Source organism: Pelatocladus sp. (assembly GCF_059505505.1).
Genome location: NZ_JCACKS010000208.1, coordinates 68,817 through 116,774 on the forward strand (window position 1 = coordinate 68,817; position 47,958 = coordinate 116,774).

Sequence of the window (47,958 nt, forward strand, 5' to 3'; positions counted from 1 at the left end):
TGCTACCTTCTTAGATCCTAAAGGTCGTGGTGTCGCCAGTGGTTATGACAATGCTGTGGCTCTTCCTGCTCAGTCTGATAATGAAGAGCTTCTTCGCGCTAATGTTAAGCGTGCTGATGTTCTTGAGGGTAAAATTTCTCTTTCTGTAGCCAAAGTAGATAGTTCTAGTGGTGAAATTGCAGGTACATTTGAGAGCGACCAACCTTCTGACACTGATTTAGGTGCTGGTGAGCCTAAAGATGTGAAAGTTCGTGGTATCTTCTACGCTCGCTTGGAACCAGCTCGTAGCTAAATGATTTTCATTATAAAACTTGAGTTTTACTCAAGATGGCTATTGTTATGGTCTTTGTGGCGATCGCAATAGCTAATCCCTAATCACCCTTGTAACATTTATTCTACAAGGGTGATTTTATTTAAGTATTTTTTCTGGTCAAAATTTTCTTTCTCTAATTGCTATCTCTTGAAACTCAGTTTTTATATATACTTCATTTTTATCTTTATTTACTTAATTTAAGTACAATCTCGGTTTCAATTCAAGTAAAAAATTTTATATGTTTTGTATGTGTTTGAAAAAACAGTAGGTCATACCAAAGTTAACTAAATAATTACTCTTTTCGCTGATTTAAATCCTGTCTTCATTGTCATACTCCTAATAGCAGACACTTCACGACTAATTCTTTGTGTCCGCTATGGGAGTTAGTTTCCATGTCCGTATTTTTGATTGAAATCTTTAAATGCACGACATGCACAATTGGAGCTTGGTTCAGCAGTGAATAACTGTTTGTTTGCTAAGAAAAACAAAATGGTGCTATGCCAACTACACTCACCCATGAACTGAAGCATGAAATCTTACAGTTGCTACGAGAATATCAGCAATCTCGTTCGGCAAATGTTCGTAATCAACTGGTAAAACTCAATTTTGGATTGGTAAGAAAAGAAGCTCACTATTGGATAAACCAGTGCCATGAAAGTTATGAAGATTTACTCCAGGTCGGCTGTCTCGGTTTAATTCGAGCAATTGAAAGATTTGAAATTTCAAAAGGTCATGCCTTCAGTTCTTTTGCCATTCCTTACATTAGAGGAGAAATTCAACATTATCTCAGAGATAAAGGTGTTACCGTACGGATTCCCCGACGCTATCTAGCAATACAACAGCAGGCTATAGGAGTGTCACGTTCTTTCCAGGAAAAATACAATCGCCAACCAACCGACGCAGAATTAGCCGCAGCACTGGAAATTTCTACCCAGGAATGGCAGGAAATTAAATTGGCATGGATAAATCGCGCTCCTTTAAGCTTGGATGTACCAGTCCAGGATGGAGAAGAGGGATCTACTTGCTTGGGAGAATTAGTTGTTGATCATCGCTATCGTAGTTTTCAGCTAGCACAAGAAGATCAAATTCGCTTGCAACAAGCACTGTTCCAGCTCGAAAAACGTACCCGTGAAGTCTTGGAATTTGTGTTTTTACACGATTTAACACAAAAACAAGTAGCAGAGCAGCTAGGTATTAGTGTTGTCACTGTTTCTCGCAAAGTCAAAAAAGGGCTGGATCTGTTGAAGCAGTCAATGAGTGTCGCAGAAGATTAAATGCTAAAACTTAGGTTATAACGGTATCAGATTTCACACTTGCTTTAATTTATAAACATGTTTAATTTGATACGTAAGTTTTTCTTGGTGAAAGAGAGGGGCTGATGGGTATAAATTTAAAAATATTAGTTGCAGCCATTTCTGTTTTAGCGATCGCCTCCTGTGGTTCTGAAGGTGAACAACAATCTAGTAATCCAACACCAGCGCCTAATACATCAGCAAAAACGCAGAAACTACCAGCACAATCATTTAATAACCCTGTAGTGCCTGCTAAAGCAACTTCATTCACTTCTGCTTCTACTGGCTTGATTCAATCCACAAATGCGAAAGCACGGATAGATATTGTTTCAAAAGGACGTAATGACCCGTTTGCTCAAATTGTTGGACAATCTCCCTTAGAAATAGCGAATTCTACTACCAGAATGCGGACTGTCCCCAGATTACTACCTTTACCAATTACCAACACTAGAGCTAAATTAATAGCGACAAGAACACCGCAAAAAAGCAGTGTAGTGTTAAATGCCAAATTAAATAAATCAAAAAACAATATCAACAAAGCAGTTTCAAACAAAAATCTTCCAAAATTCACTCCTGTCTTACCTAAACTCATACCCCCGGTTGTTCCTGAGCAACGTTTAGCATCTGTATTACCACCACCACCACAACCAGATTTAGCCAAGGCTGTTTTTGTGAGTGGTGTGGTTATGGTTGGTAATCAACCCCAAGCTATTATCAAAGTACCAAATGAGCCAACTAGTCGCTACGTACAGGCAGGACAGCGATTAGCAAACGGAGTTTTAATCAAACGTATTGAAATGAACGAAGGTTCAGAACCAATCATAATTCTGGAACAATATGGTATTGAAGTTAGCAGAATGATTGGTGAAGCACCTGCTAGCAGTCCACCAACCGCGACAACAACCACCACTGCTAATCCTGTTTCAGCAGCATCACCAGCCTCTAGTCCAGTTGATATTGGTTCTTCGTGAACTACTTAGCTTAAAAATGGGTGTGGGGATGTAAAGGTGTAGGGGTATAGGGGTGTAAGAAGAGTCATATTTTTATTCACGCTGGTTTAAGCAGTCCAGTGCTGGTTACTTAACAGGATAAACTAGAGTGCGGGGCTTCTGTCGCAACTAGTTAAAAAAGATGAACACAAAAGAAAAGGTAGAATTTACTGATTTACCTCTGGCAGTTTATCGTGAGGTAGCAGCTCATCTACGGCAAGTGGAAGGAGTGGAAGTAGAATTGATTCCGCAATCTTCCCCACAGTTTGATTACAATCAAAGCCAAATTGCTGGTTTGTGGATTTCAGTTTCTCCTGACTCTAGTTCTGTTAGTCAGCAAAGAGTGGAACAAATTTTAGCTTACTATCGTGATCGTTATATGTGAGTTGAATCAAATTCAAAGCATCGCATCTTGGGTAAAGTTTCTCTACCCAATTTTTTTATGTGTTGGAAAACTTGATTGTTTTTAGGTTGCAAAAATACCTTAATGCACACAAAAGTGACAATATTTTGCAAAAAAATCTAATTTCAATAAAACTTGACTCGATAGTAGCTATAATTTTGGTAGTGTCATGTTATACGTCAATTAATTAATATATTACTTTTTTTATAATAAGGCTCTTTTAGTTCGTGACAAGCGAAATAGTTATTCCAGGGAAGCAATCACTTAGTTCTTTTCAAAAAGTATTACTAGAAACGATTCCTCATATACCTGGACATGGAGGAAGGGATGTAATATTTGCAATAGACCTAACAGAAAGTGTCGGATATAACGATGAGGGACGTACGCGCTTACGTCAGATTATTGAAGATAGTTTACAACCAGGTGACTCTGTTTATATTGTCCCCTTTGCCAGAAACACAATTATATCAGATACAGGATCGAGTGTAAATCCATTAGGAACATCTGTACATATTTCTCATAAAAGTAAAGAAAATATTGATCGAGTTTTAAAGAAAATTCCTTTTGCATCTGATCCAAATCACTACGGAACAGATATCCAACAAGCTGAATTAACTATTTATCAAGGTGTAGCACAACTCAATCAAAATCGTTTACAAAAAAATCAACCAATCAAACCGCAATCTGTGGTTTGGCTTACCGATGCACCTTTACTTACAAAACCAGGTATTACTTCAGAAATTTGGAATGAAACTCCTGGTGAGAGTCCTTTTAGGGTAGATAATTCTCCAGAAAGTCAACAACGACAAGCTTGGATTCAAACATTACCTTTGAAAGAGCGATCGCTCTTGATTAAAACTCAAAATAACAAACAATACACACTCACTATAGTAGATATTCCCCCGACAGTACAAGAACTTTGTACACCAGCACCAGGAGATCGAGAAACTTGTCTAGTAAATTCTTATTTATTTAAGCAACTTTGGCTACCTGGCTTAATTTCATTATTAATATTTACCGGATTTGTTTGGGGAATCATGAAATTGTACAAGCTTCAAAAAAAATGGGAATTAATCGTAGATTTTGAAATCACAGAACAACCAGAAGATCAAAAATGTCGATTACCCAACAACAAACGCATTGCGATTGGTGAATATGATCCTAGCTGCGTAGATTCCATTGATTGTCCAGGAGCAGAAGTGAGAGGATATTTAGAACGTAAAGGTGAAAATCTTTATCTCACACCGACAAATGATGCGCCAATTTATTTAAATGGTCGCGAAATCAAATCACGCGCTCTGATATCTAATTCTCGATTCCGAATAAATTGTCCTGATGCTCGTAACCGTGAATACGAAATAGTAATCAAAATCAATAAATAGCCTGAAATATTAGGTATAAATTCTATGATTAATATCACTGGTAATGAACTTCAATATCGGGGAATTAACCGAACAGTATGTATCGGTTTAGGTGGTACTGGACGTGATGTATTGATGCGAATTCGACGGTTAATCGTAGACAGATATGGAGATTTAAATAACTTACCAATTGTCAGTTTTGTTCACATCGATACTGATAAAGCAGCAACTCAAGTAACTGGTATTCGTACAGGAAGTATTTATCATGGTGTTGACCTCAGCTTTACAGAAGCAGAAAAAGTCAGCGCCACTATGTCTACTAGCGAAGTTACTATGTTTGTGCAAGGACTAGAACGGCGCTCTGAGTATACTCGTCATGGTCCCTATGACCACATTGGAATGTGGTTTCCCCAACAGTTAATTAGAAATATCAAAGCTGTAGAAGAAGGTGCTAAAGGTATTAGACCAGTAGGCAGATTAGCATTTTTTCATAATTATCAAAAAATTACTACAGCAATTGAAACAGCAGAAAGACGGACTAGGGGACATGAGCCAATATTACTAAAAACTGGTTTAAAAATTGAACCGGGACTAAATATTTTTGTTGTAGGTTCTCTGTGCGGTGGTACAGGGAGCGGTATGTTTTTAGATGTTGCTTATAGTCTCAGACATCTTTATGTAAATCAAAATGTACAGATTGTCGGCTATTTAATAATTAGTCCACAATTATACGGCAATACTCCTAGCATGAGTGCCAATACTTATGCTGCTCTTAAAGAACTAAATTATTATAGTATCCCCAGTACAAAATTTGAAGCTTGTTATGACATTCAAAATCTAGTTTTTGTTCAAGAACGTCGTCCAGCCTTTGACTATGCTTATTTAGTTTCTCATCAAACTGGGGGTGAATATCAAATTTTAACTCAAGGTAAGTTGTGCAATGTCATTGCTCACAAAATAGCTTTAGATTTTTCTGGTGAATTAGCACCGATAGTTAAAGGAAATCGAGATAATTTTTTGCAGCATTTAATTCAGTGGGACAAGCATCCTCGTCCTAATGGTCAGCGCTATTTAACTTTTGGATTATCAGCAATTTATTTTCCTCGCGATACTATTGTGCAAATTGCTTTAACTCATGTGAGTTTACAACTAGTAAAATTCTGGTTAACTGGTGAAGGTCAAAGTCCAGACCCTGTGACTTTACTAGAAAGATTTATTCTTCAATATCGCTGGCACAGTGACTTAGCAAAAAAAGATGGTATAGTTACTAGACTTACAGAGTCAGTGCAAGAATCGAACAAAAGTTTTACTAACGCAATCTCGGCATGGAGAACTAAGTTAGAAAAGCTAATTACTAATTGTCAAAATCGAGATGACCGCGATAGTGTTCGTCAGCAGTTGGGAAGGGAATTTCGTGAACAATTTCGCAAAATTCAACCAGGAGAAACAGAGAGTAGTAGAGGAATTTGGTTGACAAGGTTATTACAAATTGCTCCAAATATTACAAAGGAGCTACAGTCTAATATTGATGATTTCATTATTCAGTTACTCACACCTAGCGATCCTAACTTTTCAATTAAAAGTAGTCGTGATTGGCTAGATATTTTGCAATATGAATTGAGTAATTATCTCCAGAATATCCAAGAAGAAATGATGAGGTTTAATGGATGGAAGACTCTTGAAGATGTAGAGAGAAAATGGCGCAATGCAGAACAAGTAATAGAAGATATTGAGCAAAAACCAAGTATTCCCTTTATTAGTAATAAAAATAACCAAGTCCAAGTAGAAGCGAAAAGAGTCGTAAAAGAAGTTTGCGATTTAATTAAACAAAATTTTGACTTTGCAGTCCTTCAGGAAGCTTTGCAAGTTGTCACTAATTTAGAAAAACACGTTCAAGAAAGAATCACCTTACTTGCTGCGTTTAATAGCTTAGTAGAAAGTTTGCACAATATTTATGAGAAACAAGAAAGAGATTTAAAACAACTAAATTTTGATGAGATGAGCGGTGAAGCTATCTTTGATAGCGAAGATGTTGAACTTTGTTATCAAACTATGTTACCAAAAGACGATTTTCGTCGCCAACTAGTATTAGCAAGTGCAGAAATTACTGAACTAACTGGAAAAGGACAGAGTTTAGCAAGTTTTGTTGATCGCGATCGCGCAATAGCACTCCAACTTCAAAAAGAAATTGATGTCAATGTTGATAAATTATTTGCTCCTCGCTGTAGCAATATCGTTAACTCTGTAATTAAGCGGTTCATGCAAAATTATTCAATTTCTGCGCGTTCAACTCGTTTAGCACAAATTATGCAGGAAGCTGAACCACTGCTGAGTCTAAATTTAAGTGATCCTTACTTTCGTGATGATCCTGCTAAAAGTAGTCAACTTATAGGATTTAAAGATGTAGATGAGTTAGAAGTACAGCAATTTAAAATCTTATTGGGGAAAGATTTGGGAATTGCTGGTGACAAATTTAAACCCACCCAATCTGATGATGAAATTTTAATTGTGAATGAGTACGCTGGTTTTCCTCTGAGATTGATTAGCAATCTGGAGAACATGAGAAATCCTTACTTGCGCGAACTTAATTCTCCCACTTCTTTTCTCCATAATGATTCTCGAATTTCTTTCCCTGATATTGTCCCCCCTGATGTCAGAGTTATCGAAGAATTAGAGGATGTTTTTTATCCAGCTCTTGCTTTTGATTTATTACAAGAAAACCAGGAAAATCATGAATTAGAATTTCAATATTATGATAGCTTGCGTGATATCTATAATACTGCATCTTTGAGTCCAGAATGGAGTCAAGCATTAGAAGAACTTTCTAACCGCAAGGACATAAGTACAGAGTTACATAAACGTTTGGATAATGAAATCTCTCGGATAGCAAAACAGCCAGAACTTTGGGAAAGCGAATACTTACCGAAGTTGCGAGAGTTCGTCAAACAAATTGATGAATTACCAGAAGACAGTCCAAATTACCCTTATAAAGCAACAGTTGTAGGAACACCCTATAGCAGCGATCCTACAGCAAAAGAAGGAATTATTATTCGTTTTCGGAGAAAAATGGATGAGCGATTTAACTCTACTGCACAGCGAAGTTTTGCGCCTACAAATACAATAACTCAGAAAGCTATACCTGGTGAGATAATTATTGATTCATCTGGAGATTTCAACGATAACAGAGTCAAAAGGCGTTCCGAACTAGAAAAATTAAAGCAGGATTTAGAAGAAGGATTTTTAACAACAGAAGAGTACGAAAGAGAACGGCAAAGAATATTTAACAAATATCCATTGTAATATCATAGCTGTCAAAACATCTGATTATCCTGTTTTTCTTTATACAGTTTATTGAACTGTCAATATTAACTTTATATTTAAGTAAGTCGGTGATTATACATCAAACTATGTTGAGTAACATAAAACTATTGAAATAAGTTCGTAGTAAGGACTTTAGTCCTCACTACAAGTCTTTGGTTATTTGCAGTTTATTACTTACAAGCTAACAAGGTTATTTCATGCCACCAATATCCAGTACCCTAATAATTTTATCTTTCATATTAGTCATTTTACCCTCTGTGTTTGTTATATTTTTACGAATTGCTCTTTATAAACATCTGACCTTTTTAGAACAGCGAGTTAGAAGATTAATTAATAGACAAGAACGTGGACAACAACCGAAAATTATCGAAGATTTAGAAAGAAGATTTGCACATGCAAGTAAAAATCTAGATCATGTTAATACTACCGCATTAATTGAAGATGCTTATAGTCGAGAAAAAATACGTTTCATTACTTGCGAGCAAATTGATTATTTATGTCGAACTTTGCCAAACTTATTACTAGCTTTTGGTTTGTTTGGCACTTTTGTGGGTATTACATTTAATTTATATACGCTTGGTCAAACCATTAATCAAACTGACGCTACTAATGTTACTACCTTGGTTGCAGAATTAGAGAAACCACTCCAAGGTATGAGTATAGCCTTTGTTAGCAGTTTGATAGCGTTATGTTTTAGCGCTTTACTAACAGTCATAAATTTATCTAGAAATACAAATTTATTAAAATACCGCTTAATTAGCTGCTTAGAAGATTATTTAGATAATATTTATCAACCTCAAGTCCAAGGTGACACTCGTCTTGATAAGATTGTGAATAGAATGGTGTCCCAACAGGAAAGATTTTTAGCTAATTTTGGTAATACAGTTCGCACAGCAGTAGAAACATCATTAGGAAAAGTAACACAGCAAATAGCAGATAGTAATAAAGAGGTTGCTGATTTAGCTAAACAAGTTTATGAGAGTTTTACACAATCTGCTGGAACCATATCTGCTGCTGCGAATGAGTTTAAGTTCACTATTGAAGAATTAAATCAAAAAGCAGATATATTTAAACAAGCTGCTGATACTTTTGATCAAAGTCAGTTTCCGGCAAAATTATCAGAAGCTACAGCAGATTTAGCTACAATACAGGAAAATTTTTCTCATTCTACCGTTAGTTTAGCCGAAGCAACAACAGCTATAGCTACAGTAGTAAAAGAGGTTCAGAGTTATAGTCAAGAATTAATTAATCTCGGCACAGAAATTAAAGAGATTAATGCAACTTCTGTACAAGTGTTAAATTTGCATCAAAATAATCAGCAATCTCTGAGTGAGATTATTCCCCAACTGAAACAAGGAGGAGCGAGTTTTTCAAAAGCTGTTAACAAATTGGATAAATTAGAACAGAGAATTACTAATGATGCAGAGAGTTTAGAACAACTCATAGATAATGTTAAAACCTATACTCAGCAAGTAAATTCAGCAATAGAAATGACAGGCGATCGCTTGATTTCTAATTTATCTCAACAACTAGGTACAAACCAGAAACAAACTCAAACTGTAATTGCTAATTTAGAAGGATACGCCAATCAATTGAGTGTCAAATTAGACACACTTACTTTAGACATGGTGCAGTTAATTAAAGACAATAACGCAGGTTATAAAACAGTAGGAAACAGTCTCATAGCAGGTGTAAATAACCAGACTGTAGAAGTTACAACAAGTATACAAGAATGCATCAACAATCTCAAAGATACTAAATTTGAAATTTACAGATTGAGGCAAAATTTGGAAAAAGTTTTAGAAAAAACACCAGATACATTAGATGGCTTGAATAAAATTTAAAATAAAAAAAATAAGTTTATGTCTAAGCGATCGCGACATTTTAATGAACATGAAGACCTCAATATTTGGCAAGCATTTACTGACTTAATGTCTAATGCTTTCCTGATACTTTTGTTATTACTGTTAATAATTAATGTTAAATATACAATTTCACAAATATCAAATAATAAAGAAACAGGTACACCACCTATTTTTTTAATCAAAGACGAAAATTACAGATTTGAGCCTGGTAGCGCGGCAATTCCTCCAGATATGCTGAATTATATTAATAATAAAATTGTGCCTGGTATTGAAAACACTACAAGGAAGTATAAGATAGACACTGTAGAAATTATTGGTCATACTGATGAGCAATCTATTGGAAATGGTATAGCAAGTAATCTAGACAATAATTTAGAAGCATTCGCTAGTGACAAAGGTGCTGTCGTCACCCTAAAACCAGGATCTAATGCTGATTTAGGGTTAATGCGTTCTTTAGCAGTAGTTAAAGAACTCTTGAAAATTCAAAAACAAAAAGGTCGCATGTCAGGAATTAAATTTCGTGCCTATTCAGCAGCACAATTAATATTACCAAATGGAGAATTTGCCCCTATTCCCAAGGGAGTGCGTCAACCAGAAGCAACACGGCGACGTATTGAAATTCGCTTTACTCGCTTGGGTGAAGTGCGGGAAGTTAATTGAAGATAAGGATTTCCGTCATGAGATGCACTCGCGTTCGGGAATTAACTTGGGAGCATCCCAATTTTTTCAAAATACCGTAAAGCAAAGGGTTTAAACTTTGCTAATAGCGCAAGTCGTCTTCAGACGACTTCATAAAATCAAACAGTCTGCTTCAGCAGACTTGAACTATGAGACTGCGATTGAAATCGCAGGCGTTTTTTGAACATTTGGGATGCTCCCATTAACTTAGCAGTGACGAAAAGTTTCGCCCTATTTTTAGCTAGCTAAGATGACTTGGCTGCTACTTAGGGCAGTTGATACCCGTAAAGAATCACTGAGGATTCTTTAAAGATAGTTTCAATTTCCGAAACGAAGGTGACAAAAGCTGTAGGAAAAGAGTAGCTTATTTGATAATAACAAGCGGCACTCAGCAGCTATGGTAAAAGAATTAGCAATTCGCACCAATGGACTAACTAAGCAATTTGACAGGCACGTTGCCGTTAATAATGTTGATTTAGAGATTTATGCAGGTGAGGTGTATGGCTTAATCGGCCCCAACGGTGCAGGTAAAACGACTCTCATTCGGATGTTAGCAGCAGCAGAAGAACCGACTACGGGTGAGATTTATATCAATGGCGATCGCTTGTTACGTGACCAAAGTAACCCGACTCTTAAGCGTCGTCTTGGTTACTTACCTGATGACTATCCTCTGTATGAAGAACTAACAGTCTGGGACTACCTAGATTATTTTGCCCGTTTGTATCGTTTGCGAGAACCACGCCGAACAAAACGTCTACATGAGGTTTTAGAATTAATACAGCTGGGGAATAAACGCAATAGCTTAATTTCCACTTTGTCACGGGGGATGAAACAGCGCCTGAGTTTAGCGCGTACCATCATTCATGAACCAATTTTGCTGCTGTTAGATGAACCTGTTTCAGGACTCGATCCAATTGCAAGGATGCAGTTTCGAGAAATCATCAAAGTCTTGCAAGAAGCGGGAATGACAATCTTAATTTCTTCCCATGTTCTCAGCGATTTGGCAGAATTATGCACTTCGGTGGGAATCATGGAACTTGGTTATTTAGTAGAAAGTGCATCGCTACAACAACTCTATCAACGTCTTGCGCGCCAGCAAATTGTCATCTCAACTTTAGCAAAGCAAGAGGAACTGCTAGCAGAACTTAAGAATAATTCTTTTGTGGAAGAGTGGGAAGTCATAAGTGCCAAAAATAGCGTGCGGGTGAATTTTTCTGGTCAGCAGGAAGACTGTGCTAATTTGTTGCGATCGCTGATCCAAGCTGACATTCCAATTAGCGAATTTCACTGTACCCAAGAAGACCTAGAAACTATTTTCCTCAAGCTTGGTCACAAACAAGCATCTTAGTCAATTGTTATTATCCGCATCCCCCTTGTCCCCGATCCCCGATCCCTAACCTTGGAGTTTTCACCTATGTTGCTCAATTTTATGGATAAAATAGGCGACTGGAATCCGCAATTATTGCGGGAAATTAAAGGTCGTCTGAAAGTTTTTCCTGTGGCGATCGCCTGTATTACATCTTTAATTGGTCAGTTGATATTGTTTCTATATCAGTTGCGGGAAATACCAGGCGGAAAATATCAAATGTCTGGTACTTATTGTCGCTTAGGAGAAGCTTATAAACAACAACTAAATGATATTTACCCACAGATTAGCAAACTGCAACAACAATTATCTTGGCTAAACAAATCAAAAAATTATGATGCATCAGCAATTCAATCTTTAACACAACAAATAGATCAACTTAAGGCTCAAGAGAAAAACATTAATAACATTTTGTACAATAAGTACTGCCCTCTTGAACAAATTAATATGCAACAGTGGTGGCGAGATCATTGGGAATATATATTCCTATCACTGACTGTCATTTTCATTTTCACACTGCTAGTTGCAGGTACTTATTTACTGATTAATAATTTAGCTCAAGAAGAAAATCGGGGTACATTAAATTTTCTGCGTCTGAGTCCCCAGTCGGAAACAAATATTTTGATTGGTAAAATATTGGGAGTTCCAATATTAATTTATCTGACAGTTGCAGTCGCAATTCCTTTTCATTTATTAGCAGGTCGTGCTGCCAATATTGCCTTTAGTCACATTTTGAGTTTTTATGTCATTTTAGGTGCTAGTTGCTTTTTCTTCTATAGCACTGCATTATTATTTGGCTTTATTAGTCGTTTATTCAGTGGATTTCAGCCTTGGTTGGGTAGTGGCGCAGTTTTAATTTTCTTGTTTGTGACGATGCAATTAGCATCTTCTGGACCATACTTGGATAATGCAGCTGCTTGGTTAAGACTGTTCAGTCCCTTTGATATGACGGCTTATTTATTCCCCAATTTATTCCGTAGATATAATTGGGAATTACTCCAACAAATACAATTTTTCTACCTACCTGTTGGAAAAAGTCTTCTTGGTTTACTGGGTTTAAATTTAGTCAATTATGCTTTGTGGAGTTATTGGGTATGGTATGGATTAAAGCGCCGCTTTCGTAACCCAAATTCTGCAATGCTAAGTAAGGGTCAAAGTTATTTACTTGTTGCTTATTTGCAACTTATTCTTTGGGGCTTCACTCTCCAGTATCTCAAAAATTATCATCATTACTACTCCAATGGAAACCCTGCTCCTGCTTATTACGATTTAAACTATCAAGTAACGCAAAACTTCCCTGTGATAGTGTTTTTTAACCTGCTGTTACTGTTTGGTTTAATTGCGATTCTCTCACCACATCGGCAAGCAATTCAAGATTGGGCTAGGTATCGATATCAGAATTTTTCTCAACGTAAAGGATTTTGGCAAAATTCTTTATTACAAGATTTAATCTGGGATGAAAAAAGTCCAGCAATAGTCACAATCGCAATTAATCTTGTGATTGTGACTATTCCGTTAGTTACTTGGATTTTAGTTGCACTTTCTTTGCAGGCGAATAATAAAAATAGTTTAGACTGGTTAGTGAACGATGTTGGTCGCTTCAAAGCAATTTTAGGTGTAGTTTTGTTTATCTGTATGGCGATTATCTACGCCACAATCGCGCAAATAATGCTATTGATGAAAACTTCTAAACGTGCTGTTTGGGCGATTGGAACTGTCGCTACAGTAATGTTTTTACCACCCATGTTTTTAGGAATGCTGAGTCTGAATCCAGATAAACATTCTACGTTATGGTTGCTTTCGAGTTTTCCTTGGGCGGGGTTAGAATATACGACGAGTACAACTGTTTTTATTGCTCTTTTGAGTGAGTTGAGTATTTTAGGATTGTTAAACTTACAGTTGAAACGTCAAATCAAAATAGCAGGAGAATCTGCTACTAAAGCTTTGCTAACAAAAAGCTAGTTTTGTGAAGTTCGTAGTAAGGACTTTAGTCCTTAAGATTTAAGCGCTTACTACGAACTAGAAAAAATTTACTTAACAAAATACACTTTAATTAAAGAGTGTCGCCATGCTAAATAATTTTCTAGATCGATTGGGAGACTGGAATCCACAATTGTTGCGCGAACTCAAAGGACGTTTGCTACTACGCAACATCATACTGACAATGATCATTTCCTTCGGTAGTCAATTTTTGCTATTCATAGCTTTTAAATCTCAGTTACCAATTTCCCAAGATAGATTTCTCAATAATTCTAATAAATACTGTACAGGCAAACTCTTATATGGATTACCGAGATGTTTATCAGATGAATTTAGCGATACAATCATCAATTGGCAGTTGTGGTGGCTAGATTTATTTACATGGTTGAGTATTTTTGCCTGTTTTAGTCTTTTGGTGATAGGAACTTATCTACTCATTAATGATTTAGCTAATGAAGAACGACGTGGAACGCTGAATTTTATTCGTCTGAGTCCCCAAGAATCTCAAAAAATTTTAGTGGGAAAAATGTTAGGAGTACCAATTTTGCCTTATCTGGCGATCGCTTTGGTAATTCCTCTACATTTATTATCAGGATTAGCCGCGAATATTTCCTTGGGATCAATTTTAGGCTTTGATGCTGTTGTCTTAGCTACTTGTTTTTTCTATTACAGCGCTGCGTTGCTATTTGGCTTAGTTGGTTCTTGGTTAGGTAGTCTTCAAGCTTGGTTGGGTAGTGGAGTTGTTCTTGGTTTTCTACTACTAACTAAGCAGTCACTAGTTTCTGTCTCAATTAATTCTGCGTTTGTTTTCTTGAGATTTTTTAACCCATTTTACTTTATTCCTGAGTTATCAGGTAGTAATGATTTTACTTCTGGATATGAATGGACTAATTTTAATTGGTTTGTTTTACCTCTAGGAAAAAGTGACATCATAATTACTGGTTTAGCAATTGTAAATTTATTTACTCTAATATATTTTACTTGGCAAGCTTTACAGCGTTGTTTTCGTAATCCTAACGCTACTATGCTGAGTAAGCAACAGAGTTATTTACTTACTTTTTACTTCACGATTTCATCGTTAGGTTGTGCGAATTGGCAATCAATTATTTGGGATAATGCTCATTATTCATCGGCAATGAAAGACGAGCTAGCTTGCTTATTATTTTTACATTTTTGGCTGTTTTTGTATTTAATTGCGGCTATAACTCCTCATCGCCAAACTTTACAAGACTGGGCGCGCTACCGTCACCTTGCTGAGCAGAAAAGTCTGGGAAATAGCTACGTAATCAAAGATTTTATTTGGGGAGAAAATAGCCCTTCTTTGGTAGCGATCGCATTAAATGCAAGTATTGCTATAACTTTCCTTAGTTCATTAATTCTTCTGGCTAACAATTATTCTCAAACCAAAATTAGTGCTATTTATGCTCTCATTTTGGCTGGTAGTTTAGCTATGCTTTATGCAGCATTAGCCCAACTTATGTTACTTAAAAAAACTCGACATCGGATATTTTGGGCTGTTGGTAGTCTTGGTGCTGTCATTGTTTTGCCAGTATTCATAATGCTTATGTCTTGGTCTAGTTATCCTGGCAATAGCAATTTCATTGGGTTATTCTCAGTAGCAGCACCGCTTCTTGCTTTGTATACACCCGACAGAGAGTCATTATATTCTCTCGGAGTGTTATTTGTAATTTTTGTGCAAGTAATGATCTCAGGATTAGTGATATTACAGTTGCGACAACAATTGCAAAAAGTAGGAGAATCTGCAACGAAGGTGTTATTTGCTCCCCAAAGTAACCGCAGGTAATTGAACACTCACTATAGTACCTGTCGCTATGTCAGATTCAATAGATAATTTCCCACCATGAGCATTGACAATACGTTTGGTAATAGCAAGCCCCAACCCAGTACCACAAGCTTTTGTAGAAAAGAACGGCTGGGTTAGCTTGCAAAGAACTTCTGGAGGAATTGGCTCACCACCATTCCAGACATTAATAGAGACGTTATCTAAAGACGAACTGTCTACTTTCCATTTAACTACATCTCCTGCTGAGACTGCCTCACAGGCATTACGGACAATATTAATAAACACTTGTTTTAACTTATCCTTGTCACCCAAAATTTTGACTGTTGATGACACCGGGATAAATTCGATGTGTCGCGATCGCGCTTCTGGCATTTCGCATATTGATATCAATAACTCACGAATGAATTCATTCACATCCAATTCACACAGGTGCAAAACTTGGGGTTTGGCATAAAGCAAAATTTCACTCAGCAGGTTTTCTAAACGGCTAGCTTCGCCTAGTGCTAACGATAATCGCTCTTGAGCAGGTTCAGCCAAAATCGTTTTTTTGAAATACTTCAATCCCATGATCATTGTAGTTAAGGGATTGCGAATTTCATGCACAATCACCGCAGCAAATTCGCCAATAGCTGCTAATCTTTCTTGTTCTACAAGCTTGGCTTGCGCTGCTCGTAGTTCTGCTGTGCGTTTTTCTACCTCAACTTCCAAAATATGGTTAAATTGGCACTGCTGCTGGTAAAGATGATAATGGTCGATCGCTGTGGCTGCTCTTTCTGCAAACAGTTCCACAATTTGGACTTCTTGTGGAGTAAACTTTCGTGATTGTCGATGAAAAGAGCAAACAGTACCAAATACTTGACCTTCAGAAGTTTGCAATGGTATCCCTAAATATGCTCGATAACCTGGTGCAGGTTTACCGTACTCTGGATTAGCCACAGCATCTTCAACAGCTAATGTGCTACCAATTTGAATAACTGTAGCAATTAACCGACCATGTAGTGCATAAACACGAGGAGCATCTTCGGCCATTTCCAGACTACTCGCGAGAATAGTTTCAAAACCCTCTTGGCAAAAAGTAACAACTGTCCAATCAACTCCAATCAGTTCGCTGACTCCACAAGCAATGTTGTGCAAATAGCTACCTAGTTCACCAGTGCGATAGTTCAAAGAGGACAAACGTACTATTATCTGCCGCTCACGTTCCCACGGTTGATTTTGCAACAACATTTCATCTTCATTGGCTTTGTTCATGGATAACAATTTCGTGGTGAGCGCAAAATTGAGTTTAAAAAGAAACTGATAGGTTTTGCGTGTTCGCAGTTTTAGGCGCTTTGGTACAAAAATTTTACTAGTTATCTCTGTTATCTGTATACGTAAATTCTCAAAAAATTTACACTCTAATACAAAATTTTATACATCACGAACTGCAACGTTAAAATTAGCTGAGAAAGTCATAAAACTTTTCTAAATCAAATATAAGTTTTCTAGATGGGAATTTTTAGCTAATTATCATCTGTAGACGAATTCTTCAAGCAACAATAAATTTAAAGCTCAGAACATAATTTTCAAAATCAATTGATGTTGTAGTGAGGTTTTTTTCATGAGTTTGAAATATTTATTATTGCCAAGTATAGCATCTCTAGCAATAGTTATTTGTGCGAGAGAAGTTCAGTCTGCTGAAACTTTTATTGCTGTGAATACTCAAACACAGCCTGTAATTAAGCTAGCAAAATCTCAAGTTTCAACAGTTACAAAATCTGGGAATTTTGTCTCTGGAGAACACACCACTCAAGGCACAGCTAGGATTATTACAAAAAACGGTAAATCCTTCCTAGAGCTTGAGCAGTCATTTAAAACTTCCAATTCGGGACCAGACTTAGTTGTAATTTTGCATCGTTCTGATAACGTCATTGGTTCAACCAAGCCACCATCATATTCCTTAAAAAAGGGAGATTACGTAATTCTTGGTCGCTTACAAAAATTTAGCGGCGCTCAAACTTATGCCATTCCTGACAATATCAATTTAGCAGAATACAAATCTGCTGTTATCTGGTGTCGCAAGTTCAATGCTACCTTCGGCGCTGCCAAATTGAGCAATAGCTAAATAATCAACACTCAAGAATTAATTACAACTTATAAGGATTAGAAGGAGAAAATTTATGAAGTTAGAAGGTAAAGTCGCTTTAGTTACTGGTAGTAGTCAGGGAATTGGACAGGGAATAGTTCTGCGTCTTGCTCAAGAAGGAGCGGATGTTGTGATTAATTATCGCTCTCACCCGGAAGGAGCAGAAGAAACCTTAGCAAAAGTACAGGCGATTGGTGGTAAATGCTATATGGCTCAGTGTCCTAACTCTCACGGTTACACAATTCAGGCAGACTTAGGTAGCGTGTCGGAGGTGCGCCAATTAATTGCAGATAGCATTGACCATTTTGGTAAGCTGGATATTCTAGTGAATAATGCCGGGATTGAAAAACACGCACCATTTTGGGAAATCACAGAAGCAAATTATGATGCTGTGATGAATGTCAACTTAAAAGGTGTGTTTTTTGCTACTCAAGCCTTTGTTCAACACTTGATGACCACCAAGCGTCCTGGAAAAATTATCAATATTAGTTCGGTGCATGAAGAATTACCATTTCCCAATTTCACAGCTTACTGTGTTAGCAAAGGCGGAATGAAAATGCTCACCCGTAACTTAGCTGTTGAGTTGGGTGCTTTGGGTATTACGATTAATAATGTCGCCCCAGGAGCGATTGAAACTCCAATTAATACTAAACTATTGAATGATCCAGAAAAATTGGGTGCGCTGTTAAATAACATTCCTCTTAATCGTCTTGGTCAACCGCAGGATGTAGCCTCTCTAGTTGCATTCCTAGCTTCATCTGATGCTGACTATATCACTGGCAGCACTTTCTTTGTAGATGGTGGGCTACTTTGGAACTATAAAGAACAGTAGATGAAGGATGAAAAATGAACTTTTAGCTACGCACTAACAACTATTAACAACAGAGCTATTATGACAAACGCCCCTCTGTTTATTCCTGTCATTTTGGGTACTCCCCGTCAAGGTCGCCAAAGTGAATATGTTGCCAAATTTATTGTCGAACAGATTGCGGTACGAGATGACGTAGATACTCAACTGATTGATATTCGCAATATTCCAATTACTACTAATGACGCGGGTGAATCCATTAAAGACCCTCAGTTCTCCGCCATAGTTGAGCGGGCAGATGGATTAATTATCGTTGCACCAGAGTACAATCATGGTTATCCGGGTTTGCTCAAACACGTACTTGATACATGCTTGAAAGAATACATTCATAAAGCCGTTGGACTGTGTGGCGTTTCCGCAGGACCTTTTGGTGGTACACGGGTGATCCAAAACTTACTACCTGTGATGCGTGAATTAGGGCTAATGACGATTTTCTATGACCTTAACTTTGCCAACGTCCAAAATTTGTTTGATGAGTCTGGCGATTTGATTGACAAAGCAACCTATATTCGCCGCCTGGAACGATTCATGAACGAGTTAGTTTGGATGTCAACAGTACTCAGGTATGGGCGACGAGAAGTCAACCTAGAGAAGAAAGACAAGACTCAAGTTAATCTCCATGCTAGCAAACCCTGTCCGGAAATTGCTGCTCGCATGGGTGCAGATGCAATGGATACCGTCCTGAATATTAGTAATAATTCCCAGACTGGCAAGGTGGAAACCAGTTTAGAAGAATAAAAGGTGAAATGGAGTTTTAAGTATTACTATGAACACCTTACGTTATCATATCTCGAATCCTTGATGGAAGCTGGGGGGCTAGGGATAAATATCCCTAGCTAGTGTTAATAGATGAACGGGAAACAGGGAATGTTAGAAAATATTCGACGAATTCAGAATCCTATTCTTAGAAGTTTTGCGACTGCAAGTATTACATTTTCAGTAGTCACCATAGTTTCTGGTGTGGCTATTGGATTAATCAATCCTAAAGATAAATCTGCTGGTCAAGTTGGTGTTTATTCTTCACTATTAGGAACAGGTTGTGGTGCTATTTTTGGCTTAGTTTTGACAAGTAAGGCAAGTAAGAAAACATCTGTATCGACAGAGAGCATATCCAATAGTAATATCTGGAAAGATTGGCGAAATTTTGTGGTTGTTCGCAAGATTAAAGAAAGCGAAGAAATTACCTCTTTTTACTTGCAACCAGAAGACAAAAGCGAAATTCCTAATTTTCAACCAGGTCAATTTTTGACTATCAAACTGGATATTCCCGAACAGGACAAACCTGTAATTCGTACTTATTCTCTTTCTGATTATCCTGAGCTTTGTACATATTATCGTCTCTCGATTAAACGTGAACCTGCTCCGAAAGGGTTAGATGTACCGCCTGGTACAGCCTCTAATTTTATGCACGATCGCATTCACGAAGGTTCGCTAATTCCAGCTAAACCGCCAAACGGCAAATTTGTTTTGGATGTGCAAAAGTCCATTGCTGCGGTACTAATTAGTAATGGTGTGGGGATTACTCCGATGATGAGTATGGCAAAAGCCGTAACTCGTCTGAACCCTAATCGCCCAATTTGGTTTGTGCATGGTACTAGAGATGGCAGATTCCATGCTTTTCGTAATGAAGTGAGTGAGTTAGCTCAACAAAATCCTAACCTAAATGTGCATTTTCGCTACAGCCGTCCTACTGCTGAAGATGAGGGACATTATCACAGCGTTGGTTATGTTGATGCTGCTTTAATTAAAGAGTTAGTACAACAAGAAGCTGAGTATTTTCTGTGTGGTTCTCCATCTTTTATGCAGTCGATTATGCAAGGATTGAAGGAATTGGGAGTACCTGAGAGTAGAGTTTTCTTTGAGTCTTTTGGTAAACCTATGCAAGTTGTATCCGGTAGTCAATCTGCTCCTGCAACTATAGGTGAGGGAGTGGAGGGAGTGCAAGAAGCTGAGATTGTCTTTGCAAAATCGGGTCAAACCCTAATCTGGAACCAGAGAGATGGCAGTATTTTAGAATTTGCCGAAGCGAATGATATTAATCCTCCGTTCAGTTGTCGTGCGGGTATTTGCGGTACTTGTATGTGTAAAATAAACGCAGGTGAGGTTGCTTATCAGGAAGAACCAACGGCTGCAATTGATGAGGGTTCGGTGTTGATTTGTATTTCTCAACCGGGAAGTTCTAGGGTAGTGCTGGATATTTAGCGCTTGTTCAAAGCTTGAATACCCCTAACCCTAATGCTTTCATCACTCGCTGTCAAATCTAGGTAAGTTAAAGAGCGATCGCATAATTGCAACTAGAGATTTTTTTATAAGTCAAGATAAGTTTTTTCTGTTTGCTAAGATATGGTACCACAATGAAATGCGAGATTTTTGGAGCAAGTACAAGCGATCGCTAATCAGTTATTAGTTATCTTGACAACTGTTAAAAAACTATTTTTACACCTAAATCTTCTAACATCTGCTCAAGCAAATCTTCCATCACTTCCTGGTTCATTTGTTTCATCAGTGGTGGACCGCAAAGAAACTCTTTAATTGTAATTTTCTGTTCTCGAAAATCCTTCACAAAATTGCGAATATTAGCAATAACCTCAATTTCAGATTCAACTTGTTCTAACATCTGGTCTATCGGATCAATTCCTTCTTTAGCGACTTTGCGACAATCAGCAACTATCATTCCTTCTGGGGTATTTTTGACTAAACGCAGTTCTCTTTTAATAGTGTCATATTGTGTTTTGAGGAATTCTGTTTCCTGCTCTAAGCGATTGCATTTGCGGGTTAAATCATCTTCATTGTTGCTATCGACAGATTCTCCCGCTTCATGTTGTTGTTCAATCTCTAAAAGTCTAGCTAAATCACCCTCTTGATAAGCTTTATTAATTTCCTTCATGATTTCTGTATGACGCATCTGCGTCTCATCATCAGTGACCTTATCAGGATGAAATATTTCAGCTAATCTCAAAAATGTGTTTCTAATTTTTCTCGATTCATCAGATTTACTTTGAGGAATAAATTCTGACTCTTGTTGATGCTGTTCGCCGCTATTTTGAGAAGAACCAAAAAATTCATTTTCTTGTTCATCTGTTTCAAACAGTTCATCTAGTTCTGTGTCTGAATCATCGCGATCGCGTCTTGGACTGATGATTCCCATCATCTGAAGATTTCGGTAAATTCCTTCAATATTTTTCTTAGTCTGTTTACCGAACTTTCTCGTGGCAAATATTTCATCAAATAAACTATGGATTTCTTCGTCTAGTGCTGCAAGTTTTTTAAAGCTGGGAGTTCCTCTATGAAAGATATCTGTGGCAAATGAGCGCATTTGCTCAACAAAATTATTCAGTTCTTTTTGTTTCCTCTTGATCTGTTTGAGCAGCCATTGATGTTCTTTCTCTAGCGCTTCTATACGAATATGGAGCGATGAAAGAGCTAGTGTAGTTGTGCTAGTAACAGGAGATGGGGAGGAGGTACGTCTAGCCATAAAATAAATAGGTTAAATTCAAGTTAAAGACTACGGTCATTAAATTTATATTTCATAGTTATAAATTCATACTTTATAATTCATAATTACTAAACTTGTTTTTCTACCTTACTACTTTATGACACTATGTAATTCCTGAGAAGTACAATCTTGAATTTTTTTATTTTTATTTCAGAATCAAGCCAATAGCACGACGGATATAGGCTGAGATTGGTTCATTTGTAGGTGTGAATACCATTACATAAAGCATGATGCCGCTAATAATATCAAAAACTAAATCGCTATCTATATCAGTTTGAATTTCTTGTCTGGCTTTAGCGCGCTCAATTACAATATGAAAATCTGCTCGTCGTGGTTGTAAGTATTTTTGCCAGTAGACTTGAGCAAAGTTTGGATTGCTAGAAGCAGCACTGATAATCATAGCTAAAATTTGCCGACTAATAGGCGTCAGGGTTGTTTGCACAGCATTTTCAATGATGGAGTCCAAATCACCCCAAAGTGTTCCTGTATCTGGAATTTCTATCTCTTCACGAATACTTTCAATTGCATCTGCAACTAGTTCTTCTTTAGAGCGGTAGCGTCGGTAGATTGTAGTTTTACCAACACCAGCATGAGTAGCGACCTAGTGCAACCTCAAGGTTTACTATGGTTGTATAGTTCGATATTGGCAGTATTGCCACGATTATTACCAGAGATAGTTTTAATCTGGATCAAGAATCGTGGTAGGAAACAATATTGGCCATATTTTGATTACGAAGCGTTATTTGAGCGTTCTTTATTAGAAATTCGCCAAGAATTTGATCTATTTCAGGACTAAACAAACTTATGAAAGGCAAACATATTTTACTGACAGGTGGTACTGGTGGATTGGGTTTAGGTGTGACACCAGCAGTTTTAGCGCAAGGTGCAGCAGCAATCACAATTCCTTATCACAACCCGCAAGAAGTGGAACGCTTAAAAGGAATTCTCTCACCTGCTGATTTTGCCAGAATCAATTTTGTCTCTGCAAATTTAGTAGCAGAAGCTTCTGTAGAGAATATTATCAACCAGATGCAAAAAGTAGATGTGTTAATTCATCTGGTGGGTGGGTTTGCGATGGGAAAAACCCATGAATACAGCTTGGAGAATTGGAAACAAGATTTTGATTTAAACCTGACTACAACTTTTTTGGTTTGCAAACACAGTCTAAGGAGAATGTTAGAACATGGCTATGGACGGATTGTGAGTGTTGGTTCAAAAGGTGCAGCAGAACCATCTGGACAACTCGCAGCCTATTGTGCATCCAAAGCTGGTGTGGTTGCATTAACGAAAGCGATCGCAGACGAAACAAAAGGTACTAATATTACCGCAAATGTCGTCCTTCCCAGCATCATTGATACTCCCACAAACCGCGAATCTATGGGTGCAGAAAATGCTGATAAATGGGTAAAAGCAGAATCCTTGGCGCAAGTGATTTGTTTTTTAGCTTCAGAAGCAGCCAAAGATATTCGAGGTGCTGCGGTTCCTGTTTATGGCAGTATTTAGAATAATCTTACGTACACCTCTGTTGGGTGAGAGATAGCATAGGAAATATTCCATAGCCGAAATCCTAAACTCTGATACAACCTTGCAGCTATTTCATTCTCTTTTCGATAACTGGTCGCAATGATCTCAACATGTTGGTTTCATACCTCAATTCACTTTACTAAGTGACTTGATTGTACTAAAAGGAGAGTGGCGATGAAAAAAGTAGCGGTGTTTGGCAATACTGGAGGCGGTAAATCAACTTTAAGCAAAAGATTATCCCAAATCACTGGTTTGCCACTTTACATTTTAGACAAGATTCAATATCAATTAGGGGGTATTGAGGTTCCACAGGAAGACTATAAGCACACCCATGAGAAAATTTTGGTTACTGAGCGTTGGATTATTGAAGGGTTTGGTTGCATGGAAACCCTCTGGCTACGACTGAACGAGGCGGATACTCTGATTTTTGTCGATCTACCGCTATATGTGCATTTCTGGTGGGTGACTAAACGATTAATCACAGGTCGCTTTAAACCGCCAGAAGGCTGGCCGGAAAACAGCCCAATATTGAAGAGTTCGCTTACTAGCTACCGCGTGCTTTGGTTATGTCACAAATATTTGACCCCAAAATATCGTGAGTATATCGAGCAGGCTCAAAGTACCAAAAGTGTTTATCACATTCGATCAACTGAACAGATTTCCCAATTTTTTGAATTAATTGAAAATAAGACCAAATTTGAAGATGATGTATACTTTAAACGGGAAGAAACTGAGCTTTATTAAAACTCTGAAATCGCAGCGTAAGCAAGGAATTTAATTCATTTATCACCAAAAAGCCTGCCTGATTCTGGAGGGGACAATGCAAGTCGTGCAAAGGCGAGGCAGTGAGTGCGTTGCTCTGGTCGAGAGAGTTGTAGCACCTGCCGCTAGGGGAGGGTATCCCAAAAGTAATCAAGTGTGGAGTTGTAACCTCTACTCTTGTTGGTCGAAAGACCTGCAAAAGCAAGCAACGACCGTGAAACTAGAATCCCCTGCGTTCTAAGCATAGGGAGTATCAATTAAACTAAATTTGTAGGTCTTTGAGTTCTTCAACTTACAGGAGAAAGCACAAATGAATGTATTTGGTGTTGGTCTGCCGGAAATGGCTGTAATTATGGTTGTAGCGCTATTAATATTTGGTCCGAAGAAATTGCCAGAAATTGGTCGGAGTATGGGAAAGGCGATTCGTGGCTTCCAAGATGCTTCTAAGGAATTTCAAAATGAGTTTCAAAAAGAAGCAGCTCAGATAGAAGCAGCTGTCAAAACTACTGCTGAACTCGAACCAAAGCAGTTAGAAGCACCTACAAAGGAAGAAGCGTAAAGCCAGTTATCAGTTATCAGTTACCAATGATCAGTTAATTTAGACTTCATATTTCATACTTCCAATGACAGAAGCTACTGCCAAAACAACTTTGGTGATTCCCCAATTAATTGTTGGGTTGGGGAATCCAGAACCAAAGTATAATCAAACACGCCATAATATTGGTTTTGCTGCTTTAGATGTTCTATCTCGTTCTTGGCAGATTCCTCTGACTGAAAATCGTAAGTTTCAAGGTGAGTACGGTGAAGGTATCGCACCAACAAAAGACAAAATCCGCTTGCTGAAACCACTCACTTATATGAATCGTTCTGGACAGGCTATACAAGCTGTGGCTAGTTGGTATAAGTTACCACCTGAGTCTGTGTTAGTCATTTATGATGAGATGGATTTACCCCTTGGGAAAACTCGTCTGCGGTTGTCTGGTTCTGCTGGCGGACACAACGGAATGAAAAGTGCGATCGCACACTTGGGTACACAAAATTTTCCTCGCCTACGCATCGGTATTGGTAGACCTAAAAATGATACTAATTCTCATGAGGAAAATACTGTGTCTTATGTGTTGGGAAAGTTTTCGACAACTGAAACTAAGTTTGTTTTTGAGGTATTAAACTTTGTCTGTGAATGCGTAGAATTATGCCTCAAACAAGGAGTTGAAAAAGCGATGAACCGTTGTAACAGCAATGATTATGTCTATCCTGAGCCTGGTAATTTTAAGTAAAATTGCGTCTTTCTATGACTGAATTTTTACTTATATTTTCTAGACAAAACCGAATAAACTTTATTCATTAATTGTAAAAATAGGTGACTGTGTCTTTTTTGATGATTGGGTTGATGGGCAGCAATTCAGCTCGCTCCATCCAACCGCAATCGGACACTCGGCGCGCTCCGCAACTTGGCAAGTATATTATTTTACACCCTTTTTTTTAGGGGGGGTGGTTCTTCTTGCTTATTTTTTTTCAAAATGATAACGGAGGCTCTGTAGCTGTTTTAACATTAATCTTGTCAAGCAACGTCAGTGCCGATTTTTTATTTAAAACGCCGCTTACGTCGAGCAGCCACTGCTTTGCGTTTGCGCTTTTCTAAAGGTGTTTCAAAATGCCGATGATACTTCACATCAGCCAAAATACCAGCTTTGGAAACCTGGCGCTTAAAGCGCCGCAGAGCTGACTCTATTCCTTCATTCTCTCCTAAAACCACCTGGGTCATTCTTTGTCCTCATTATCAATCAATATTTATCCCATTGTAATGGCTATTGGGAATTGGGAATTGGGGATTGAGCATTGGGAATTGGGCATGAATCAGTTATCAGTTATCAGTTTAATTTGATAACTGATAACTGATTAGTTGTCCCCATTTCCCAATCCCTAATTAATCTCTATAGCAAGAGCTAGTTGATAAAGTTGACGGCGGGGTAGGGAAGTTGCTTTTGCTAACTCTCGGCTAGCTTGCGATCGCGACATTCCCTGAACAATGAGTTTTTTTAGTTCAGCTTTTAATTCTATATCCGATAGCACTAGTTCGGTGGGTGGGCTTCCTGCTACAACTAAAGTGTATTCTCCTTGGGGTTCTTTTTCGCCACAATCAGAAAGCGCCTGTGCTAAGGTTCCCCGCCAAAATTCCTCATAAAATTTAGTTAACTCCCGTGCTAACACGATTTGGCGATCGCTTCCAAAGATATCTGCTAAATCTTGTAAAGTATCTAATAAACGGTGGGGAGATTCATAGAAAATTAAAGTACGGGGTTCTGTCTTTAAAAATTCTAAATGTTCTCGTCGCCCTTGGGTTTTTGCTGGTAAAAATCCTTCAAACACAAACTTATCAGTTGGTAATCCTGCTGCACTCAACGCCGTAATAGCAGCATTCGCACCGGGAATTGGTACTACAGAGATTTGAGCGTCAATACACGCTTTGACTAATTCATACCCAGGATCGGAAATACTTGGCATACCCGCATCTGTCACCAAAGCGATCGCCTTACCTTCAGCCAGATGCTGTAATAATTCTGGGATACGGCTATTACGATTATGTTCGTGGTAACTAATTTGTGGTGTTTTAATTTGAAAATGCTGTAGCAACTTCCCCGTATGGCGTGTATCTTCAGCCGCAATCAGATCCACTATTTGTAAAATTCGCACTCCCCGGAAAGTCATATCTTCCAAATTGCCAATCGGTGTAGCGACGATGTAGAGTATTCCTGGTTTTGGATCAGTTTGCATGAAAAGACTTTGTTGGTGGTTGATGGGTAATTAATTGTGTCTGAGTACTTAGTTGATGCTTGGTGGTTGGTTAGAACAAACAACAAATGACAAATGACAAATGACCAATTATGCCTTATTTGTAGGTTTAGTAACCCTCGATCTAATTTACCTTGCTCAATCTCCCCCTCAAAACAATCAAAAAATAGTTGCTGCTGATTATACTGTTGCCGCAGGTGGCCCCGCTACCAATGCTGCTGTTGCTTTTAGCAATTTGGGTAATCAAGCTAAAGTGTTGGGTATAGTAGGTTCTCATCCAATGACACATTTAATTCATGGAGACTTACAAAAATATCAAGTAGAAATCACTGATCTTGATCTCACTACAAGCAGTCCGCCGCCAGTTTCTTCTATTATTGTTACCCAAGCTAGTGGCGAACGGGCGGTAGTTTCGATCAATGCTGTCAAGACTCAAGCCAATACCCAAGCTATCCCACCAGATATTTTACAAAAAGTTGATATTGTCCTAATTGACGGACATCAAATGACAGTAGGAATAGAAATAGCTCAAACAGCAAAAGCTAACAATATCCCTGTTGTTGTAGATGGTGGTAGTTGGAAACCTGGTTTTGACAAACTTTTACCTTTTGTAGATTACGCCATTTGCTCTGCTAATTTTCATCCCCCCAACTGTCAGACTGAGGAAGAAGTCTTTAACTATCTGCGTCAACTTGGTATTCCTCACATCGCTATTACCCACGGTGAAAAACCGATTAAGTATTTCATACAGGAAACGGGTATAAGTGGTTTGATAGACGTGCCAAAAACTACTGCTATTGATACGCTAGGGGCTGGAGATATTTTACACGGTGCTTTTTGTCATTACGTATTGCGGGAAAATTTTCTTTATGCACTAACATCAGCAGCGAAAATAGCTGCATTTTCCTGTCGATTTTTTGGCACACGTCGCTGGATGGAATCTTTTCAATGATAGGGTTTAGGGGAGAGGAGGGTATTTGGGGTGTAAGAGGAAATAAAAGTTTTTCTGAAAATCATATCTTTTTAAATACTCCTACACCCTTATACTCTTATCCCCTTATCCCCTTACCACTTTAAACCCCCAAAAAATATAGGAAAAAATTAATGCCAGACTTAAAAGAAATACTTAAACTCACTCGTTCTGTTGGTTGGGGTGCAGCAGATATACTGCGGACTTACTACAATGGAACTCACAAAAATTTAGACGTACAGTATAAAGATAGTGATCCTGTGACTGCTGCTGATTTAGCTGTCAATCGCTTCATTTTGGAAAAGTTGCAAGCAGCTTTGGGGAATGAAGATTTTGCCTATATTAGTGAAGAAACTTATAAAGAAGAACAAACCAAGCACCCAACTTCTCAATGGTCATGGATCATTGATCCTTTAGATGGTACACGAGATTTTATCCAAAAGACTGGCGAGTATGCCATTCATCTTGCGCTAGTGCGGGAACACCGTCCAGTGTTAGCAGTGGTAGTAGTTCCAGAGCAAGAAAAATTATACTATGCGACGAAAGGTGGTGGGACATTTGTAGAAATTCGCGATCGCCAAACTACCCCTCTAAAAGTTTCATTACGAGAACGCATCGAAGATTTAACCCTAGTTGTTAGTCGTTCCCATCGCAACGACAGACTCGAATATTTACTACAACATTTACCTTGCCAAAATCAAAAAGCTGTCGGTAGTGTCGGCTGTAAAATTTCAACTATTGTAGAACAACAGGCAGACATTTATATTTCTCTCTCTGGTAAATCTGCACCCAAAGATTGGGACATGGCTGCACCCGAATTAATCTTAACAGAAGCAGGTGGTCAGTTCACTCACTTCGATGGCAGACCATTGCAATACAACACCGGAGATATTAATCAGTGGGGTGGATTATTAGCTAGTAACAGTCAATTTCATGAAATACTTTGTCGCGAAGGAGAAAAGATATTAGCAGAGTGGGAAAAAATTAAAAGTTGAGGTGATGGAGATTGGGGATTAGGGGGACAAGGGGGATAAGGAAGCAATGACAAATGACCAACTAACAATTAAGAATTCATTTCATTAATTGAGTTGCAGCTTTCATAATCTGAGCATGATATTCAAAAGGTAAATTATCAACAGAGAGGCTTGGTACTCCTTTAATACCGTCAATTGCAGCCCCATGCTTAACAATTGATTCCAAAATATAAAACTCTGTTTGGGAATTTAATCCAGAAATAATTGCTAATTTCAAATCAGGGCGAAGTAAAGATAAAGCAGTTAATAAACCAGTTGCTCCCCAATTAGATACACCACAAACGATTAAATAATCACAGTTAACAATACAAGCAATTTTCTCACCATGCTGAATATGTTGACGAATCACATCTTTAGGAATATTGCCCATTCCTAATTCATTTCCACCATCACCAATCCCCACTGTAATGATGTTTTTTGATGCAAATAAAAGATGTAAAGGTGCAGTATAAGCTGTAATATCTTGTCCTTGCATATTGCGGACAATGCCATCATAACTAGGGCCTGGTCTTTCGATAGAAATAAGATGAGAAACAGGTGTTTCTAAAGATTCCCACAAGTTCAGCAGTGAAGAAACCGCTTGCTGATTTTTTGTCGCTTCTACTGGCACAATATCAAAGCAAATTTTACCAGTAACTCCAGCTGCTTGCAATGCTATTTTGACGGTACGGAAGCAAAGAGAGTCAGTGACAATTCTTACAGATATACCTGCCCTGATCAAACCTGCTGCTAACAATGCACAGCCAATTGGTCCATCAGTTTCAGGTGCAGGAGGATTACCATAGGGAAGAAAAAAACCTGTAATAATTGCCACATTAGGCTTTGGATGTTCTGCGATCGAACGAGCAGTTTTTAGTAGTCCTCCCCTAGTTGCTTCCACTAGAGGCTGAATTCCTCTACCAACATCTTGCCCACAAATAGATTCTAGTTGAGCAATTTTGTTGATGATTTCTTCGCTTTTTCCTTTAATGTTTAATTTTTCCTCCATTTTAGAAAAAGATTCATTCATCTTTTATATCTGTGATCAACATATGTCCAGGAGCATGAGTGATTGCTATCTCTGGTTTCGCTTGAACTATTGCTGTTTGCGTCGTCACACCACAAGCCCAGAATACAGGAATTTCGCCTTCTCGAATGGTAACTGGATCACCAAAATCAGGAGAGTTGATATTTGCGATCGCGATCGCACTCGGATCACCCAAATGTACTGGCGCACCATGGGATTTTGGAAAACGACTGGTAATTTGTACCGCACGAATAGCATCCGCAGGTGACAAAGGACGCATGGAAACTACTAAAGGCCCAGAAAATACTCCAGCTGACATACAATCCAGGCTAGTTTTATACATCGGTACATTTTTGCCTTCCTCAATATGTCTCACAGGTACACCCGCACTCAACAGCGCTGCTTCAAAAGAAAACGAACAACCAATCAAAAAACCAACAAAATCATCACGCCAAAATTCTTTGATATCTGTAACTTCTTCTACCAGTTCACCATCACGAAACACGTGGTAACGAGGTAAATCTGATCTAATATCAGCACTAGGCGCAATTATGGGAGGTTCCGGATTCCCAACTTCAGTGACATCCAATAATGGACAAGGTTTGGGATTGCGATAACAGAATAATATAAAGTCAAAAGCAACAGACTTAGGTAAGATGACTAAATTAGCTTGCACATATCCAGACGCAAGTCCAGGAGTTGGGTCTTGATATTTTCCATGACGACACAGTTGTCGAATTTCGTTTGGTGTTAATAATTTATTCATCAGTTTCAAGTTACTATCTAATTTAGAAAATATATAGCAATCCTAAATCATTCGTGAAAATATTTATTGATTTTATTGACAAAGAAAACTAATATGAAAAATAAAACTTTATTTCCAATTGCCCTGACGGCTATACTCTTAGTAGTTTTTAGCTTTACTATCAATAATAATTGGGATATATCTAATTTTGTCATATCGAATCAAGCACAGCAAGAAATTAAAATTTCTGGTTACAGTAGCGTTTATCCAGCGTTAAAGGTATTAGCTAGTGCTTACGAAGCCAAAAATCCTACTACCACAATTTCCATACTAACACCTACTAAATCAGAAGCAACTATTTCAGGAGTTAAAGACGGATTGTTAGATATTGGAACTCTAAGTCGGGAATTGAAAATAGAGGAAAAAGAAGGCAAAATCGAGTATTACTTACTAGCAAAAGATGCTCTTTTAATTGCCACTCATCCCAGCGTCACAGATATCATGAATCTGACTACAGAGCAATTGAAGGGAATATACAGTGGTAAGATTAAAAATTGGAAAGAGTTAGGCGGTTTTGATGCTAAGATTGTTGTTTTAGATAGAACAGAAAACGAACCTGCTAAGTATTTATTGCGTAAATATTATCTTGGTCAAGATCTGAAAGTTTCCTCAGAAGCAATTGTTCTGCGTAATGAAGATGAAGTAATTGCAGCCATCCAAAATATACCTTATAGTATTGGTGCTTTTTCTTTCGCTTATGCAATTTCCAACAATTTACCAGTGAACCGCCTTAGCTTGAATGGTGTGGAACCTAGTATTAAAAATATCAAAAATAATAAATATCAAATGCTCAGACAGATTGGAATTACTATCAAAAAATTACCTGCAAAGCCTGTACAAGAGTTTGTCAATTTTGCTACGAGTAAAGTCGGAAAAGAAGAATTAGCAAAGTATAGTTTTGTTGCATCTACAGAAAAATTATAGAGATCGTCATTTGTCATACTCTACCTTGAAGCCGAAGAAGGCGCGTCTATGTTGTTTGTCATTAGTAAGGATTTAAATGATATTTAATTTTCGTGATATGGTTCTGTTTCTCCCCACCGACTTACTTTAAATAAATAAAAATAGCTGCTTGGGAGTTCCATGATGATGTCTGCTTCACCATGCATAGTCTCCAATATGATAAGCAAACGTGAGGTTAGACAGTCGCTATAAACTTACCGCAAGGAGGTTGCAAATTTCGTTTCTTATCCTCAAGGGATTTTATATAGTTGCAGATACCGGGAAAAACCAAGTATTCATCAGAATTAGAACAGCGATCATTTTTCATAACCAAGCTCTGACTTTCGTTAGAGGGATAATTATTTTTTGAAAGTTAGTCTTATATTTGTGTTCAAAAAACTCTCTTGGTTCGCAAATGGGTTAGTTTTTATGAAAATTCATCACTAACCTATAACTCCCAATATTTAGCTAATTCTACTTAGAAGCTAAGTTCAGTTTATAACAGTCTTAGCTAAATTTGGAGTGAGCCAATTGTAGCTATCTCAAAATTATGAAAAATTAACTCACGGAGTATAGTCATGACCAATTTGATTTCTAATGCGATCGCTCGTGTCAATTCTTTGTTGAAGGGACTTCAAGTGAAGCGTTTTTTGGCTGTTGTAATGCTTGGTGTTCTTCTGCTAACTACCAATACCTATATCACTCCTGGTGACAATAAAGCTTTAGGTAAGGAAGTTCGCGATCGCGCCCATTTGAATGATACCCAAAGACCAAGAACAACAGGCGAATGGCAGAAAGAAGCTGAGGAAGTAAAAGGTAATCCTGGTGAAAGACTCAAGAGAATTGGGGAAGATTCCGCAGAAGCTTTTAGAGATTTTGGCTCAGGTTATGTAGAAGGCGCAAAAAGAACTACCAATCAAGTAAAAAATAATGCAGCAGACGCAGGTAAAGATATTTCTAATCAAGTTCGACCTTAAGTATCTGCTGAGATCGCGTAGTTCTAACAGGCGATCGCATTTCTTGTTTCTCACCTAAAGTACACCTTGAAATTGAAATAAATTTACTTCAGTTCTTCAAACAACTTAGACAATTTGTGATGGAGATTTTTGGTTAGCGGATTTTTTACGCTAACCTTTTTTTTATTTGTCCAAAGCACCCCCCTGGTTATACCCACTCTGCTTTGAGATTCACTGAATCTACTAATACCATTTCCGTTAATCACGATACACATAAATTTTGTAGAGACGCGATATATCGCGTCTCTACAGGATATCGCATCTCTACAGGGTCTGTATTTGTATCAGATTTTTTGTGAAATGGTATAACTATGAGCTACCTCAGAGACAGGACTAAAACTTGATGTCAAAGTAAGAGTATCGAGTTTGGATATGACTCATGACAGCTTCCCAACATTTCTCGTCAAAGAAGGTAATTAGTCAAAAAACTATCGATCTCGTCAAATTTACTGTCCCCGTCCTCAAACAAAACGGTCAAAAAATTACTAATCGGATGTACGAAATTATGTTTCACAACTATCCAGAAGTGAAAGCACAGTTCGATATGTCCGCCCAAGCTAATGGTACTCAATCAGCTAAACTTGCTACCGTAGTTTGTAGCTATGCCACTCATATCGACGATCTCCAAGCATTAAAAGCAATAGTAGATAAGATTGCTCATCGTCACGTTCAAACCCACGTTTTACCAGAACAATATCCTATCGTAGGGGAATGTTTATTACAAGCAATTCAAGATGTTTTAGGAGATGCTGCAACTGAAGAAGTCATGACTGCTTGGACTGAAGCCTATCAAGTATTAGCTGAGGTTTTTATTAATCGAGAACAACAAATCTATCAAAGTGCTTTGAGTTGAGAAGTTAAGAGTCTTTGGTCTTTGTTTAGTTGCTACTGTACCTGCATACAAAAATTTCTTCTAAACATCATATTTACCTTGGGCGATCGCATCTAATTTTGCCTGATCTAGCACTAGAATCTTGCCACCTCGATGGTAAGTAATGATCGCTTGAATTTGTTTGAATAGTCGTACACATTCTTCATACGTAATCCCAATACTGCCAGCAATCTGGGAATATGGTAGACGCGATCGCAAGCATAATCCTTGTTCGGTAACGTCCGTTCCCTGTGCGATCGCCGCGCTTTGGATGAATTGCGCCAACCGCACAATCGCCCGCTCCGAAGCCAATCCATGCACAACTTGATGGAGATGCTGAAGGCGCTCATTCAGGAATACCATAATCTGCAATGCAAATTCTGGCGTTTTCTGAATTATCTCCAGTAAGGCAGTACGTTTGATCGTGAGAATCTGACAATCCTGTTCAGCCACTACAGTTGCTGGGGCTATACCATTACCGAATAGTGCAGGCGCAGCAAATAGTTCTCCAGCAGGTAAAGTCCGTAAAATCGTTTCTTTCCCCGTGGTAGCAGTTTTCTTGATTTCAATTCTGCCACTGAGAACCGCAAAGAGTTGAGCAGGTAAGCGATCGCCCTCATGCAGAATAATTTCTCCACGGGAATATTTCCTGATCACAGCATAAATTTGTAACTGTGCAAGCTGATCGAGATCTAGTGCAGAAAGAAGTGAGATTTGTCGTAGTTGTTCAACTGTAACTCGCATCGTTGAACCGCCCTGCTCAAGCTTGCTTAACTTTTCCTTCCCCAATTTAACGTTTTCTGATGAGCCAAAAATGAGAGCATTGCATCAAAAAAGGTTTTTTGTACGTTATTGATTTAGGCTAATTCTTAAAAGTATTATGAGTTAAGATTTACAGGCAAATCCTCTGTTTGAGCGATCGCGCTGTAGATTCGTGATCAAATCTTGAATTTATAATTTCTACATATGCACTGAGTTGACACAGTGCATGTTCTGGTGTAAGATGCACAAACTTATTACCATCCATTGTCACCATGATCATATAAGTTTTCACAGTCATCAAGGCTACTGCAACGGGGTTGTAAGTTATCAATAGCACGAGACTGAATGACTTTTCCGTTCTTGATTTTTACATGAATCTCTTGTTCGTACACTGAACCAAAGCCCATGTGAACATAACGAAGTAGTTTACCTTGAGGAATCTTGATCACCCCACTGAACCAGTTAGCAGGAATTGCAGCTTTGCCAAGCATTTTGTAAAGACCAAATATATCTACTAGATATAACTGACCATTTTTGATTTCCCAAGTTCCGACGTGGAACCGCCAGCAAGTTGTTGAGAATGTTAAGGGGCTATCATTATCTATATTTATATCTTGATCATTTAACTTCATCACTTTAGGCTTTTGCTCAAGCAATTGTAGACGAAATGTCATTGGGATTATTTCGCCATTAAAGATTAGTCTCTCACAAACTTGAGCTGTCATATATCGATCTCCTCTTAATGATCTCTGCGTGCTTATAGTTAAGCTACATGCCCATCTACAATAATTCCTGATTTCGATGGAAATTTTCTCAAAAATTTTCAAGAATGCCATTATAGTTATAGTACTAACATACTGGAGATAGAACTACGGTTTACGCACGTCCTCTAGCACGCCTAATAGAACAATTGCAGCGCTTACCTGGAGTGGGGCCAAAAACTGCCCAAAGACTAGCGTTGCACATTTTGAAACGTCCAGAAGCAGAAGTAGAAGCTTTAGCACAAGCTATGATTGAAGCCAAAAAGCAAATTGGTTTGTGTAAAGAGTGTTTTCATCTTTCTGCTGAACCTGTTTGTGAAATCTGTCGCAATCCTAGTCGAGACAACACTACTATTTGTATAGTAGCAGACTCCCGTGATGTGATTGCCTTAGAAAAAACTAGAGAGTACAAAGGTAAGTATCATGTCTTGGGTGGAGTAATTTCCCCGATTGATGGTATCGGTCCAGAACAATTAACAGTTCAACCTTTAGTGCGGCGAGTCAGTCAACAAAAACCCAAAGAAGTCATTTTAGCAATTAGTCCGAGTGTAGAAGGAGAGACAACGACACTATACATCGGTCAGTTACTCAAGCCATTTACCAAGGTGACACGGATTGCCTTTGGTTTACCAGTAGGTGGTGATTTAGAGTATGCTGACGAGGTAACGCTTGCGCGAGCCTTGGAAGGACGGCGAGAGTTGGATTAGATTTTTCAGTGATCAGTTATCAAATTAAACTGATCACTGTTAACTGATTTATCCCCAATCCCCATTACCCCTTCGCCTTTTATCCCCTCCAGAGGACCCCTACCTTCCCCTTATCCCCGATTCGCTCAAGCTCCTCGGCTTAGTTGTAGGCTTTGTTGTTGAACCACTTCTTCATATAGCAGCTCTAACTGAGCAATATTACCTCTAAGAGTGTAGCGTTCTAACACTCGTTTTCTAGCTTTTTGCCCTAGTAAAGTTGTTAGCTCAGGGTGATCTTGGAATAATGGTAGTAAGGTTCTCAGTTGGGGTCGCACTGATTTAGGGTTAATAATTACACCTGCTCCTTTTTCTAATACTTCTCCATCAGCTCCAACATCAGTTGCTAAACATGCAACTCCACAAGCCATTGCTTCTAATAAAGATAAAGATAAACCTTCTACTAATGAAGGTAAAATATATACATCTGCACTCCGGAGAATCTTGACGCGCCGCTCTTCATCAGCGACAAATCCTAACCAGTGAATGCCATTCTCGGAGTTATAAAAAGGTTCTAAAGAAGACTTGAGGGGGCCATCCCCAACTATCAGCAACTTGCTTGTTGGTGCCATTTCTGATTGCTTCCAAGCACGCAGTAGAGCTTCAACGTTTTTTTCTGGAGCTAACCGTCCTTGGTAAACAAACAAGCGATCGGCATCAAATTCTGCTTTAACTTGAGAAATACCAGGAGAATATTTATTAACATCCACGCCATTGGGTATGACAGCAATATTTTTTGACGGTACACTCATGCGTGCTAATAATTCACGCTGAATTTGGGAAAATACAATCACGCGATGGTAATTGCCTAAAAAGGGCGCGTAGAGTTGATAAGCCAATAGTTGGGTTCCTGATACTAGCTTTGCTCCTTTACCTGCAAAGGGTGTGTGGAAAGTCGCAACTAATGGTAAATTTAGCTCCTCACAAATTTCTGGCAAAACAAAGTCTAGGGGAGATAAGGTCAGAGAAGCATGAACAATGTCCGGTTTAATCCGCCGTAGCGATTGAGTTAAAACTTTAGTCGCTTTGAAAGTGGGAATGGTGTAAACCTGGGACTTATAAATGAAGGGTAAAGGGACTTCTGGACAATTTGGCCAGTTGTCGAGCTTGGACTCTTCTTGAGCGAAATGCAGGAAGCTAACTTCGTGTCCCTGCTCTAGTAAAGCATTCGTAATCTCTCGACTGTAGGTAACATTGCCACAAAAGGGCGATTTTTTTCCAATCCAAGCTATACGCATTCTTTATTGATTAATTTATGAGAAAAGCGGGTTTAATTGATCAGCTTTTACCATTATTCTGCTATTGTGTGTGATTTTGCTTTTTTTTTGGCTTGTTGATTTATCATAAATCACAGCCAGCACCCACTTAACACACAAAAATTTATGTTTTTTATCAAAAAATCCTTGGATTTATTTATTTTGTTTATGAATCGCTTTTGAGATATGTGAACTGACTACAAACTAACTAGACGCTAAAACTGCGCCTAGCTGATGTAGACATGATCTCTGTGGTAATATGCAAGATTTCATTATGCATTTAAGCTTAACACAAAAGCCTTAATCCACACTAGAGAGCGAAATATACCAGTTTAATAAACCACCTAAGAAAACGATCGCAGCTAATCCTAAAAATACAGCTTGCAAACCAACAAAAGTTTCTGCTACACCTGCTAATGCTAAGGGCAAAGTAAGGGCTATATTGATGACATTATTTTGTAAACCAAAAACCTTACCACGCATTTCTGTAGGCGTTTCTGTTTGAATAGCCGTTTGCATAGGTATACCCACTAACGCTCCGAAAATACCCAAAGTCATTACTAAAGGTAAGACAGCCCATAGTTGTTGTGTAAATATCGATAAACCAATCAGGGATGCAACCATGCCAACACAGCCAATTAGACTTAAATTAGTATAAGAGAAGCGTTGCCCAAACTGGCCTAAAATTACTGCTCCAAAGCCAATTCCAACACCACCAGATGCTAGTAAAAAGCCAAATTGTTGTGGTTTTAAGTTAGGAATTACTTCAGCCATACGGACAGCCAGAACTGTTAGCGCTGCAAACACAGAAAATAAGATAATTAATTGAATCAGAGCGTTGCGAAGGCGATGATTTTTCCCTAGATAACCCAGACCATCCCGCAGATCTGCAAAAATGTGTGAAGATTCCTTTGTGGGTGCGTGGGGTTTTTCGTTGGTTACTAGTAGGAGCAAAATTAGTCCAGCGATCGCATAACTACCACCGACAACTATTTCTTTACCAAGTCCGTCACTACCACCAAGAATTAACCACAAGCGATCGGCTGCTGCTAACAGTGGTTCACCAATAGCGAAACCAACAATCACCGATGCCATCATTGTTGTAGTGTAAAGAGAATTCGCTGAGAGTAGATCTTTCTCTTTTACCACTAAAGGAATTGCTGCTTGTTCGGCTGGTGCAAAAAACTGTGTGAGTGTCGAGACTAAAAAAGTAATCCCCAGAATGATCACAAAACCTACAGGTAACATGGCGATAGGCTGCCAATCCTGAGTTAACCACAGCAGTGAGGGAATAACCAAAACTAGGATACCGCGCCAAATATTTGTTCCCACCAGTACCATCTTTTTTGACCAACGGTCTACAAACGCACCAGCTAGGGAACCAAACAACACAGCAGGTATAGTAAAAGTCATCATCAGTGCTGACACCCAAGCACTAATAGTTTGAGCGCCTGTCTGAAAATGAGTATTGATCAAGGCGATCATCAGTACTAGATATACTTTATCTGCCAATTGACAAAAGACTTGACCACCCCAAAGAGCTAAAAAATTAGGGTTTTTCAAAACTGGCCAAAATCCATATTCTTGGGTATCTTTAGAAGTTGCTTCTGTGTCTACAGGTTTATTTTCTCCATCTGGCTTTTGAGACACAGCTGCATTTGGTTGATGAAAGTTGGCTTCCTTTGGTACATCGGTTTTGGCTACTGGTGATGTACTATTTTTATTTTTATCTTCTTGAGAAACATCTTTTGCAGACATTTCTTGGCGATGAATTTGATTTGATGTGGTATCGCGAACCACACTTAGGTGATTTTGTGATCTAGGGGTTGATGTTGTATTGTGTTTTTTAACATGGCTTGGTGATAGTGGCAGGATTTTTTTATCCAAATTAGACGATTGCATCATGGTTAGCAGCAAAATAAGAGTCAATCAAGGCAGCAGAGCGAATAGGACGACCAAAATGATACTGAGCATACTGACGCAAAATTTGCTCAACAGATAACCAGCTATTTTTTTCGGCTGCATTTAGCATTATCTCTGATTGCGACAGCTGCTGGAGTATGGTTAATTCTTCAGCATCCAAGCGCTTAGAAAGCGCTGGTATTTCTTGTCGATAGCTGATAGTTTCGTAGACTTGGGGTTTAGGGGTATGAGAGGAAATGCTATATCTTACCTTCTCACCTTCTGCTACTTTCTTACTTTCCCCTTCCTTCTTCAGGCGTTCCCAAGCTGCTAAACAAACAGTTCCACCAGCACTTACACTAAATCCGACTCGCGAGTGGGAGTCTTGAAAATCTGGTTTCAACGTGCGTCCAGTTAAACAACAAATTTGTACTTGTGGCGTCAATCCCGCCAGAGCCAAAAGCTGAAATACACCATGTATCAGATGGGCTACAACACTGGATGTATCTGTGTTAGGTAAATTTTCTATCCGTGCAAGATGTTCATTTAGTAACTCATACAATTCTGTTTGGGGTTGTTCACTTAAAGCCTGACATAGTGCAATTTCGGCTAAGTATTGGCTGGCTACTAATTTTACCAAGTCTTGAGCCAGACGGGGGTAAGATTTTACAGTTTGTGCTTGTGTAATTTTATCGAGCGATCGCCCCTTGGCAATTAATAATTCATTAACTACAAACATTGCACTCCTACCACCCAAGCTGGAGTTGTGTTTGCGAGAACCAGGAGCAATGACACGAATCAGCCCAAATTCTTGTGTCAAAACTGTCACAAGTCGATCTGACTCGCCAAAAGCCTGAGTTTTAAGATTAATACCAGTTGCTTTATATGTTTTACTCATTTGTCATTTGTTATTTGTCCTTTGTCTTTTGTAAAAAGTAGCTAGCAATTATTAATCAATGACCAATAACCAATGACTAATGACTACTCTTTTCCAGCGTATCGCGCTGTTTTAGTAAATCGACACTATAAGATGTTCCCAATCTCGTAGCACCCGCTAGAATTAAGTCTAGGGCTTGGTCAATAGTACGAATACCACCTGAAGCTTTAATTCCAACTCTTTCCCGTGCTACCTCTTTAATCAGACGCACATCAGCCACTGTCACACCTCCATTCCAACCTGTACAGGTTTTGATGAAAGCTGCTCCTGCATCCATACATATTTCCGTAGTTAGCTTTTTCTCGGCATCCGTCAGTAGGTTAGTTTCTATTATTACCTTCACTAATTGCCCAGTTTCTTCGCAAATCTCAGCAATTTCTCGATGCACTTCCTCAGTTTTACCAGCTTTTAACCAACTCAAATTGATTACTACGTCTAATTCAGTAGCACCATTTTCCACTGCTTCTTGAGCTTCATACAATTTCACTGCTGAAGTCGTCGCTCCAGTAGGAAAGCCTATTACTGTACAGATTTTCGGCGTTTTATTATGGAGTAATTCAGCTGCAAGGCGTACATAGCTGGGGTAGATACAAACACTTGCAAAGTTAAACCTTTGTGCTTCTTCACACCATTGTTCAATATGCTCAGTCGTAGCTGTGGGTATCAGCAGAGTGTGATCTATATATGGCGCAATATCAATATCATGATCTGGATATTCTGCTGCCATCGCTTTATTACCAGTAATTTGTTCTAAAAAATTTATAAAACTTTAAGACTATTTTAATAAATAAATCTACAATTCTTAGCATTTTGCCGGAAAATCAGTACTGCTTTGCCGAGACTATAGTAGAGACACAGCTAATTACATCTCTACTGTTGACAATTGCAGGGGTATTGTGAAAATCATAAAAATTCCAAAATATAGCAGTTCTCGGTTGTGTCCAATATGTACCCCACCCCTTAATCCCCTCCCCGCTTGCGGGGAGGGGAGGTTTTGCGTCAGCAAAACCGGGGTGGGGTTCCGACTGTATTGCAATCGAGTCAGAAGTGCTATAGTTTGAGCTAACTCCACAAGAAAAAAACACCAACCACATATACAAAAACGCCTACACGGCTTTCAGAAAGTTCACTCCGTATAGGCAAATTTTGTTGGCTTGGTTAGAACTTGCAATCACCAAATCTAAGCAACTGTTTCAGCAGTAATCATTTTTTCCTCAGCAACTTCTGGTAACAAACGCTTTACGCTTTGCTTCACAAAACCTTGCAAAAATCCCATTTGTTGGTTCTGCTGAAATACTTTTTGCAAAGTTTGTCCTAGTATCTCAATATTAAATCCATTGGCTGAATTTACTGCGACTTCTTGTTGTTGGAAATATTCTACTAAGCTAAGTCCAGCCAAACGTGTGAGATAAGCTGCACTCACACCTTGAACTGCACCACCTGCAACGTATGTGAGAGCGTGACTCTTGAGAACAGTACCAATAACTTTACTAGAAAGTTCAACTAAACCGAGTTTTAGCATCAAGCTACCCATTTCCCCAGCTACGGTTTTCGCCTGTTCCAGGGAGAATTTTTGCTGATAAATATTACCTAAATCTACAATCATTTGGGCATTAATTGCCGCAGTCGCCAAAATATCCAACGCGGGAACTGGGTTAGCAAAAGCAGCAGCAGCAGCAATCCACTGATATTGTTCAATCACTGGGTTAGCGCGATCGCATCTGACTTGATTCAAGTAATTTTTAGCTTCAGCTTTCAGCAACAGTGCTTTTCTCATCGTAGTCGCCCATACTAACTGCTGTCCTTGCTGTGCTAAAGTTTCACCTAGTTGTTGTGTCAGTTGCTCAATTTCTGGCGCTGGTTGTTCCATCCACTCTTGCACAGAACCATCATCGTTGTGCTTGCGGACTTTCACAGGAAGGGGAGAAGTTGAAGTCGCTACTATGCTCTGTTGCATTCGCTGTTTTAAAGCCAGCAATATGCTAGCGCGTTCATCTGCCAAATATTGATCTTGTTTATTAAAAACCAGCATCAGGCGGTGTTTTTCTGCTTGTAGTTGCTGGATGGTTTGAAATTCTGTATCTGTCAAATCACCGTTTGTGAGGAACAGAATAAAATCAGTTGCTTTTGCTTGTGTTAATAAATCTGCATCTGAATTTTCGCCTGCTTCTACAAACAAAGGCGCTATCTCTTGCAGACAAATTTGACGTCCTATTCCTGGACGCCAGTTAGATTTTAATACTTGAATTAAGCTGGTTTTACCCACCGACTTACCGCCAGTCACAGCTAGATGAATTTCTTGTCTATCTAATTCGGTATAAAGCTGAGGAATTTTTTCTCGTAATAGAGACGTTACATGTAACGTCTCCACATTATTTTCAGCTTCACTTGCGAGATGATTAATTACAGTTTCAGTTTTAGCGATCGCACTTTCTACAGTTTCTCGATCCACAGGTAAACTATCGAGTATATGCGAATCCTGTTTACTGCGATTTTGCTTTAACAACAATAAACCACCACCAACCAATAACAAACTCAGGACACTATATTCTCCCAGTTGCACGATCGAATCGTGCCAACTTTGTAAAATCCACAAAGAGAACGATAGTCCTAGTCCTCCTACTAATATTGGTCGCTGCAACTTCACAACCATGATTCACCGCGCTTTTTGGATTATTTCTCCTCCAGAATAGATCAAAATTTGCTTCTGGGAATTGAACTGGCGATACAACACAATTTTCTTTACAGCAAAACAACCGATTTTGATCCCTCCGAAAAATTAAGTTACATTCTTGCGGCTTTAAAATCAAAAAAATGCGATCGCTTTTCTCAAATGCCAGCCAAAGACTTGTACCATGACCCCAAGCAGGAGGTTATCAAACAATGGATAATTCCCAACTATAGCGGTTCTCATTTGAATCAAATACACCTTAAGAAGTAAAAAGTAAAAATTAAAAAGTAAAAAGATAAGACCTCTTGCAAAAATATTTTTACCCCACCCTAACCCTAAGCGTTTACGCTTAGGGAACTAAATCTTCTCCCCGTAAACGGGGCTGCGGTGTACACAGAAGTCTTATAAAGTTGCCTAGTAGCGTTTTGATCCCCCCTAACCCCCCTTAAAAAAGGGGGAACTAGAATCAAAGTCCCCCTTTTTTCTAGCGTAGCGGCGCGCCAGCGCGGGGATTTAGGGGGATCAGAGGATTTATGTGTACACCGCAGGCCTCGGAATTTATTCCGAGTCTCATAGCGCAAGTCCTCTGAAAAAGAAAGTCCGGATTGATTGGAGACACCGGGGTTCTCTTCCGATTTATTGAAAATTAACCGTTCTCCCACAATTGCTAAACCAAATCCAGCACCCACTAAACCCAAAGTTTGAATCATTTTTCGTCGCGGTACTGGTGGGATTTGAGGAGGAGGTGGTGGAGGAGGTGGCGGAATTAATATTTGCAGCGCTTCTTGTGCAGTTTGATAACGCTGACCATGATTAGATCGTACCATGTTGGTTAAAACCGACTGTTGATTGGTAATGTCGTCCGTTTTAGAGGACTTAAACTATTAGCCGGTGAACTTGAGTTCAGGGCGGTTTACGTCTAGGCTAAAATAGCCTTGTAAGTATCCAAGCAAAATTAATTACACATTCTTCATTTTCCCGTTCCCTGTTAAGAGTTCCCTCACCTCCACGAATGAATTTAGTTTTGTGCGACTACTTATTGTGACCTATGTGTTGCAATCATTCGCATTCCCGCAGGTGTCGCTACAGTTAAACCCCGACGCACTGGGCGCACTGGACGTTTATTAACTAAAGCAACTTGATAATGAGACACAATAGTTGCTAATACTAACTTCATTTCATACATTGCAAACGCCAGACCTACGCAGCGACGATTCCCACCACCAAAGGGTAAAAACTCATAAGGTGAAAATTGTCTTTCTAAAAAGCGTTCTGGTTTGAATTGCTTTGACTGTGGGTAGACTTGTTCGCGATGGTGCGCCATGTAAATACTCGGAACTATAACCGTACCCACTGGCAATTTATAACCGATAATTTCAATGGGAGATTTGACAACTCGAAAGAAAGCAGTCATGACTATTGGGTAAATTCGTAAAGTTTCTTGACAGACTGCTGTGAGATAGGGTAGCTTGGCGATCGCATTTGGTTCTGGCTGATCTCCTAAAGTCTCTAATTCTTGCAGTAATTTTGTTCGTACTTCTGGTAGATAATCAAGCCAGTAAAAAGCCCAAGTCAAAGCCGAAGCAGTGGTTTCATGACCTGCAATTAATAGTGTCATTAATTCATCGTGTAACTCTTCGTCTGACATCCCTTCTCCGTCAATATCACGCGCAGACATCAATAAACTCAGGATATCTTCGCGATCTTCAATAGATTCCGTCCGACGTTGACTAATTAAAGCATAAATAATCTCATCAATTCGTTGTTTGCGCCTTTCCATTATTGCCCAAGGACTCCATGAGCCATAATCTTTTTGTAGAAACGGAAAAAAGAAACCAGCTGACATTAAGGGAGCGCTTACAAATTCTAAAAAATCAGAGACCAATTGCTGGAGTTCTTCTAAACGCTGTCCTTCTTCCAAACCAAATACTACCCGTAGAATAACCCGCAAGGTGATTCCTTGCATTGAAGCGCGGATATTAAACGGTTTTCCAAATTGCCATTTATCACTTACCTGTTGAGCAATTTCACGGATAGTTTCACCATAAGCACGCATCCGATCGCCATGAAAAGGAGGGGCTAAGAGTTGACGTTGGCGCTGGTGGCGATCGCCATCTTGTAAAAGTACAGAGTAATCACCAAACATAAATCTTAACACTCGATTTCCTCTGCCCACTTCAAAATGGCTAGGATTGGCGGTAAAAATCTGCTCTAGTGCTTCGGGTTGACTGAAGTAGATTAGAGGAGGATTATTTTTGTTCTTACCCCACAGAGTAAAATTGTCTCCATAAACTTTGGCAAAATCTTCAACGTATTTGACTGGTTGAAAAAGCAATTTCAGTCGTCGCTGTAATTGAGGTATGTTGGGGCTAACTGGGAAATTTTGAGTTACTGTCATAGCTACTTTTTTCTACTTTTTTATCCAGCACTTCTCATCTATTGTGACAATTTCTCTTCCCTAATCCCCGATTCCCGATTCCTGTTTCCTGTTCCCCATTTTCAAAACAGTCTACTCTCAGTGTCACACAACGCGGTATATTCGGTGAAGAGAGCATCGTGAAATTAATTTGTGCCTAGAATTATTGCTATCCTCAACGGTAAAGGGGGAGTTGGGAAAACAACCACCTCAGTCAACCTAGCTGCAACTTTTGCAGAAGCACAAAAAGTTCTTCTGGTAGATGCAGATATTCAAGGATCTGCTAGTTGGTGGTATAGGCGTAGTCAAAACGGTATGGGATTTGATCTATCTCAGGCGACAGATCCCCAAAACTTAGCTCGTCTGCGTAAGATAGAAGGATACGATTTAGTGGTGGTCGATACACCTCCAGCGTTACACTCTACAAGCTTAAAAGCGGTAGTTGCGATCGCAGACTATTTAGTTTTGCCCACACCGCCAGCACCGATGGATTTAGCTGTTCTAATTGATACAGTTAGAGAAGCAGTCACTCCTGTGGGGATTGCCCATCGAGTGCTTCTGACTAAAGTAGATACACGTAGTTTGGGGGAAGCATTGGAAGCACAAAATACACTCATACAGTTGGGGATTCCAGTTTGTAATGCTTTTATCCGTATTTACAAAGCTCACGAACGAGCAGCACTAGAGGGTGTGGCGATTACTAAATGGCGAGGCAAAAATGCAAATGAGGCACATTCAGACTACCGCCGCGTAGCTGAAGAATTACAAAGTGACTGGAGAAAATAGAAATCATGGCTACTAGAAAACGTGTTGCCGATGTATTACAAGAAGAAGCGCATAAAATATCATCACCAGAAATAGAACCAGTAATTGATGTTGCTGCTGAGGAAGTAGCAGATGAAACTAACTCAACCGCAGAAGAATCTGCTGCTAAAAATAAACGCGCAACTTCAACTAAAGCTGATTTAGACACTACCATCAAACAGTTGCAAACATCTTTGGAAGAGACACGCGAAAACGAAGAAAAATTCCGACAACAACTGAGTGATTTAGAATCAGCTTTATCTGAAAAAAATACAGCTATCAAGCAGTTGCAGAGTTCTTTAAAAGAAACACAGCAAAATCAAAAAAATTTGCAAACAGAAATTAGTGATTTGCAATCAGCCTTATCTGAAAAAGATAAATTAGTGGAACGTCTCACAAAAGACCTCGAAGAAGCCAAGCAAGCTGCTGTACAACTTGCACAAGCTAATTCTCAGCTTACAGAAGAGATTAATAATTTAAATAAGTCTAAAAAGGAAAAAGAAATTCCCAAAGCATTAACCTATAGAAAATCACACTACGCACCTACACCTACACCACAACGAATACCACCTCAACCACCTACCGAACCCGCAGATAATTCTAATCAAATGTGGTTACTTGATTAAAGTTCACTTAATTAGGTAGCCGTCATGAGGTGCTTACACCAAAAAGAATAAAAACCTCACTTCCTTCCCCTTTCCTTAGCAAGGAGAGGGGTGTCCGATAGGGCGGGGTGATGAGGTTACTTTCAAGTTAGATTAGGTGTAGATAAACGTAAATGTAAATATATAAATAACTAAATTATAAAGTAGAATTGTAAGTCTACTTGGCAAAATAAAATACATAGCTGGAATTGCTATAGCTGAAGACCACAGGAAAATTCGTTATGTACAATTTCTTACCTTTTGCTTACTTTCAAGATAAATTAGTACCTTTTCAAGAAGCAACTATTTCCATTGCTACTCACGCTTTACATTATGGAACTCTCGCTTTTGGTGGAATGCGTGGTATTCCCGATCCTGAAAACTCCGCACAAATTTTGCTATTTAGACTAGATAGTCACTGTCAAAGATTAAGTCAAAGTGCCAAATTCTTGCACTATGATATCTCAACCGAAAAAATCAAAACAGCCATAGTCGAATTCGTTCAAAAAAATCAACCTATCAATTCTTTCTATATTCGTCCCTTTGTCTTCACTTCTGATTTAGGGATTGCCCCCAGGTTGCATAATATAGATAGAAGCTTCGCTATTTATGGATTAGAATTAGGAGATTATTTATCACCTGAAGGAGTTAGTTGTCGAATTAGTTCCTGGTGTAGACAAGAAGATATTAGCTTTCCATTACGAGGAAAAATTAGCGCAGCTTATATTACTTCTTCTCTCGCCAAAACAGAAGCAGTTGAATCTGGTTTTGACGAAGCAATTTTAATGAATTCCCAGGGGAAAGTTAGTGAAGCCTCTGGTATGAATATTTTTATTGTGAGAAATGGCAAAATCATTACCCCTGGCTTTGAACAGGATATTTTAGAGGGAATTACACGAGATAGTGTGATCAAAATAGCCCAAGATTTTGGTATTCCAGTAGTGGAACGTCCTGTAGATAAATCTGAGCTTTTTATTGCTGATGAAGTATTTTTATGTGGTACAGCAGCTAAAATTGTACCAGTCAAAAGAATTGAGAATTATTATTTATCAGAACATCCACCAATTGCTGAAAAGCTTAGAGATAAATTAATAGCAATTACAGAAAATCGAGATCCTAATTACCGCGATTGGGTATATCCAATTTCTCTGAAATAGAGTGAGATAACATCAATTTTATAATCTTCAAAATCCAATTTTTTTGTGCTTCAGCGCCTATCCTATGGCTAGGCGCTAATACATATAGCGTTTTTCAAATAAATGAAGTACACGTGTAGGAGCGTAGACACCCTTAGAGGTTGTTTGAAAAGTGATTGGCTGTAATTTTAATTACATTATTACCCCCCTTATAAAGGGGAGAAATCCGGTTCCCTCCCCTTATAAACTGCGGTGTACACATAAATCTAGGTTGAGCGCATCTGTATCGCCTCGGAATAAATTCCGAGTCTCATAGCGCAAGTCCTCTGAAGAGGACTCAAA

Annotated in this window: 47 protein-coding genes (1 of these 47 cut by a window edge); 30 read left to right on the top strand and 17 right to left on the bottom strand. The window is 38.7% G+C overall.

Features of this window, described 5'->3' with window-relative positions; translation table 11 throughout:
- The 11 genes from AC5JMK_RS17550 to AC5JMK_RS17600 all read left to right on the top strand — a co-directional run.
- Positions 1-292: the end of a photosystem II manganese-stabilizing polypeptide gene (locus AC5JMK_RS17550; RefSeq protein WP_096674267.1), read on the top strand. The gene continues 542 nt to the left of window position 1, outside the view; 292 of the gene's 834 nt are visible here — the last part of the coding sequence; the start codon falls outside the window, past its left edge; it ends in the stop codon at positions 290-292.
- Positions 293-810: 518 nt separating this feature from the next.
- Entirely contained in the window at positions 811-1,587 is a 777-nt protein-coding gene (locus AC5JMK_RS17555) for an RNA polymerase sigma factor SigF (RefSeq protein WP_096674265.1), read from the top strand.
- 104 nt (positions 1,588-1,691) lie between these two features.
- Positions 1,692-2,576 carry a hypothetical protein gene (locus AC5JMK_RS17560; protein WP_096674263.1) on the top strand — a complete coding sequence of 295 codons (885 nt, stop codon included), beginning with the start codon at positions 1,692-1,694 and terminating at the stop codon, positions 2,574-2,576.
- Between the two features lie 160 nt (positions 2,577-2,736).
- Positions 2,737-2,979 carry a hypothetical protein gene (locus tag AC5JMK_RS17565; RefSeq protein ID WP_096674261.1) on the top strand — a complete coding sequence of 81 codons (243 nt, stop codon included), beginning with the start codon at positions 2,737-2,739 and terminating at the stop codon, positions 2,977-2,979.
- A gap of 245 nt (positions 2,980-3,224) precedes the next feature.
- Entirely contained in the window at positions 3,225-4,379 is a 1,155-nt protein-coding gene (locus AC5JMK_RS17570) for a VWA domain-containing protein (protein ID WP_096674259.1), read from the top strand.
- 24 nt (positions 4,380-4,403) lie between these two features.
- Positions 4,404-7,658 carry a tubulin-like doman-containing protein gene (locus tag AC5JMK_RS17575; RefSeq protein WP_495910687.1) on the top strand — a complete coding sequence of 1,085 codons (3,255 nt, stop codon included), beginning with the start codon at positions 4,404-4,406 and terminating at the stop codon, positions 7,656-7,658.
- Positions 7,659-7,876: 218 nt separating this feature from the next.
- Positions 7,877-9,523, top strand: coding sequence for a hypothetical protein (locus tag AC5JMK_RS17580; RefSeq protein WP_495910688.1), 1,647 nt, complete (start codon positions 7,877-7,879; stop codon positions 9,521-9,523).
- 18 nt (positions 9,524-9,541) lie between these two features.
- A complete protein-coding gene (locus AC5JMK_RS17585) occupies positions 9,542-10,204 on the top strand; it encodes an OmpA family protein (RefSeq protein WP_096674253.1) in 663 nt (220 codons plus the stop codon).
- Positions 10,205-10,619: 415 nt separating this feature from the next.
- A complete protein-coding gene (locus tag AC5JMK_RS17590; protein WP_096674251.1) occupies positions 10,620-11,570 on the top strand; it encodes an ABC transporter ATP-binding protein in 951 nt (316 codons plus the stop codon).
- 66 nt (positions 11,571-11,636) lie between these two features.
- On the top strand, positions 11,637-13,550 hold the full coding sequence (locus AC5JMK_RS17595) for an ABC transporter permease subunit (protein ID WP_096674249.1): 1,914 nt from the start codon (positions 11,637-11,639) through the stop codon (positions 13,548-13,550).
- A 106-nt stretch (positions 13,551-13,656) separates the two neighbouring features.
- Positions 13,657-15,372 carry a hypothetical protein gene (locus AC5JMK_RS17600; protein ID WP_495910689.1) on the top strand — a complete coding sequence of 572 codons (1,716 nt, stop codon included), beginning with the start codon at positions 13,657-13,659 and terminating at the stop codon, positions 15,370-15,372.
- Here AC5JMK_RS17600 and AC5JMK_RS17605 read toward each other — a convergent pair.
- Positions 15,343-16,623: an ATP-binding protein gene (locus AC5JMK_RS17605; protein ID WP_495910690.1), complete on the bottom strand. Its 1,281-nt coding sequence runs from the start codon at positions 16,621-16,623 to the stop codon at positions 15,343-15,345. The two genes, AC5JMK_RS17600 and AC5JMK_RS17605, sit on opposite strands and share 30 nt — an antisense overlap.
- Before the next feature lie 349 nt (positions 16,624-16,972).
- Here AC5JMK_RS17605 and AC5JMK_RS17610 point away from each other — a divergent pair, with 349 nt between their 5' ends.
- From AC5JMK_RS17610 to AC5JMK_RS17625, 4 genes are all read left to right on the top strand, one after another.
- Entirely contained in the window at positions 16,973-17,476 is a 504-nt protein-coding gene (locus AC5JMK_RS17610; protein WP_495910691.1) for a DM13 domain-containing protein, read from the top strand.
- A gap of 55 nt (positions 17,477-17,531) precedes the next feature.
- Positions 17,532-18,329 (top strand): SDR family NAD(P)-dependent oxidoreductase, encoded by a 798-nt coding sequence (locus AC5JMK_RS17615; RefSeq protein WP_096674240.1) that lies wholly within the window; start codon positions 17,532-17,534, stop codon positions 18,327-18,329.
- A 60-nt stretch (positions 18,330-18,389) separates the two neighbouring features.
- On the top strand, positions 18,390-19,103 hold the full coding sequence (locus AC5JMK_RS17620) for an NADPH-dependent FMN reductase (RefSeq protein ID WP_096674238.1): 714 nt from the start codon (positions 18,390-18,392) through the stop codon (positions 19,101-19,103).
- Between the two features lie 129 nt (positions 19,104-19,232).
- A complete protein-coding gene (locus AC5JMK_RS17625) occupies positions 19,233-20,567 on the top strand; it encodes a 2Fe-2S iron-sulfur cluster-binding protein (protein WP_495910692.1) in 1,335 nt (444 codons plus the stop codon).
- A 220-nt stretch (positions 20,568-20,787) separates the two neighbouring features.
- Here the strand turns inward: AC5JMK_RS17625 and AC5JMK_RS17630 are convergent, their stop codons facing one another.
- Both AC5JMK_RS17630 and AC5JMK_RS17635 read right to left on the bottom strand, forming a co-directional pair.
- Positions 20,788-21,840 (bottom strand): molecular chaperone DnaJ, encoded by a 1,053-nt coding sequence (locus AC5JMK_RS17630; RefSeq protein WP_495910693.1) that lies wholly within the window; start codon positions 21,838-21,840, stop codon positions 20,788-20,790.
- A gap of 166 nt (positions 21,841-22,006) precedes the next feature.
- A complete protein-coding gene (locus AC5JMK_RS17635) occupies positions 22,007-22,429 on the bottom strand; it encodes a TetR-like C-terminal domain-containing protein (RefSeq protein ID WP_495910708.1) in 423 nt (140 codons plus the stop codon).
- Positions 22,430-22,450: 21 nt separating this feature from the next.
- On the opposite strand from AC5JMK_RS17635, the gene AC5JMK_RS17640 reads away from it, so the two are divergent.
- The 5 genes from AC5JMK_RS17640 (at position 22,451) to pth (ending at position 25,424) form a co-directional block, all read left to right on the top strand.
- Complete coding sequence (locus AC5JMK_RS17640; protein WP_495910694.1) at positions 22,451-22,657, top strand: hypothetical protein; 207 nt, start codon at positions 22,451-22,453, stop codon at positions 22,655-22,657.
- 8 nt (positions 22,658-22,665) lie between these two features.
- Complete coding sequence (gene fabG / locus AC5JMK_RS17645; RefSeq protein ID WP_096674234.1) at positions 22,666-23,364, top strand: 3-oxoacyl-ACP reductase FabG; 699 nt, start codon at positions 22,666-22,668, stop codon at positions 23,362-23,364.
- A gap of 195 nt (positions 23,365-23,559) precedes the next feature.
- On the top strand, positions 23,560-24,129 hold the full coding sequence (locus tag AC5JMK_RS17650; RefSeq protein WP_495910695.1) for a P-loop NTPase family protein: 570 nt from the start codon (positions 23,560-23,562) through the stop codon (positions 24,127-24,129).
- Positions 24,130-24,457: 328 nt separating this feature from the next.
- Positions 24,458-24,706, top strand: a complete 249-nt coding sequence (locus tag AC5JMK_RS17655) for a TatA/E family twin arginine-targeting protein translocase (protein ID WP_096674228.1) — start codon at positions 24,458-24,460, stop codon at positions 24,704-24,706.
- Between the two features lie 64 nt (positions 24,707-24,770).
- The gene (pth, locus tag AC5JMK_RS17660) at positions 24,771-25,424 is read left to right on the top strand and encodes an aminoacyl-tRNA hydrolase (protein WP_096674226.1); all 654 of its coding nucleotides are present in this window, start codon (positions 24,771-24,773) and stop codon (positions 25,422-25,424) included.
- A 308-nt stretch (positions 25,425-25,732) separates the two neighbouring features.
- Here the strand turns inward: pth and rpsU are convergent, their stop codons facing one another.
- Positions 25,733-25,912 carry a 30S ribosomal protein S21 gene (rpsU, locus tag AC5JMK_RS17665; protein WP_009459242.1) on the bottom strand — a complete coding sequence of 60 codons (180 nt, stop codon included), beginning with the start codon at positions 25,910-25,912 and terminating at the stop codon, positions 25,733-25,735.
- A 158-nt stretch (positions 25,913-26,070) separates the two neighbouring features.
- On the bottom strand, positions 26,071-26,922 hold the full coding sequence (gene rsmI, locus AC5JMK_RS17670; RefSeq protein WP_096674224.1) for a 16S rRNA (cytidine(1402)-2'-O)-methyltransferase: 852 nt from the start codon (positions 26,920-26,922) through the stop codon (positions 26,071-26,073).
- Between the two features lie 100 nt (positions 26,923-27,022).
- On the opposite strand from rsmI, the gene AC5JMK_RS17675 reads away from it, so the two are divergent.
- Positions 27,023-27,892 (top strand): sugar kinase, encoded by an 870-nt coding sequence (locus AC5JMK_RS17675; protein ID WP_096674222.1) that lies wholly within the window; start codon positions 27,023-27,025, stop codon positions 27,890-27,892.
- 152 nt (positions 27,893-28,044) lie between these two features.
- Complete coding sequence (locus AC5JMK_RS17680; protein ID WP_096674220.1) at positions 28,045-28,905, top strand: 3'(2'),5'-bisphosphate nucleotidase CysQ family protein; 861 nt, start codon at positions 28,045-28,047, stop codon at positions 28,903-28,905.
- 76 nt (positions 28,906-28,981) lie between these two features.
- On the opposite strand, the gene AC5JMK_RS17685 is transcribed toward AC5JMK_RS17680, so the two are convergent.
- Positions 28,982-29,953, bottom strand: coding sequence for a DUF4392 domain-containing protein (locus AC5JMK_RS17685; protein ID WP_096674218.1), 972 nt, complete (start codon positions 29,951-29,953; stop codon positions 28,982-28,984).
- Positions 29,946-30,716: a putative hydro-lyase gene (locus tag AC5JMK_RS17690; protein WP_495910696.1), complete on the bottom strand. Its 771-nt coding sequence runs from the start codon at positions 30,714-30,716 to the stop codon at positions 29,946-29,948. Before AC5JMK_RS17690 ends, AC5JMK_RS17685 begins: the two co-directional genes overlap by 8 nt.
- Positions 30,717-30,809: 93 nt before the next feature.
- On the opposite strand from AC5JMK_RS17690, the gene AC5JMK_RS17695 reads away from it, so the two are divergent.
- From AC5JMK_RS17695 to AC5JMK_RS17705, 3 genes are all read left to right on the top strand, one after another.
- Positions 30,810-31,679: a substrate-binding domain-containing protein gene (locus tag AC5JMK_RS17695; RefSeq protein ID WP_096674214.1), complete on the top strand. Its 870-nt coding sequence runs from the start codon at positions 30,810-30,812 to the stop codon at positions 31,677-31,679.
- Positions 31,680-32,275: 596 nt separating this feature from the next.
- Entirely contained in the window at positions 32,276-32,674 is a 399-nt protein-coding gene (locus AC5JMK_RS17700; RefSeq protein WP_096674212.1) for a hypothetical protein, read from the top strand.
- A gap of 418 nt (positions 32,675-33,092) precedes the next feature.
- Positions 33,093-33,566, top strand: a complete 474-nt coding sequence (locus AC5JMK_RS17705; protein WP_096674210.1) for a globin domain-containing protein — start codon at positions 33,093-33,095, stop codon at positions 33,564-33,566.
- Between the two features lie 60 nt (positions 33,567-33,626).
- On the opposite strand, the gene AC5JMK_RS17710 is transcribed toward AC5JMK_RS17705, so the two are convergent.
- The 3 genes from AC5JMK_RS17710 to AC5JMK_RS17720 all read right to left on the bottom strand — a co-directional run bounded on the left by AC5JMK_RS17710 (position 33,627) and on the right by AC5JMK_RS17720 (position 35,071).
- Complete coding sequence (locus AC5JMK_RS17710) at positions 33,627-34,328, bottom strand: Crp/Fnr family transcriptional regulator (RefSeq protein ID WP_096674208.1); 702 nt, start codon at positions 34,326-34,328, stop codon at positions 33,627-33,629.
- Between the two features lie 148 nt (positions 34,329-34,476).
- On the bottom strand, positions 34,477-34,611 hold the full coding sequence (locus AC5JMK_RS17715) for a hypothetical protein (RefSeq protein ID WP_495910697.1): 135 nt from the start codon (positions 34,609-34,611) through the stop codon (positions 34,477-34,479).
- Positions 34,601-35,071 carry a hypothetical protein gene (locus tag AC5JMK_RS17720; RefSeq protein ID WP_096674206.1) on the bottom strand — a complete coding sequence of 157 codons (471 nt, stop codon included), beginning with the start codon at positions 35,069-35,071 and terminating at the stop codon, positions 34,601-34,603. Before AC5JMK_RS17720 ends, AC5JMK_RS17715 begins: the two co-directional genes overlap by 11 nt.
- A 185-nt stretch (positions 35,072-35,256) precedes the next feature.
- On the opposite strand from AC5JMK_RS17720, the gene recR reads away from it, so the two are divergent.
- The gene (recR, locus tag AC5JMK_RS17725; RefSeq protein ID WP_495910698.1) at positions 35,257-35,814 is read left to right on the top strand and encodes a recombination mediator RecR; all 558 of its coding nucleotides are present in this window, start codon (positions 35,257-35,259) and stop codon (positions 35,812-35,814) included.
- Between the two features lie 125 nt (positions 35,815-35,939).
- On the opposite strand, the gene AC5JMK_RS17730 is transcribed toward recR, so the two are convergent.
- The 5 genes from AC5JMK_RS17730 to AC5JMK_RS17750 form a co-directional block, all read right to left on the bottom strand.
- A complete protein-coding gene (locus tag AC5JMK_RS17730) occupies positions 35,940-37,088 on the bottom strand; it encodes a glycosyltransferase family 4 protein (RefSeq protein WP_096674202.1) in 1,149 nt (382 codons plus the stop codon).
- A gap of 318 nt (positions 37,089-37,406) precedes the next feature.
- A complete protein-coding gene (locus AC5JMK_RS17735) occupies positions 37,407-39,008 on the bottom strand; it encodes an MFS transporter (protein ID WP_495910709.1) in 1,602 nt (533 codons plus the stop codon).
- Positions 38,995-39,906, bottom strand: a complete 912-nt coding sequence (gene recO, locus AC5JMK_RS17740) for a DNA repair protein RecO (RefSeq protein ID WP_096674200.1) — start codon at positions 39,904-39,906, stop codon at positions 38,995-38,997. The genes AC5JMK_RS17735 and recO overlap by 14 nt, the downstream gene beginning before the upstream one ends.
- A 76-nt stretch (positions 39,907-39,982) precedes the next feature.
- Complete coding sequence (gene deoC, locus AC5JMK_RS17745; protein WP_495910699.1) at positions 39,983-40,672, bottom strand: deoxyribose-phosphate aldolase; 690 nt, start codon at positions 40,670-40,672, stop codon at positions 39,983-39,985.
- A 453-nt stretch (positions 40,673-41,125) separates the two neighbouring features.
- The gene (locus AC5JMK_RS17750; RefSeq protein ID WP_096674195.1) at positions 41,126-42,598 is read right to left on the bottom strand and encodes a YcjF family protein; all 1,473 of its coding nucleotides are present in this window, start codon (positions 42,596-42,598) and stop codon (positions 41,126-41,128) included.
- 48 nt (positions 42,599-42,646) lie between these two features.
- Between AC5JMK_RS17750 and AC5JMK_RS17755 the strand changes: the two genes are divergently transcribed.
- Positions 42,647-42,886: a hypothetical protein gene (locus tag AC5JMK_RS17755; RefSeq protein WP_495910700.1), complete on the top strand. Its 240-nt coding sequence runs from the start codon at positions 42,647-42,649 to the stop codon at positions 42,884-42,886.
- 65 nt (positions 42,887-42,951) lie between these two features.
- Here the strand turns inward: AC5JMK_RS17755 and AC5JMK_RS17760 are convergent, their stop codons facing one another.
- Together AC5JMK_RS17760 and AC5JMK_RS17765 are read right to left on the bottom strand one after the other, a co-directional pair.
- A complete protein-coding gene (locus AC5JMK_RS17760) occupies positions 42,952-43,443 on the bottom strand; it encodes a hypothetical protein (protein WP_495910701.1) in 492 nt (163 codons plus the stop codon).
- Between the two features lie 209 nt (positions 43,444-43,652).
- A complete protein-coding gene (locus tag AC5JMK_RS17765) occupies positions 43,653-45,014 on the bottom strand; it encodes a cytochrome P450 (RefSeq protein ID WP_495910702.1) in 1,362 nt (453 codons plus the stop codon).
- Positions 45,015-45,185: 171 nt separating this feature from the next.
- Between AC5JMK_RS17765 and AC5JMK_RS17770 the strand changes: the two genes are divergently transcribed.
- The 3 genes from AC5JMK_RS17770 (at position 45,186) to AC5JMK_RS17780 (ending at position 47,637) form a co-directional block, all read left to right on the top strand.
- Positions 45,186-45,818: a ParA family protein gene (locus tag AC5JMK_RS17770; RefSeq protein WP_495910703.1), complete on the top strand. Its 633-nt coding sequence runs from the start codon at positions 45,186-45,188 to the stop codon at positions 45,816-45,818.
- Positions 45,819-45,823: 5 nt separating this feature from the next.
- A complete protein-coding gene (locus tag AC5JMK_RS17775) occupies positions 45,824-46,462 on the top strand; it encodes a hypothetical protein (protein ID WP_495910704.1) in 639 nt (212 codons plus the stop codon).
- 260 nt (positions 46,463-46,722) lie between these two features.
- Positions 46,723-47,637 carry a branched-chain amino acid transaminase gene (locus tag AC5JMK_RS17780; protein WP_096674182.1) on the top strand — a complete coding sequence of 305 codons (915 nt, stop codon included), beginning with the start codon at positions 46,723-46,725 and terminating at the stop codon, positions 47,635-47,637.
- Positions 47,638-47,958 lie beyond the last annotated feature (321 nt).

What these genes read in the sequence shown, in the direction of transcription:
- AC5JMK_RS17555 (WP_096674265.1), top strand. Translation starts at nt 811, where the DNA reads ATGCCAACTACACTCACCCATGAACTGAAGCATGAAATCTTACAGTTG.
- AC5JMK_RS17560 (WP_096674263.1), top strand. Translation starts at nt 1,692, where the DNA reads ATGGGTATAAATTTAAAAATATTAGTTGCAGCCATTTCTGTTTTAGCG.
- AC5JMK_RS17565 (WP_096674261.1), top strand. Translation starts at nt 2,737, where the DNA reads ATGAACACAAAAGAAAAGGTAGAATTTACTGATTTACCTCTGGCAGTT.
- AC5JMK_RS17575 (WP_495910687.1), top strand. Translation starts at nt 4,404, where the DNA reads ATGATTAATATCACTGGTAATGAACTTCAATATCGGGGAATTAACCGA.
- AC5JMK_RS17580 (WP_495910688.1), top strand. Translation starts at nt 7,877, where the DNA reads ATGCCACCAATATCCAGTACCCTAATAATTTTATCTTTCATATTAGTC.
- AC5JMK_RS17585 (WP_096674253.1), top strand. Translation starts at nt 9,542, where the DNA reads ATGTCTAAGCGATCGCGACATTTTAATGAACATGAAGACCTCAATATT.
- AC5JMK_RS17590 (WP_096674251.1), top strand. Translation starts at nt 10,620, where the DNA reads ATGGTAAAAGAATTAGCAATTCGCACCAATGGACTAACTAAGCAATTT.
- AC5JMK_RS17595 (WP_096674249.1), top strand. Translation starts at nt 11,637, where the DNA reads ATGTTGCTCAATTTTATGGATAAAATAGGCGACTGGAATCCGCAATTA.
- AC5JMK_RS17600 (WP_495910689.1), top strand. Translation starts at nt 13,657, where the DNA reads ATGCTAAATAATTTTCTAGATCGATTGGGAGACTGGAATCCACAATTG.
- AC5JMK_RS17605 (WP_495910690.1), bottom strand. Translation starts at nt 16,623, where the DNA reads ATGAACAAAGCCAATGAAGATGAAATGTTGTTGCAAAATCAACCGTGG.
- AC5JMK_RS17610 (WP_495910691.1), top strand. Translation starts at nt 16,973, where the DNA reads ATGAGTTTGAAATATTTATTATTGCCAAGTATAGCATCTCTAGCAATA.
- AC5JMK_RS17615 (WP_096674240.1), top strand. Translation starts at nt 17,532, where the DNA reads ATGAAGTTAGAAGGTAAAGTCGCTTTAGTTACTGGTAGTAGTCAGGGA.
- AC5JMK_RS17620 (WP_096674238.1), top strand. Translation starts at nt 18,390, where the DNA reads ATGACAAACGCCCCTCTGTTTATTCCTGTCATTTTGGGTACTCCCCGT.
- AC5JMK_RS17625 (WP_495910692.1), top strand. Translation starts at nt 19,233, where the DNA reads ATGTTAGAAAATATTCGACGAATTCAGAATCCTATTCTTAGAAGTTTT.
- AC5JMK_RS17630 (WP_495910693.1), bottom strand. Translation starts at nt 21,840, where the DNA reads ATGGCTAGACGTACCTCCTCCCCATCTCCTGTTACTAGCACAACTACA.
- AC5JMK_RS17640 (WP_495910694.1), top strand. Translation starts at nt 22,451, where the DNA reads ATGAGTAGCGACCTAGTGCAACCTCAAGGTTTACTATGGTTGTATAGT.
- fabG (WP_096674234.1), top strand. Translation starts at nt 22,666, where the DNA reads ATGAAAGGCAAACATATTTTACTGACAGGTGGTACTGGTGGATTGGGT.
- AC5JMK_RS17650 (WP_495910695.1), top strand. Translation starts at nt 23,560, where the DNA reads ATGAAAAAAGTAGCGGTGTTTGGCAATACTGGAGGCGGTAAATCAACT.
- AC5JMK_RS17655 (WP_096674228.1), top strand. Translation starts at nt 24,458, where the DNA reads ATGAATGTATTTGGTGTTGGTCTGCCGGAAATGGCTGTAATTATGGTT.
- pth (WP_096674226.1), top strand. Translation starts at nt 24,771, where the DNA reads ATGACAGAAGCTACTGCCAAAACAACTTTGGTGATTCCCCAATTAATT.
- rpsU (WP_009459242.1), bottom strand. Translation starts at nt 25,912, where the DNA reads ATGACCCAGGTGGTTTTAGGAGAGAATGAAGGAATAGAGTCAGCTCTG.
- rsmI (WP_096674224.1), bottom strand. Translation starts at nt 26,922, where the DNA reads ATGCAAACTGATCCAAAACCAGGAATACTCTACATCGTCGCTACACCG.
- AC5JMK_RS17675 (WP_096674222.1), top strand. Translation starts at nt 27,023, where the DNA reads ATGACCAATTATGCCTTATTTGTAGGTTTAGTAACCCTCGATCTAATT.
- AC5JMK_RS17680 (WP_096674220.1), top strand. Translation starts at nt 28,045, where the DNA reads ATGCCAGACTTAAAAGAAATACTTAAACTCACTCGTTCTGTTGGTTGG.
- AC5JMK_RS17685 (WP_096674218.1), bottom strand. Translation starts at nt 29,953, where the DNA reads ATGAATGAATCTTTTTCTAAAATGGAGGAAAAATTAAACATTAAAGGA.
- AC5JMK_RS17690 (WP_495910696.1), bottom strand. Translation starts at nt 30,716, where the DNA reads ATGAATAAATTATTAACACCAAACGAAATTCGACAACTGTGTCGTCAT.
- AC5JMK_RS17695 (WP_096674214.1), top strand. Translation starts at nt 30,810, where the DNA reads ATGAAAAATAAAACTTTATTTCCAATTGCCCTGACGGCTATACTCTTA.
- AC5JMK_RS17700 (WP_096674212.1), top strand. Translation starts at nt 32,276, where the DNA reads ATGACCAATTTGATTTCTAATGCGATCGCTCGTGTCAATTCTTTGTTG.
- AC5JMK_RS17705 (WP_096674210.1), top strand. Translation starts at nt 33,093, where the DNA reads ATGACAGCTTCCCAACATTTCTCGTCAAAGAAGGTAATTAGTCAAAAA.
- AC5JMK_RS17710 (WP_096674208.1), bottom strand. Translation starts at nt 34,328, where the DNA reads ATGCGAGTTACAGTTGAACAACTACGACAAATCTCACTTCTTTCTGCA.
- AC5JMK_RS17715 (WP_495910697.1), bottom strand. Translation starts at nt 34,611, where the DNA reads ATGGATGGTAATAAGTTTGTGCATCTTACACCAGAACATGCACTGTGT.
- AC5JMK_RS17720 (WP_096674206.1), bottom strand. Translation starts at nt 35,071, where the DNA reads ATGACAGCTCAAGTTTGTGAGAGACTAATCTTTAATGGCGAAATAATC.
- AC5JMK_RS17730 (WP_096674202.1), bottom strand. Translation starts at nt 37,088, where the DNA reads ATGCGTATAGCTTGGATTGGAAAAAAATCGCCCTTTTGTGGCAATGTT.
- AC5JMK_RS17735 (WP_495910709.1), bottom strand. Translation starts at nt 39,008, where the DNA reads ATGCAATCGTCTAATTTGGATAAAAAAATCCTGCCACTATCACCAAGC.
- recO (WP_096674200.1), bottom strand. Translation starts at nt 39,906, where the DNA reads ATGAGTAAAACATATAAAGCAACTGGTATTAATCTTAAAACTCAGGCT.
- deoC (WP_495910699.1), bottom strand. Translation starts at nt 40,672, where the DNA reads ATGGCAGCAGAATATCCAGATCATGATATTGATATTGCGCCATATATA.
- AC5JMK_RS17750 (WP_096674195.1), bottom strand. Translation starts at nt 42,598, where the DNA reads ATGGTTGTGAAGTTGCAGCGACCAATATTAGTAGGAGGACTAGGACTA.
- AC5JMK_RS17760 (WP_495910701.1), bottom strand. Translation starts at nt 43,443, where the DNA reads ATGGTACGATCTAATCATGGTCAGCGTTATCAAACTGCACAAGAAGCG.
- AC5JMK_RS17765 (WP_495910702.1), bottom strand. Translation starts at nt 45,014, where the DNA reads ATGACAGTAACTCAAAATTTCCCAGTTAGCCCCAACATACCTCAATTA.
- AC5JMK_RS17775 (WP_495910704.1), top strand. Translation starts at nt 45,824, where the DNA reads ATGGCTACTAGAAAACGTGTTGCCGATGTATTACAAGAAGAAGCGCAT.
- AC5JMK_RS17780 (WP_096674182.1), top strand. Translation starts at nt 46,723, where the DNA reads ATGTACAATTTCTTACCTTTTGCTTACTTTCAAGATAAATTAGTACCT.